Origin of the sequence: Devosia submarina, assembly GCF_003056345.1 — a bacterium.
Lineage (GTDB): Bacteria > Pseudomonadota > Alphaproteobacteria > Rhizobiales > Devosiaceae > Devosia > Devosia submarina.
Window position 1 is genome coordinate 167,385 of record NZ_PYWB01000007.1, and the last position, 57,086, is coordinate 224,470.

General features: G+C 61.2%; 53 protein-coding genes, 1 tRNA gene and 1 riboswitch (2 of these 55 cut by a window edge). Of the genes, 26 read left to right on the top strand and 28 right to left on the bottom strand.

The window, feature by feature from the left end; genetic code table 11:
* From DDE77_RS12070 to DDE77_RS12085, 4 genes are all read right to left on the bottom strand, one after another.
* A protein-coding gene (locus DDE77_RS12070; RefSeq protein WP_108397711.1) for an SdpI family protein crosses the window boundary here: on the bottom strand, positions 1–107 show its 5' end (the start). Its footprint begins 541 nt before the window's first position; the window shows 107 of its 648 coding nt (coding positions 1–107); its start codon is at positions 105–107; its stop codon lies off the left edge, out of view.
* A gap of 125 nt (positions 108–232) precedes the next feature.
* Positions 233–715: a 30S ribosomal protein S9 gene (gene rpsI / locus DDE77_RS12075; RefSeq protein ID WP_108397712.1), complete on the bottom strand. Its 483-nt coding sequence runs from the start codon at positions 713–715 to the stop codon at positions 233–235.
* A gap of 1 nt (position 716) precedes the next feature.
* A complete protein-coding gene (gene rplM / locus DDE77_RS12080) occupies positions 717–1,181 on the bottom strand; it encodes a 50S ribosomal protein L13 (RefSeq protein WP_108397713.1) in 465 nt (154 codons plus the stop codon).
* 150 nt (positions 1,182–1,331) lie between these two features.
* Positions 1,332–2,408: a COX15/CtaA family protein gene (locus DDE77_RS12085; protein ID WP_245895213.1), complete on the bottom strand. Its 1,077-nt coding sequence runs from the start codon at positions 2,406–2,408 to the stop codon at positions 1,332–1,334.
* Positions 2,409–2,487: 79 nt separating this feature from the next.
* On the opposite strand from DDE77_RS12085, the gene DDE77_RS12090 reads away from it, so the two are divergent.
* Entirely contained in the window at positions 2,488–2,691 is a 204-nt protein-coding gene (locus DDE77_RS12090; protein WP_108397715.1) for a DUF2842 domain-containing protein, read from the top strand.
* Position 2,692: 1 nt separating this feature from the next.
* On the opposite strand, the gene DDE77_RS12095 is transcribed toward DDE77_RS12090, so the two are convergent.
* Positions 2,693–3,733, bottom strand: a complete 1,041-nt coding sequence (locus DDE77_RS12095; protein WP_108397716.1) for a polysaccharide deacetylase family protein — start codon at positions 3,731–3,733, stop codon at positions 2,693–2,695.
* A gap of 8 nt (positions 3,734–3,741) precedes the next feature.
* Positions 3,742–5,955 carry a GumC family protein gene (locus DDE77_RS12100; RefSeq protein ID WP_108397717.1) on the bottom strand — a complete coding sequence of 738 codons (2,214 nt, stop codon included), beginning with the start codon at positions 5,953–5,955 and terminating at the stop codon, positions 3,742–3,744.
* A gap of 155 nt (positions 5,956–6,110) precedes the next feature.
* Here DDE77_RS12100 and DDE77_RS12105 point away from each other — a divergent pair, with 155 nt between their 5' ends.
* The 5 genes from DDE77_RS12105 to DDE77_RS12125 all read left to right on the top strand — a co-directional run bounded on the left by DDE77_RS12105 (position 6,111) and on the right by DDE77_RS12125 (position 12,200).
* Complete coding sequence (locus tag DDE77_RS12105) at positions 6,111–6,662, top strand: polysaccharide biosynthesis/export family protein (protein WP_170116515.1); 552 nt, start codon at positions 6,111–6,113, stop codon at positions 6,660–6,662.
* Between the two features lie 6 nt (positions 6,663–6,668).
* Entirely contained in the window at positions 6,669–7,799 is a 1,131-nt protein-coding gene (locus tag DDE77_RS12110; protein ID WP_108397719.1) for a glycosyltransferase family 4 protein, read from the top strand.
* Positions 7,800–7,871: 72 nt separating this feature from the next.
* Entirely contained in the window at positions 7,872–9,392 is a 1,521-nt protein-coding gene (locus DDE77_RS12115) for an undecaprenyl-phosphate glucose phosphotransferase (RefSeq protein ID WP_108397720.1), read from the top strand.
* A 7-nt stretch (positions 9,393–9,399) separates the two neighbouring features.
* Entirely contained in the window at positions 9,400–10,857 is a 1,458-nt protein-coding gene (locus DDE77_RS12120) for a hypothetical protein (protein WP_108397721.1), read from the top strand.
* The gene (locus DDE77_RS12125) at positions 10,854–12,200 is read left to right on the top strand and encodes an O-antigen ligase family protein (RefSeq protein WP_108397722.1); all 1,347 of its coding nucleotides are present in this window, start codon (positions 10,854–10,856) and stop codon (positions 12,198–12,200) included. The genes DDE77_RS12120 and DDE77_RS12125 overlap by 4 nt, the downstream gene beginning before the upstream one ends.
* On the opposite strand, the gene DDE77_RS12130 is transcribed toward DDE77_RS12125, so the two are convergent.
* Complete coding sequence (locus tag DDE77_RS12130; RefSeq protein WP_108397723.1) at positions 12,173–13,144, bottom strand: phosphotransferase enzyme family protein; 972 nt, start codon at positions 13,142–13,144, stop codon at positions 12,173–12,175. The two genes, DDE77_RS12125 and DDE77_RS12130, sit on opposite strands and share 28 nt — an antisense overlap.
* Before the next feature lie 61 nt (positions 13,145–13,205).
* Positions 13,206–13,282, bottom strand: a tRNA-Pro gene (locus DDE77_RS12135).
* Positions 13,283–13,611: 329 nt separating this feature from the next.
* On the opposite strand from DDE77_RS12135, the gene DDE77_RS12140 reads away from it, so the two are divergent.
* From DDE77_RS12140 to DDE77_RS12165, 6 genes are all read left to right on the top strand, one after another.
* Positions 13,612–14,652 (top strand): Ldh family oxidoreductase, encoded by a 1,041-nt coding sequence (locus DDE77_RS12140; protein ID WP_108397724.1) that lies wholly within the window; start codon positions 13,612–13,614, stop codon positions 14,650–14,652.
* A gap of 97 nt (positions 14,653–14,749) precedes the next feature.
* The gene (locus tag DDE77_RS12145; protein WP_170116516.1) at positions 14,750–15,817 is read left to right on the top strand and encodes a LacI family DNA-binding transcriptional regulator; all 1,068 of its coding nucleotides are present in this window, start codon (positions 14,750–14,752) and stop codon (positions 15,815–15,817) included.
* A 44-nt stretch (positions 15,818–15,861) separates the two neighbouring features.
* Complete coding sequence (locus tag DDE77_RS12150; protein WP_108397726.1) at positions 15,862–16,533, top strand: amino acid ABC transporter permease; 672 nt, start codon at positions 15,862–15,864, stop codon at positions 16,531–16,533.
* 10 nt (positions 16,534–16,543) lie between these two features.
* Positions 16,544–17,200, top strand: coding sequence for an amino acid ABC transporter permease (locus DDE77_RS12155; RefSeq protein WP_108397727.1), 657 nt, complete (start codon positions 16,544–16,546; stop codon positions 17,198–17,200).
* A gap of 34 nt (positions 17,201–17,234) precedes the next feature.
* On the top strand, positions 17,235–18,035 hold the full coding sequence (locus DDE77_RS12160) for a transporter substrate-binding domain-containing protein (protein WP_108397728.1): 801 nt from the start codon (positions 17,235–17,237) through the stop codon (positions 18,033–18,035).
* A 32-nt stretch (positions 18,036–18,067) separates the two neighbouring features.
* Complete coding sequence (locus tag DDE77_RS12165; protein ID WP_108397729.1) at positions 18,068–18,826, top strand: amino acid ABC transporter ATP-binding protein; 759 nt, start codon at positions 18,068–18,070, stop codon at positions 18,824–18,826.
* Positions 18,827–18,867: 41 nt separating this feature from the next.
* Here the strand turns inward: DDE77_RS12165 and nagB are convergent, their stop codons facing one another.
* The 7 genes from nagB to DDE77_RS12200 form a co-directional block, all read right to left on the bottom strand.
* The gene (nagB, locus tag DDE77_RS12170; protein WP_108397730.1) at positions 18,868–19,599 is read right to left on the bottom strand and encodes a glucosamine-6-phosphate deaminase; all 732 of its coding nucleotides are present in this window, start codon (positions 19,597–19,599) and stop codon (positions 18,868–18,870) included.
* 12 nt (positions 19,600–19,611) lie between these two features.
* Entirely contained in the window at positions 19,612–20,511 is a 900-nt protein-coding gene (locus tag DDE77_RS12175) for a carbohydrate kinase family protein (RefSeq protein ID WP_108397731.1), read from the bottom strand.
* The gene (locus DDE77_RS12180; RefSeq protein ID WP_108397732.1) at positions 20,508–21,578 is read right to left on the bottom strand and encodes an ABC transporter ATP-binding protein; all 1,071 of its coding nucleotides are present in this window, start codon (positions 21,576–21,578) and stop codon (positions 20,508–20,510) included. The genes DDE77_RS12175 and DDE77_RS12180 overlap by 4 nt, the downstream gene beginning before the upstream one ends.
* Positions 21,578–23,086 carry an argininosuccinate lyase gene (gene argH / locus DDE77_RS12185; protein ID WP_108397733.1) on the bottom strand — a complete coding sequence of 503 codons (1,509 nt, stop codon included), beginning with the start codon at positions 23,084–23,086 and terminating at the stop codon, positions 21,578–21,580. Before argH ends, DDE77_RS12180 begins: the two co-directional genes overlap by 1 nt.
* 3 nt (positions 23,087–23,089) lie before the next feature.
* The gene (locus DDE77_RS12190) at positions 23,090–23,947 is read right to left on the bottom strand and encodes a carbohydrate ABC transporter permease (RefSeq protein WP_108397734.1); all 858 of its coding nucleotides are present in this window, start codon (positions 23,945–23,947) and stop codon (positions 23,090–23,092) included.
* Positions 23,944–24,876, bottom strand: a complete 933-nt coding sequence (locus DDE77_RS12195) for a carbohydrate ABC transporter permease (protein ID WP_108397735.1) — start codon at positions 24,874–24,876, stop codon at positions 23,944–23,946. Before DDE77_RS12195 ends, DDE77_RS12190 begins: the two co-directional genes overlap by 4 nt.
* 102 nt (positions 24,877–24,978) lie before the next feature.
* The gene (locus DDE77_RS12200) at positions 24,979–26,217 is read right to left on the bottom strand and encodes a sugar ABC transporter substrate-binding protein (protein ID WP_108397736.1); all 1,239 of its coding nucleotides are present in this window, start codon (positions 26,215–26,217) and stop codon (positions 24,979–24,981) included.
* Between the two features lie 175 nt (positions 26,218–26,392).
* Between DDE77_RS12200 and DDE77_RS12205 the strand changes: the two genes are divergently transcribed.
* Genes DDE77_RS12205 through DDE77_RS12215 form a run of 3 tightly spaced genes read left to right on the top strand, consistent with a single transcriptional unit; the run spans position 26,393 to position 30,845 of the window.
* Positions 26,393–27,616 carry an ROK family protein gene (locus tag DDE77_RS12205; RefSeq protein ID WP_245895215.1) on the top strand — a complete coding sequence of 408 codons (1,224 nt, stop codon included), beginning with the start codon at positions 26,393–26,395 and terminating at the stop codon, positions 27,614–27,616.
* A 24-nt stretch (positions 27,617–27,640) separates the two neighbouring features.
* Entirely contained in the window at positions 27,641–29,977 is a 2,337-nt protein-coding gene (locus DDE77_RS12210) for a PIG-L family deacetylase (protein ID WP_108397737.1), read from the top strand.
* 1 nt (position 29,978) lies between these two features.
* Positions 29,979–30,845 (top strand): DMT family transporter, encoded by an 867-nt coding sequence (locus DDE77_RS12215; protein WP_108397738.1) that lies wholly within the window; start codon positions 29,979–29,981, stop codon positions 30,843–30,845.
* Positions 30,846–30,945: 100 nt separating this feature from the next.
* On the opposite strand, the gene DDE77_RS12220 is transcribed toward DDE77_RS12215, so the two are convergent.
* The 5 genes from DDE77_RS12220 to DDE77_RS12240 all read right to left on the bottom strand — a co-directional run bounded on the left by DDE77_RS12220 (position 30,946) and on the right by DDE77_RS12240 (position 36,746).
* The gene (locus DDE77_RS12220) at positions 30,946–33,459 is read right to left on the bottom strand and encodes a PIG-L family deacetylase (protein WP_108397739.1); all 2,514 of its coding nucleotides are present in this window, start codon (positions 33,457–33,459) and stop codon (positions 30,946–30,948) included.
* Between the two features lie 213 nt (positions 33,460–33,672).
* A complete protein-coding gene (locus DDE77_RS12225) occupies positions 33,673–33,786 on the bottom strand; it encodes a DUF2474 domain-containing protein (protein ID WP_108397740.1) in 114 nt (37 codons plus the stop codon).
* Positions 33,783–34,787: a cytochrome d ubiquinol oxidase subunit II gene (cydB, locus tag DDE77_RS12230; protein ID WP_108397741.1), complete on the bottom strand. Its 1,005-nt coding sequence runs from the start codon at positions 34,785–34,787 to the stop codon at positions 33,783–33,785. Before cydB ends, DDE77_RS12225 begins: the two co-directional genes overlap by 4 nt.
* Entirely contained in the window at positions 34,777–36,201 is a 1,425-nt protein-coding gene (locus tag DDE77_RS12235; RefSeq protein ID WP_108397742.1) for a cytochrome ubiquinol oxidase subunit I, read from the bottom strand. Before DDE77_RS12235 ends, cydB begins: the two co-directional genes overlap by 11 nt.
* A 200-nt stretch (positions 36,202–36,401) precedes the next feature.
* Positions 36,402–36,746: a hypothetical protein gene (locus tag DDE77_RS12240; protein ID WP_108397743.1), complete on the bottom strand. Its 345-nt coding sequence runs from the start codon at positions 36,744–36,746 to the stop codon at positions 36,402–36,404.
* Between the two features lie 196 nt (positions 36,747–36,942).
* Between DDE77_RS12240 and DDE77_RS12245 the strand changes: the two genes are divergently transcribed.
* Entirely contained in the window at positions 36,943–37,620 is a 678-nt protein-coding gene (locus tag DDE77_RS12245; protein ID WP_108397744.1) for a response regulator transcription factor, read from the top strand.
* The gene (locus DDE77_RS12250) at positions 37,617–38,984 is read left to right on the top strand and encodes a sensor histidine kinase (RefSeq protein ID WP_108397745.1); all 1,368 of its coding nucleotides are present in this window, start codon (positions 37,617–37,619) and stop codon (positions 38,982–38,984) included. Before DDE77_RS12245 ends, DDE77_RS12250 begins: the two co-directional genes overlap by 4 nt.
* A gap of 6 nt (positions 38,985–38,990) precedes the next feature.
* On the opposite strand, the gene DDE77_RS12255 is transcribed toward DDE77_RS12250, so the two are convergent.
* The 3 genes from DDE77_RS12255 to DDE77_RS12265 are packed head-to-tail and all read right to left on the bottom strand — an operon-like array spanning position 38,991 to position 42,450.
* Entirely contained in the window at positions 38,991–39,953 is a 963-nt protein-coding gene (locus DDE77_RS12255) for an ABC transporter permease (protein ID WP_108397746.1), read from the bottom strand.
* A 2-nt stretch (positions 39,954–39,955) separates the two neighbouring features.
* The gene (locus tag DDE77_RS12260; protein ID WP_108397747.1) at positions 39,956–41,464 is read right to left on the bottom strand and encodes a sugar ABC transporter ATP-binding protein; all 1,509 of its coding nucleotides are present in this window, start codon (positions 41,462–41,464) and stop codon (positions 39,956–39,958) included.
* A gap of 53 nt (positions 41,465–41,517) precedes the next feature.
* Positions 41,518–42,450, bottom strand: a complete 933-nt coding sequence (locus tag DDE77_RS12265) for a substrate-binding domain-containing protein (RefSeq protein ID WP_210204384.1) — start codon at positions 42,448–42,450, stop codon at positions 41,518–41,520.
* A 113-nt stretch (positions 42,451–42,563) separates the two neighbouring features.
* Here DDE77_RS12265 and DDE77_RS12270 point away from each other — a divergent pair, with 113 nt between their 5' ends.
* Positions 42,564–44,024 carry a xylulokinase gene (locus tag DDE77_RS12270; RefSeq protein WP_108397748.1) on the top strand — a complete coding sequence of 487 codons (1,461 nt, stop codon included), beginning with the start codon at positions 42,564–42,566 and terminating at the stop codon, positions 44,022–44,024.
* 2 nt (positions 44,025–44,026) lie between these two features.
* Here DDE77_RS12270 and DDE77_RS12275 read toward each other — a convergent pair whose 3' ends face one another.
* The 4 genes from DDE77_RS12275 to DDE77_RS12285 form a co-directional block, all read right to left on the bottom strand.
* A complete protein-coding gene (locus DDE77_RS12275) occupies positions 44,027–44,347 on the bottom strand; it encodes a hypothetical protein (RefSeq protein WP_108397749.1) in 321 nt (106 codons plus the stop codon).
* A gap of 10 nt (positions 44,348–44,357) precedes the next feature.
* Complete coding sequence (locus DDE77_RS19490) at positions 44,358–44,528, bottom strand: hypothetical protein (RefSeq protein WP_157959806.1); 171 nt, start codon at positions 44,526–44,528, stop codon at positions 44,358–44,360.
* Between the two features lie 90 nt (positions 44,529–44,618).
* Entirely contained in the window at positions 44,619–44,864 is a 246-nt protein-coding gene (locus tag DDE77_RS12280; protein WP_108397750.1) for a TFIIB-type zinc ribbon-containing protein, read from the bottom strand.
* A gap of 171 nt (positions 44,865–45,035) precedes the next feature.
* On the bottom strand, positions 45,036–45,953 hold the full coding sequence (locus DDE77_RS12285; RefSeq protein WP_108397839.1) for a helix-turn-helix domain-containing protein: 918 nt from the start codon (positions 45,951–45,953) through the stop codon (positions 45,036–45,038).
* A gap of 107 nt (positions 45,954–46,060) precedes the next feature.
* Between DDE77_RS12285 and DDE77_RS12290 the strand changes: the two genes are divergently transcribed.
* From DDE77_RS12290 to DDE77_RS12315, 6 genes are all read left to right on the top strand, one after another.
* Positions 46,061–47,335 (top strand): ABC transporter substrate-binding protein, encoded by a 1,275-nt coding sequence (locus DDE77_RS12290; protein ID WP_108397751.1) that lies wholly within the window; start codon positions 46,061–46,063, stop codon positions 47,333–47,335.
* Positions 47,336–47,407: 72 nt separating this feature from the next.
* Entirely contained in the window at positions 47,408–48,301 is an 894-nt protein-coding gene (locus DDE77_RS12295; RefSeq protein WP_245895217.1) for a carbohydrate ABC transporter permease, read from the top strand.
* The gene (locus tag DDE77_RS12300; protein ID WP_108397752.1) at positions 48,298–49,179 is read left to right on the top strand and encodes a carbohydrate ABC transporter permease; all 882 of its coding nucleotides are present in this window, start codon (positions 48,298–48,300) and stop codon (positions 49,177–49,179) included. The genes DDE77_RS12295 and DDE77_RS12300 overlap by 4 nt, the downstream gene beginning before the upstream one ends.
* Before the next feature lie 12 nt (positions 49,180–49,191).
* Positions 49,192–50,271, top strand: coding sequence for an ABC transporter ATP-binding protein (locus DDE77_RS12305; protein ID WP_108397753.1), 1,080 nt, complete (start codon positions 49,192–49,194; stop codon positions 50,269–50,271).
* 124 nt (positions 50,272–50,395) lie between these two features.
* Positions 50,396–52,402, top strand: coding sequence for an aldo/keto reductase (locus DDE77_RS12310; protein WP_108397841.1), 2,007 nt, complete (start codon positions 50,396–50,398; stop codon positions 52,400–52,402).
* A gap of 776 nt (positions 52,403–53,178) precedes the next feature.
* A riboswitch (FMN riboswitch) is annotated at positions 53,179–53,320 on the top strand.
* A 97-nt stretch (positions 53,321–53,417) separates the two neighbouring features.
* Complete coding sequence (locus DDE77_RS12315) at positions 53,418–54,380, top strand: DMT family transporter (RefSeq protein WP_108397754.1); 963 nt, start codon at positions 53,418–53,420, stop codon at positions 54,378–54,380.
* Here DDE77_RS12315 and DDE77_RS12320 read toward each other — a convergent pair.
* Positions 54,377–55,492, bottom strand: a complete 1,116-nt coding sequence (locus DDE77_RS12320; RefSeq protein WP_108397755.1) for a Gfo/Idh/MocA family protein — start codon at positions 55,490–55,492, stop codon at positions 54,377–54,379. The two genes, DDE77_RS12315 and DDE77_RS12320, sit on opposite strands and share 4 nt — an antisense overlap.
* 98 nt (positions 55,493–55,590) lie before the next feature.
* On the opposite strand from DDE77_RS12320, the gene DDE77_RS12325 reads away from it, so the two are divergent.
* Positions 55,591–56,433: a MurR/RpiR family transcriptional regulator gene (locus DDE77_RS12325; protein WP_108397756.1), complete on the top strand. Its 843-nt coding sequence runs from the start codon at positions 55,591–55,593 to the stop codon at positions 56,431–56,433.
* Between the two features lie 94 nt (positions 56,434–56,527).
* Positions 56,528–57,086: the beginning of a bifunctional 5-dehydro-2-deoxygluconokinase/5-dehydro-2-deoxyphosphogluconate aldolase gene (locus DDE77_RS12330; RefSeq protein ID WP_245895241.1), read on the top strand. The gene runs 1,373 nt beyond the window's last position; only the first 559 of its 1,932 coding nucleotides appear in the window; the start codon lies at positions 56,528–56,530; its stop codon lies off the right edge, out of view.

Here is a 57,086-nt window from a genome sequence, read left to right on the forward strand (position 1 = left end):
TGGGCGGGATAGGCGTAATCGGCCGGCACGCGGAAGAAGGCAACGCCTGTGATGGCGATGGTGACGATCAGGATCAGCAGGTGGAAGCGGGAGATCAGGACTTGCATGGAATGCTACATCTGGCTTCGGAAGACCGATCGCAAGCCCTACTCGGTTTATTGGAGACGAATAGCCCATGGGCAAAAGAAAAGGGCCGGTTTCCCGGCCCTTCTCGCAGACATAGATCCAAAACTTAGCGCTTGGAGAACTGGAAGGAACGACGGGCCTTGGCCTTGCCGTACTTCTTGCGTTCGACGACGCGCGGATCGCGGGTCAGGAAGCCGCCCTTCTTGAGGATCGGACGCAGGCCTGGCTCGAAATAGTTGAGCGCCTTGGAAATGCCGTGACGAACAGCACCAGCCTGGCCGGACAGACCACCGCCAGCAACGGTGACGACGACGTCGTACTGGTCGTTGCGGTCGGTTGCCACGATTGGCTGCTTCACGATCAGCTGCAGAACAGGACGTGCGAAATAGGTCGCGAACTCGCGGCCATTCACGGTCACGGTGCCCTTGCCTGGCTTGATCCAGACGCGAGCAACGGCGTTCTTGCGCTTGCCGGTGGCGTAGGCACGACCCAGGGAGTCGAGCTTCTGGACGTGCACCGGAGCGGTGTTGACGGCCGGAGCGACGGTGGAGGTGCCGAGGTCTTCGAGGGAGTTGATGGTTTCAGCCATATTACTTCACCCGCGCATTCTTGGAGTTCATCGCAGCAACGTCCAGCTTGGTTGGGTTCTGCGCTTCATGGGGATGCTCAGCGCCCGAATAGACGCGGAGGTTCTTGAGCTGGGCACGGGTCAGCGGGCCACCAGGCATCATGCGGCGGACAGCGTTCTCGAGCACGCGCTCGGGGAAACGGCCTTCCAGCAGCTCGCGCGCGGTACGATCCTTGATGCCGCCGGGGAAACCGGTGTGCCAGTAGAACTTGTGCTGGTCCAGCTTGCGGCCGGTCAGCTTCACCTTGTCGGCATTGATGACAACGATGTTGTCGCCCATGTCCATGTGAGGCGTGAAGGTTGGCTTATGCTTGCCGCGCAGGCGCGAGGCAATGATCGAAGCAACGCGACCCACGACCAGCCCTTCGGCGTCGATCAGGACCCACTTCTTTTCGATCTCGCTCGGTTTTGCCGAGTAAGTGCTCATGCTTGAATTCCCTAGAAAATTGGGGCTTGCCAGCCTTCATCCGGGGAGAAAGCGGCATGTTCGAGCGGAGCGTGTATGCGGGATTCCCCAGTCCGTCAAGAGCTTATAATTTCCCTTGTGAAATCAATAACTTGCATCGGCGGTATTATGTTACCGTGCGCCTAATGCGTTTGTCTTGGTCATATCGGCGAGGTAGGCGCAGATGGCGGACGCCAGGACAAAGGCGAGCCCCTGGTGGCCGACAGCCAGGTCGATGTTGATCATGGACAAGAGCGTAGCGATGCCGAGGCCAACTTGCGCAACCACCAGCACGGCGATGATGCCCATCCATCGATGCACGCCGCCCAGCCCTGCCCCACGGATCTGGCGGAACAGCATGATGAACGTCACGAGCGTGATGAGATAAGCCAGCATGCGGTGATTGAACTGCACGGTGAGGCCATGCTCGAAGAAGCTGCGCCAGGTAGGATCGTAGGCACCCAAACCATCGGGGATGAACTTGCCTTCCATCAAGGGCCAGGTGTTGAAGCCCATGCCCGCGTCGAGCCCGGCGACGAAGGCACCGGCCGCCACCTGCAGCACCAGCAATAGCAGGAGGATGGTTACGGACGAAATATTGCCACTTGTGACCGGACCTTCGGTGCGATCGGGCCGCATTCGGCGGGCAACCCAGATCAGCGCCAGCAGCAGGAGCAGCGCGGCGGTGAGGTGAGCGGCGAGGCGGTATTGGGAAACCGATGTCAGCTCGGTCAGGCCCGAGGACACCATCCACCAGCCCAAAGCACCCTGGAAACCGCCGAGCACGAAGAGGCCAGCCAGCGGCACGGCCATGTCGCGGGACAGGCGGCGCTGGAACAGGAAGACGAGGAAGGGGATCGCAAAGGCGAAGCCGATCATCCGCCCAAGGAAGCGGTGACCCCACTCCCACCAGAAAATGCCCTTGAAGTCTTCCAAGGTCATCCAGTGGTTGTAGACTTCATATTGCGGGATCTGCTTGTAGCCCTCGAACTCGGCCATCCAGTCCGCCTGGGAAAGCGGGGGAATGATGCCGGAAATGGGCTTCCATGTGGTGATGGAAAGGCCCGAGCCAGTGAGGCGCGTCATGCCGCCTACCATCACCATGACGAGCACCATGGCGGCCAGTGCATAGAGCCAGATGCGGACCGGACGCAGCCGATCGGTCGCAAAAGTGGTTCGGCTCAGTGCGGCATTTTGGGCGATGGTCACGGCAGTTTCCTGGTGTCGGTCGGCAGCGGGGAGTGGTATGCCCCGCTGACCCGTCCCGCAAGAGCCACCTTTGCCGCACATGACCCAGCGTAACCGCAAATTGATCGGCGTTTTTGTGCTTCTCGGCTCCATTGCCGCCTGGGTGACGGTTGTTACCTCCGTCTACCTCCTGTTCCCGCCGGATCTGCCAGGCTGGATCGTGCTGCCCTATTTCATCGTGGCCGGCATGGGGTGGCTTTATCCCGCAATCGGGATCATTCGCTGGATGGCAAAGCCGGAATAGATCAGCCGGTCAGCTTTCCCATCAGGGAGAAGATGGCGCCGCTGGCAAAAACATCGACATAGCGGCGTGACTGGAAGTAGCCGTTGAGGGATACACGCGGCAGGGCGTGTGGATTGGCAGCGTGGTGAGCATAAAGGCCGCCGGGGCGCGTGGTGACGGCTGATTGGAAGCCCAGTTCGCGCGCCAGATCGAATTCGCGCTGCCCTGCCGAGAGTGGTCCGCCCAGGGGATAGGAGAAGTGCTGCGGGCGCTCGCCGAGCTGCGCCTGGAGGATGTCGGCAGACTTGGATATTTCATCGCGCGCCTGCTCGAGCGGGAGCTTGGCGAGCTCATAATGGTGCACGGTGTGGGCACCAATGGTGCAGAGCGGCTCGTCGGCAAAAAGGCGCAGCTCCTGCCAGTTCATGATGAGATCGCGGCATTGCTTGTGCAGATCGTAGCCATAGGCGCCCGCGAAGCTGCCGACGAGCTGGACGCGCTCGGCTTCGGGCATCTTGCGCATCTGCCAGTAGAGCCTGTTGAACGCGTCGGTTTTTTCCGCAACCGTCAGCGTGTCGACATAGTCCGTTTCCCCGCCTGAGGTGAGCGCAATGGCATCCTGGCGGGCGATGATGTCTTCAATGGCCTGCCACCATAGCTCCCCTGCCCCATCGACCAGCGCGGTCGGAACATAGAGGGTAAATGGTGCTTCGTGCCGGCGCAGGATGGGCAGCGCGTATTCGAGATTGTCGCGGTAGGCGTCGTCAAAGGTGAGGACGACGAAGGGTTTGCCGCGGGAGGAGGCGGCGAGGCGATCAAGGGCTTCATCCAAAGAGACGATGTCGATGCCCAAAGCGCGGACCCGTTCAAGCACATAGTGGAGAAAATCGGGCTCGATCTGGAGGATCGCGTTGGGCGAGAAATCCGCGGGCGTGCCTGGCAGGACGCGATGAAGCGTGAAGATGACGCCGCGGGACTTGGACAAAGCACGCGCCAGGCTTGGCATGCGCGTCAGCCACAGGGCCTCGAACATGGCCCTGATCGCGGTGTATTTGAGCGACATTGCGCGCCTCAGGCCGCGACGCGCGCCGGGATGGCGGCAATGTCGACCGTAGTGAAACCGCTGTCGAGCAATTGCTGGCGGCGCTCGGAAACTTGGGCGAAGTCGTCGCCATCACCGGCTACAAGCACAAGACGGGCGTCGAGGCCCTCAAAGAGCGGCAGGGTGGACTGGGGTCCGAACTGACCCGTCATGACGATGACAACTTCATAGATGTCACGCAGGGCTTCAACCAGCGTCAGCGGCTTGCCGGAGGCGAGATCGATGCTGCCGAGTTGACCCCATGGCACTTCGGCGAAGCTGTTGTCGGCAGACTTCTGGACCACGTCGCCAAAGCTGGCTTCATCGGCGCTGAGATCGCTCAAGCCCGGCTCCTCGCTTGGCCGCGCACTGCCACCATCGACCAGGGCCGCGCTGAGGCCGCGGCCCAGCGCATCGCCGATCAGCTCTTCAGCCAGCGCCTCGCAATCGCTGACCTCGCTATGGGCAGCAAGCAGCAGGAGATGGGTGCGGCCGAACACCAGATCAGAGGAAAGTTCGGAAATGGTGGTAAGGCCATTGTCGTCGGTGGGCGTGGCGACGGGCACGGGCGTGATGACATGAGCGGCTTCTGCCGCCGGCTCGATCTCGGCGGCCGGTTCGATGTCATTGTTCGACTCATCGGCTGCGATGAACTGATCCTGCGCGGGAACGTCTTCGGCTGCCGGTTGGGTGAACGCCACGTGAGAAACGGCGACTTCGGGCGTGGTGAAGGCGGGCTCGTTGCGTGGGCCGCGGTCGACCTCATTGATGTACTCGTTGTCCCGGTCATGCGCAGGCTCGTCGATGTAGACGACGGCACGGCCAGACATGAGTTCACCAAAGGCGATCAGGCCGATCTGCACCAGAAGCGACACGATGCCGACGGCGACCAGGATGAGCTGGGTCTTGGGGGAGGATGGCGCTACGGACGGGGCGGCTACACTGACAACGCGGACATCGGGCAGAGCCGAATTAGTTTCAGTGCGCGAGAAGGCTTCGTTATAGCGCTGCAGATAGCCTTCCAGCAGATCGCGCTGCGCCTTAGCTTCGCGCTCGAGGCCTTCCAGCGTCACGCTGTCCTGGGTTGCGGTGGATGCCGTTGTCTTGGCCTGCTTGAGGTCCTCGCGCAGGGAGGCCTCGAGGTCGGCTGCAATCTGCGCCTCGGCGGCAAGCGCATCGGCGACGCGGCGGCCTTCGAGCGCAATCTGGTTGTTGAGTTCGGCAATCTGGGCATTCAGGGCCAAGATGGTGGGGTGATTGCCCAAAAGGGTTGCCGAGCGCTGCGCCCGCTCACCCTGCAGACGTGCCTTTTCCTGGCTGAGCTGCTGGATGGTGGCGGATTCTCGCACATCGGCGACGCCTTCAATGGACTGGCCGCGATCGAGCATGCCGCGGATCAGGGCTGCGCGTGAATTGGCGGCGTTCCTGCGTTCCTGGGCTGCGCTGATCTGGCTGGCAACTGTGGAGAGCTGCTGATCGGGTAGGCTGGTGTTGTTGGCGCCGATCAGCAGGTCATTGTTGACCTTGAAATTGGCAACGGCGGTTTCCGCCTCGGTGGTGGCAACGCGCAGGCGTTCGATTTCGGTGCGCAGCCAGCCCGAGGCTTTGGCCGTGTCAGACAGGGATAGCTCGGCGCGGCGGGTGACGTGGGCATTGGCGATGGCGTTGGCGATATCGGCGGCGCGCTGGGGGTCGGTGGATTGGACCACCACCGAGATGATGCGCGAGTCCCGCTCCTGGGCGACGGACAGACGGGCATTAAGATTGTTGAGCACGATCTCGTCGAGGCTGACCGGCGCGGTTTTGCGACCCAGGATCTGGCTTACCAGGGCCAGTGGGGAAAAACCGCCATCGCCCTTACCATTGAATTCGTAAACAGAACGCAGATCGAGTTCGTCAATCACCCGCAGCAGCGTGTCGCGCGACTTGATGAGACCGATCTGACTGGACACAACGCCTGCTTCGGCACCCGTGAGCGTGGGCGCCTGTTCGTTGGCGGCGCGCGTATAAACATTGCTGCGCGGCTCAACCAGGATCGAGGCCGAAGATTCGTAAAGCTTGGGGCTAAACATCAGCAGCACATAGGTCAGGGCCAGCAGAAGCAGCGTAACCAGGATGATCCGCGGAAGCCGCTTGATCACGGCACCGAGCAGCGCTCCTAGATCGATGCGTGTGTCCCGCACGATTTGCGACTCGTATGCCATGATGCTTCCCCGATTCAATCAAGGCAGTTATGGCGCTGTCGTGGTAAGCAATCCGTTAAGCCCGTTGCAGGGCGCAATAATACGGAGCCGAGGGAAGGACTTTATTAACCCTAAAAATGGAGACTGCGGCTATTCCTAAATGCGCGAGAGTCTCCATGCGCTGGCTTCCCATACTTACGATCGTCCTTGCCCTACCCTTGGCCAATTGCGCTTCTACGCGCCCGGCTACTTATCTGGTGGAAACCAAGGGACCTTATCAGCTGGACACTGGCGACACCGTGCGCGTGAGCGTGTATGGCGACGAAGACTTGACCGATACCTACCGCGTCGATGATAGCGGAGCTATTGCGTTTCCGCTGGTGGGACCGGTGCCGGTGCGCGGCGGAACCACCAAGATGGCGGCGAGCCGGCTGGCTGCGGCCCTGGCTAATGGTTATATGCGCAACCCCGACGTGGCCGTGGAAGTCGCCGAATACCGGCCCTTCTTTATTCAGGGCGAAGTGGGAACGGCCGGACAGTTTCCTTATGTCTATGGCATGACTGTGCGCTCGGCGATCAGCGTTGCTGGCGGGTTCTCCGATACGGCTGACCGCAACAAGGCCATTGTTTATCGCCGCCAGGGCAATCAGATGGCTAAGGGCAGTGTTGATCTCGATTTCCCGATCTATCCCGGCGACACGATCGTTGTTCAGGAACGCTGGTTCTAGCGGGGCATGATTGCTCGCCCTTTGCGCATTTTGCAGGTGATGCGGGCGCCAGTCGGCGGCCTGTTCCGGCACGTTGCCGATCTCACGCGAGCCTTGGCTGCCGAGGGGCATGAGATCGGGCTGGTTGTCGATAGCCTGGCGAATGATGCGCAGACGGAGGGCAAGCTCCAGGCGCTGCTTCCCCATGCAAGCCTGGGCATTCACCGCTTTGCCATGCCGCGTGTGCTGGGTCGCGGAGATCTAGTCACGCCGCTGGGCGTGCGGCGGCTGGCCCGCTCCTTACGCATTGACGTTCTTCATGGCCACGGGGCCAAGGGCGGCTTTTATGCGCGGCTCGCCCGTTTGGGCGGCGGCAAGAATGTTGCGCTTTATACCCCCCATGGCGGCGTGCTCCATTTCAGCCGGTCATCAGCTTCGGGGCGCATGTTTCATGGGCTAGAACGCTGGCTGATGGGGCAGACGGCGGCAATCATTTTCGAAAGCCAGTACGCTCAGGCTACTTATAGCAGTTTGATTGGTGCGCCGACTTGCCCGACCCAGGTGATCTATAACGGATTGCGGCCTGAGGAATTCGGGCGTGTTGTCCTCATGCCCGATGCTGCTGACTTTGTGTTTGTGGGCGAATTGAGGGATCTAAAGGGCATTCACGTGCTGGTGGAGGCACTCGCAGGTGTTGTCCGTCCGGACGGCCAGCCGGCCAAGCTGGTGATGGCGGGGGACGGTGGCGCCCGGGGCGCTCTGGTGGAGCAGATCGCAAGGTTTGGATTGCAGGAGCGCGTTGCGCTTCTTGGGGCGCAGCCCGCAAGGGACGCGTTTGCCAGAGGGCGCATTGCTGTTGTTCCTTCGCTGGCGGAGTCCCTGCCCTATATCGTGCTTGAAGCTGCGGCAGCTGGCCTGCCCGTTATTGCAACCGGCGTCGGTGGCATTCCGGAAATATTTGGCCCGACCGGGCAAAGCCTTGTTCCAGCCAATGATGTGACAGCGCTGCGAGCAGCCATGCAAGAGGCGCTGGATCAACCCGAAAGGGCGGAAGCGGAAATGCGGGAGCGGCTCGCCTTTATTGCCGAGCATTTTGCCCTGGGCACCATGGCCGGCGCAATCGAGGCGCTCTACTACAAGGCTATAGGCGCAGCTTGAAGGCTTTACTTCACCGAGTTTAAACCCCTTGCCCCGACAATGCCGGCACGAAATCGTACCGGTAAGTGTCTCATGTTTCGCGTCGACCCCAAGCAAGCCGTCCTCGATCACGTGTCCAGACAGGCTGGCGCGGACCCGTCACGGCGCAGGCTTGGGCCAGAGGCCGAGGCGATTATTGCATCGCCCGTGGAGCCGACGCTGTCCGGCGCTGTGGTTGTAGGGGTCGCACAGGCAATCGAAGCGGTGCTGCTGGCCGTGCTCGGCTACGCCCTTTACGAGTACTCCGTGGCGGTGGGCGAACCCGGTTTTTATGTGCCGGTGATCCTGGTCGCGACGCTTGTGGCCAATGTGCTGTTTAACGCCGCACGCACCCATCGCATTGCCGCCTATCGTACGCTGCTGGGACAGTTGAGCCGCGTGCTCGCCGCCTGGACGATTGTCGTGACTCTGATTGCCGTCGGCATCTTCTTTTTCAAGGCCGCGGACCTGTTTTCGCGCCTGTGGCTCGCCAGCTGGTTCATTGGCGGGGCGCTGCTGCTGGTGGCGTATCGTTTGGCGCTGCGGGCTATGGTGATGCGCTGGACCGAACAGGGACGCCTGCGCCGGCGTACCGCCATTGTGGGTGGCGGCAAGGATGCCGAAGTCCTAATCGAGCAGATCCGGGCCAGCTCCAACAACGATATCGCCATGCTGGGCCTGTTTGATGACCGGTTCGATGATCGTTCGCCCGAGCAGGTCGCGGGGCTGCCCAAGCTGGGCAAGGTTGCCGATCTCACCGAGTTCGCGCGCCGCACCCCAGTGGATCTGGTGATTGTATCCATGCCGCTATCGGCCGAAACGCGCGTGCTCCAGATGCTATCCCAGCTCTGGGTCTTGCCCGTCGATATTCGCCTTTCGGCGCACATGAGCAAGCTCAAGTTCACGCACAAGGCCTACTCCTATGTGGGTGATCTGGCTGTGTTCGACATGGCCGACCGGCCGATTTCGGACTGGAACCTCGTCTTCAAATGGCTGTTCGACAAGAGCGTAGCGCTTGTGGCGCTGGTCCTCCTGTCGCCCATCATGATCGCGACGGCCATAGCAATAAAGCTCGAGAGCAAGGGGCCGGTGTTCTTTATGCAGGACCGGCACGGCTTCAACAATGAGCTGATCCGGATCTACAAGTTCCGCTCCATGCGCACGGACATGCTTGATTACAACGCGTCCAAGATGGTGACCCGCGATGATCCGCGCGTGACGCGCGTCGGCAAATTCATCCGCAAGACCTCGATCGACGAGCTGCCGCAGTTGTTCAACGTTCTAAAGGGCGAGCTGTCCATCGTGGGCCCGCGGCCGCATGCGCTGCAGGCGAAGGCCGAGAACAAACTCTATTACGAGGCGGTGGAAGGCTATTTCGCGCGCCACCGGGTGAAACCCGGCATGACTGGCTGGGCGCAGATCAATGGCTGGCGGGGCGAGACCGATACGATCGACAAGATCATGCAGCGCGTGAACCATGATCTTTACTACATCGATCACTGGTCGGTCCTGTTCGACCTCTACATCGTGGTCATGACTCCGATCCGGCTGTTCGATACGACCAACGCGTATTGAGCACGTGATGAGGCAATTCACCGTAGGAGCTGCCGGTTTCCTTGCGCTGGCCGTATCTGGAACTGTTGCCTTGGCTGCACCAGCGCAGGCCGAGGAACCTTGCGTGGAATGTCTCCAGGTGCGCGTGGGCCCGGCTGTCGTTGTGCGCGGGCCGTTTCCGGACGAACTCGATGCCGCGTTCTCGGCGATCCGGCTCCCCGATGGCTCGTTTCGGGGCTTCAGTGCCAACGGGGCGACCTATGCCGTCGATGGCGCCAACTTGTGGGACATGGGCGGACCGCGTCGGGCGGTGCTTGAAGCCGGTGCACCGGGGAGCGTCAACGAGTGCGGGCGGTGGCTGACCGCCACTGCACAGGCCGGCCGCACCCTTATCGGCATGGTGCATCAGGAAAGCATCTGCGACTACGGCCCGCAGGGGCAGACGGACAAGTCCATGGCGATCGCCAGTTCCAACGATGACGGTCTCAGCTGGACCGACCTGGGAAACATCATCACCGGCAGTGACTCGCCCCGGCTGGGAACCACATCGGGCGAGGGTGACTGCTCGATGATCGATGGGCAGGACGGTTATCTCTACGCCTATTGCCTGCGCAATTCCGACTGGCAGACGATCGTGGCGCGCGCGCCACTTAACGATCCGACAGCGTGGCGCAAATATTTCGAAGGTGGCTGGAGCGAACCGGGGCTCGACGGCAAGGCGACAGACATCGGCTTCATCGGCACCGGGGCCGGCTATCTTCGGGAGCAAGGATGGGTCGCCGCTGTCGCGACCGATCCATGGTTTGGCGGGGTGCGGCTTTCCCTGTCCGCGGACAAGGTTTCATTTCTGGACCTCGACGAACCCTTGCTGCCCATCGACGGCTCGGATTGGGATCGGCCGGCAGAGACTGATCTTGTCGCCTATGGCTCGCTCCTGGACCCCGAGAGCGGGAGCAATCAGGTCGGCTCGGATTTCCTGTTGAGCTATGTCTATGTTCCGCCCGGCGAGGGCTTCGAGAGCCGGTATCTCGTTTTTCACGAGGTGTCGCTGCTGGTGCAGGATGAGCCAGCAAATACGGCGCAGGTGGGCTTGGCGCTCACCCGTTGGAGCGATCCGGAATCGCAAAGCCTTGTCACTTCCACTGGGCCGTTGACCGGAGACAGGCTCGGCTTCCAACGAAACAAGATTGTCGCCTTCATGCTGACGCGCCAGCCTGGGGACATCGCGAGCATCAAGTTTGCCGAATGTTCCCGAGATCTCTCCGGGCGCCTTGATCATCTGATTGCCGATGAAGGCAGCTGTGCGCCGCAGGGGTATAGGCGGGAGCGGACGGGAGGTTGGCTCTATGCTGCAGAGCAGGCCGGGACCGTGCCGGTTTATCGCTGCATCCAGCCGGAGACTGGGGCCCATTTTGCCTCGATCGCGCCCGACTGCGAGGGTTTGGGCAGCAGGGAATTCCTTCTTGGCTATGGATTGGCGCCATGAGCATGAGCGTGGACGCAAGCGGCCGGGCGCGCGAGATCGGGGTGAGCCTTACGGGTCTGAGGATCGCCGTGTTCTCGACGCGGAACATGATTTTTCTTATCGCCGTTTTGGCGATGAACTTCACACTGATGCGGCCGTCGCCGGTCGATCTTCTTTATATCACCTCCCTGCTGATCACCCTCTTCTATCTTACGCTTTGCCAGAAGCCCGAGGTGACACGACGAGCGGTTTATCTGATCCTGCTGCTAGGTGCGTGGGCATTGTCCTATTTCATCGCGTCCTTGCCGCATCTGCGGCAAGAGTTCGTGCTGTTCGAACTCATGGCCAAGACCTTCGCCATCTCGATCGGCATGATCGGCGCGTTTGTGTCCATGAGCTGGAACCGCCGGCATTTCGAGAACTTCATGAAGTTCTACATTGCCTCGTGCGTCATCGCCTCACTGCTGGGCACTGTCGGCTTTTTGCTGCAGATGGAGCTCCTGACCTGGGATGGGCGCGCCAAGGGCCTGATTGACGACCCCAATATGTATGGCTCGTTCCTGATCCCTGCTGCAGTTTTTTGCGCCTATTTCCTGTCGCGTGGGCAAGGCAGCAAGCTGATACTTGTCGGGGCGCTGGGGATGGTGCTGCTGGGCATCCTGCTTTCATTTTCGCGGATTGCAGTCGTTGCCGCGCTTGTTTGCTTTTTCGCCTATGTGTTCTTCCACAATCGCGGGCGGCCGCGCCGGCTGATGATGATCGTTGGCGGGCTGATCGCCACGGGCATCGTGCTATTTGCCTTTGCCAGCCTCACCTCTGCTGAGTTCACCGCCAAGCTCCTCGACCGGCTGACCTTTGCCAAATCGTATGACCTTGGCGAAGAGGGGCGATACCACCGCTATCTTCTTGTGCTGCCGATGATCATGCAGAACCCCATCGGGCTTGGGGTGCTGCAGCTGGAAAAGATCTTCCCGGAGCCGATCCACAACATCTGGCTCAGCTCCTTCGTCAACTATGGCTGGGGCGGCGGCGTGGCCTGGGTTACGCTGGCAATCGGGAGCGTGATCGTTTCGATCCGCAACTACCGGCGCACAGGAAACGAAATCGCCATCGCGCTGCTGATCTCGCTAGTTGGGATTGTGCTGTGTTCGTCCCTGCACGAAGGCGAGCACTGGCGCCACATGTGGCTTCTTTACGGGCTTGTTTGGGGCTTTAACGCAGCACATCTCGTGAACACGCCAAAAGGGCCAGCGCGTATGCCAAGGAGGCGATCCGCCCTACCCGCTCCGACCAGGACGAGGATTGCGCAGCCGAGAAGTGCGGTTCAGCTGCCCGGTCAGGGCCAGAGGCCATTGGCAAGATAGCGCTCGGCAAGCCGAGCAGTGTTTGCGGCGAAACCCTTCATATGCGTCTGCGCCAGCTTCGTTTCGGCATGGGAGCCGGTCCACGCCAAGAGCGCCATGCGGCGCAGCATGACCATGGTGTCGATCGAAGCGATATCGGCGGCATCCAGTTGCCTGATGGTCTGGTAGCCGGCAAGCCAGGCATTGCGCAGCTTTGGGGCTGCGGCATGGGCCTCATGGAACGAGATGGCGGCGGCGAAGTCATAGGTGAACCAGCAAAAGCCGCTGTCATCGAAGTCGATCAGCGTTACCCTGGAATCATCGACCAGGAGATTGCCGAGACGCATGTCGGCATGGATCAGGCCAAAGCGCTGCGCGGACGTGCCGTAGTCGGCGAGGCGCTTGTGAAGCGCTGTTTCGAGGCGCTGCAGCACCGGGGATATCGCATCATCCACGCCAGGTGCCTGGCGCCAATCGCCCCATAGGCCATCCGCAGAAAGAATAGATTCGGCGGTCCAGGCGGGGCGTTCGAAGTTGGCGGGGCGGACCCAATTCAGGACGTGGTTATGCAGCGTTGCGGCGTATGTCCCCAGGGTGGAAAAAAGCGCTCCGAGGTTGTTGTCTATTGTTGGCTCCGTTCCCTCAACAAAGCGGAAGAGAACGGCGAAGCGCACGTCTTGTTCTGTGCCGATGTTTTGCAGCAGCTTGCCATCGGCGCCGCTGACCATAACGGGAACAGGCACAGAGGTGTCGCGTCCGACTGCCGCCAGCCAGGCCAGTTCGCTCTCGATACCGGCGCGCGCATGATAGCCCGGGCGGTGAACACGCAGGCAGTAACGCTCCCCCGACGGTGCGGCCACGGCAAAGGTCTGATTTTCAGAATAGTTGAGGAGGCTGATGTGGGCGCCATCCAGGTCAATCCAGCGCGCCAGTGCTGGTTTTAGATCCGCTTCGCTCAGCAGCATGGAGGCTCCGGTTCACCCAACAAAAAGAGCCGCAAAGCGGCCCTGGAGAGATTTGGAGTAATGGTCGGAGCGGCCGGATTTGAACCGACGACCCTTTGTCCCCCAGACAAATGCGCTACCAGGCTGCGCTACGCCCCGACTGCGCGGAGACATAGAGAAACAGGTGTTCTGGTGCAAGTCTCATTTTGGAGGAGGATGTGAACAAACTCTGTTTTTCGCCGGTATGGGCCCTTGGGGGACAAAGTGTCCCACAAGGATGGAAGCGCTTCGGCGGCGAAAACCTGCGATCAGCATCGTACTAGGTCGCACCTTGTACGCCGCTGATGTCTTGCATCTGGTATGTAAGTTCTTCTAACTCCGGGTGAGGACACGCGACCGAATGGCCGTTCACCTTGCTTCTGATGAATTCGCCTATACCACCGGCGCGGTCTATGTCGCCGATGGTGGGGTAACCATGTGAGTAGACCATGCAGAGCGACAACCAGATCCTGGTCCCGGCGGACGAACTTGAGCGGCGGGTGCTGGCCGAGCTAACCGGCGCAGGCGCAAGTCAGGCGTCGGCGCAAGCCGCGACGCGTGCCCTGATGCATGCTTCGCTAGTGGGCGTTGACAGTCATGGCGTCCGGCTCACGGAACATTATTGCAAGATGATGGCTGGTGGCCGCATCAACAAGAACCCACAGATCACCGTGCGCCGCACGGCTCCAGCAAGCGCAATGCTCAATGGCGACGACGGCTTGGGGCATTACTCGGCCTTTAAGGCTGTCGAAACCGGGATCGAGATCGCGCGGGAAAACGGCATTGCGGGGATCGGAATCGAGCATTCGTCCCATCTGGGCGCGGCGGGCGCCTATGCGGCTGCGGGTGCCGAGCAGGGTTTTGTGACCTTTGCCACCACAAACACCGATTCCATGGTGACCCTGTTTGACGGCGCGCAGCGTTTTCACGGCACTAATCCCCTGGCCTTTGCCGCGCCAGTGCCTAATAGCCGCCCCTGGCTGCTGGACATGGCCACCTCGTCCATTCCGATGAACCGGGTGCTCCTGCATCGCTCGCTCGGTGCCCAATTGCCCGAGGGCGTGGCGGCCGATAGCGAGGGCCGGCCCACGCGCGATCCGCATGAGGCCGAAATGCTGCTGCCGCTAGGCGGGCAGGAATATGGCTACAAGGGTGCAGGCCTTGCGGGCGTTGCAACGCTGTTCTCGGCCTTACTGACGGGCACCACGCTCGACCCCGATTTCATCCCTATGTACGGCACGGACAACAACCACGAACCGCGTAACATGGGCCATTTCGTGCTGGTGATCGACCCTGCCAAGTTCGTGGGTGCGGAAATGTTCGCCCGCGGCATCGGCAGCTATCTCACGTCGCTGCGCGGCGCTCCGGCGCGTGCAGGAGGCGGCCCAATCATGGCTCCGGGAGACCGCGAATGGGCCGAAGCCGAGCGCCGCTTAAAGCAAGGCGTTCCCATCGATCCCGACACAGCCCGCTATCTCAAGTTCGAGTAAAATCGGCGTTTTCGGCGCCACCCGTAAGTGGATGCGCTACGCAGTTGACATTCGCGACTCCTTGGCTCGTTTTATTGCGGATGGCTGGGGCATGATGATGAGCGAAAAACCGGCCCGGCGGGCGCGGCCAACATTATTGGATGTAGCGAAAAAGGCTTCCGTGTCGCGCGCAACGGCCTCGCTGGTGGTGCGCAAAAGCCCGCTGGTGAGCGAGGAAACGCGCGCAGTTGTCCAGGCTGCCATGGCCGAAATCGGCTATGTCTACAATGCTGGCGCGGCAAGGATGCGAGCGGCGCGCAGCAGAACAATCGGGGTGATCATCCCCAATCTTTCCAACACCTTTTTCGGCGAACTACTGGCTGGCATCGATGATGTGATTGATGCGGCGGGATTGGCGAGTTTTATCGCCCATTCCGGGGAGTCACCTGCCAAGCAGGATGGCGTCGTCAACCGGATGCGCGAACATGGGGTTGATGGGCTGATCATCTGCCCTGCGGCGGGTACGGAGCCGAGCTTCATGGCCCGGCTGAAGGATTGGGACATGCCCGTGGGCGAGGTGCTGCGCACTGTCGCCGCAGGAAATGTCGACTACACGGGCATGGATCAAAGCGGAGGAATGGACAGTGCCGTTAGCCGGCTGGTGGAGTTGGGACACACCCACCTTGGCTTCGTTGCCGGCAGTCTCGACCATTCTGCACGCGATGAAAGACTTGGTGCCTTTCGCTCGGCCGTTCGCCGGCATGATCAGGTTCGAACCACCGAAGAAATGATCGAGCTTACCCATGTCGAGGCGATCATGCTGGCCGAACGGATCGCTGCCGACCCTTCGGCGCCTACTGCCTGGATCTGCCATAATGACGTGGTCGGCTTGGGCATGCACAAGGGCTTTTGTGATATGGGGCTGCTGCCTGGGCGCGATGTGTCCCTGATCGGGTATGATAATGTGGCGGAGGCCGCTCTGGTGCGGCCAGGGCTCGCATCGGTAGCCACCGAGCCGTCGGAGATCGGGGCGCTTGCCGCACAGCAATTGCTGCGCAGGATCAACGATCCGGAGATGGCTCCAGCACGGATCACTGTTCCCAGCCACCTGGTTGTACGAGGATCAATAGGCCCTGCCCCATTGGTCGCCGCCCATGGATTGACTCGGGAGCTCGCGGGCATTTAGATCGATCTAATTGATCGGCAAGAAGTTGTGGAGGATAAGGGCGCATGGGCTACCAGTTCAATTTTGCGCCCGTGTTCAACAATTTCGACCAGTTGCTGTACGGCGCTCTGATTACCGTGCAGCTCAGCTTCGGGGCCATTCTGATCGGCCTCTTGATCGCCGTTCCCTGTGCTGCCGCCAAGACGGCGGGTCCTGCCCCTCTGCGCTGGCTGGTAAGCCTTTATATCGAGGTGATCCGCAACACGCCCTTCCTGATCCAGATCTTCTTTATCTACTTCTCCCTGCCCGCCCTCGGCATCCGGTTTGATCCAAACACGGCCGCGTTGGTGGCCTTGGCGGTCAATGTGGGCGCCTATGCCACCGAGATCGTGCGAGCGGGCATCGAGTCGATCAATCGCGGGCAGATCGAAGCAGGCAAGGCGTTGGGCCTCAAGGGCCACCAGATCTTCCGCTACATCATTATTAAGCCGGCTTTGCGCACCATTTATCCGGCGCTCACTAGTCAGTTCATCTACCTGATGCTGAACTCTTCCGTTGTTTCGGCGATCTCGGCCACCGATTTGGCAGCGGCGGGCAACAACATCCAGTCGACTACGTTTGCGGCGTTCGAGGTCTATCTGGTGATCACCGCAATGTATCTCGTCCTGTCGCTAGGCTTTTCCGGCCTATTTTCAGCAATCGGGCGGAAAGCATTCAGCTATCCGCTGGCACGATAGGAACGGCCCGATGTTTCGCAGCTTTGGTCCCAATGAAGCGCTATACATCATCACCGCAGTGCAGTGGACGCTGCTTCTTTCAGCGATCGCCTTTGCAGGTGGCGCCGTGGGCGGCATGGCGATCGCCTTGGCACGTGTTTCGGCGATCAAAACGCTGCGCTACGCGGCACTCTCCTTTATCCGGGTATTCCAGGGCACACCGCTGCTGATGCAGCTGTTTCTTGTTTATTTCGGCCTTTCGATCATGGGCGTGGGCATCAACCTTTGGGTTGCGGCAGCGGCGGCGCTAACCCTGCATGCCAGCGCCTATCTTGGCGAGATCTGGCGCGGCTGCATAGAAGCAGTGCCAGCCGGCCAGAGCGAAGCAAGCTATGCGCTTGGGCTTAAATACGGGGACCGCATGCGCTATGTCGTGCTGCCCCAGGCGGCCAAGATTTCAGTAGCGCCCACTGTGGGCTTCCTTGTGCAACTGATCAAGGCGACCTCGCTCACCTCGATCATCGGCTTTGTGGAACTGACCCGTGCCGGGCAGATCATCAACAACGCCACCTTTCAGCCCCTTACTGTGTTTTCGCTGGTGGCGGCTGTCTACTTCGTCCTTTGCTGGCCACTCTCCATGTGGGCCCGGCATCTGGAAAGCCGGTTCGCCGTGGCGACCGCACGCTGACAACAAGATTTTCAACCAGGGAGAGAGTTTAAAAATGAAACTAAACAAGAAGCTGATCGCACTTGCTGGCGCTGCAGCGCTAGCCGCCGGAATGGTGGCAGGACCCGCCGCTGCACAGAGCGTTGAAGAAATTCAGCAGCGCGGTACCGTGAACGTGGGTCTTCTGGTTGATTTCCCGCCCTTCGGCATTCTTGACCAGAGTGGCAACCCCGATGGCTATGATGCCGACGTGGCTCGGCTTCTGGCGGAGGATCTCGGTGTCGAGCTCAACCTTGTGCCGGTCACCGGCCCGAACCGCATCCCCTATTTGCTATCCAATCAGGTGGACATCCTCGTTGCATCGCTCGGGATCACGCCCGAACGCGATGAGCAGGTGGATTTTTCCCAGCCTTACGCGGGCATCGAAATCTTTGTTTTCGGTGATGCAAATCTCGAGGTGACCGGGCCCGAAGGACTGTCGGGGCAGAACATCGCGGTGGCTCGCGCTTCGACCCAAGACACGGCCATCACCGAGATCGCACCGTCGGACGCCAATATTCAGCGCTTCGACGATGACGCTTCGGCCGTTCAGGCGCTCCTTTCAGGTCAGACCCCGCTGATGGGCGCGTCTAACGTGGTGATCGCCCAGATCAACACCATGGCGCCAGATCGCTTCGATACCAAATTCTCGTTGCGCCAGCAGAGCCAGGGTATCGCGGTACGTCCAGGAAGCGATGAGCTGCTTGGCTACATCAACGAGTTCTTGGGCCGCGTTAAAGCTGATGGCCAGTTGAATGCACTGCACGAAGAGTGGGTTGGCGGACCGCTGCCCGAGTTCGTGGCAGAAACCGAATAGTTCAACGAACAGATCTGAGGGCGGAAGCCGCTATGTCCAATGTTGTACCCGAGAATACCGATGCCGCGGTCATCATGCGCGATGTCGACAAATGGTATGACAGCTACCATGCCCTCACTGCCATCAACCTTACGGTCGCACGGGGCGAGAAGATCGTCGTGTGCGGCCCTTCGGGGTCGGGGAAATCGACCCTCATCCGCTGCATCAATCAGCTCGAAACCATCCGCTCCGGAACAATCACCGTCGACGGCATCGAGCTGACTAACGGTGGCGAGAACGTGGATAAGATCCGTCGCGAGGTCGGGATGGTCTTCCAGCAGTTCAACCTTTTCCCGCACATGACCGTGCTGGAGAACTGCATGCTTGCTCCGATCAAGGTGCGCGGAGTGAGCAAGGCTGAGGCCGAACAAACAGCGCGGCGCTATCTTGAGCGCGTGCGCATCCCGGAGCAGGCCGACAAATATCCCGCCCAGCTTTCAGGCGGTCAGCAGCAGCGAGTTGCGATTGCCCGGGCGCTGTGCATGAATCCCAAGATCATGCTGTTTGACGAGCCGACATCAGCCCTCGATCCGGAAATGGTCAATGAAGTGCTCGACACCATGATCGATCTCGCCAGCGAAGGCATGACCATGCTTGTGGTAACCCATGAGATGGGTTTCGCACGCAAAGTGGCCGACAGGGTGATCTTTATGGATAAGGGCGAGATCGTTGAGATGGGCGAACCCGAAAGCTTCTTTTCCAATCCGCAGAACGAGCGCACCAAGACGTTTCTAGGTCAGATCGCCCACTAACAAGAGCGGCAGCCGGCAGTTGACGCATCGGGGTGCCGTTCTCAGGAACTTGGGCGTGCTGCCTGGTCGCAATAGACGGTGACCCGGAGATGGCTCTGAAGGGCGGAGGCCGGGTTTTGGCTCGATTGTGGGCGTTCAAAGGCTTCCAGCAGGGCTTGGGCCTTGTTGGGTCCGATGGCGACCAGAACGATCTCTCGCGCCTCAAGTATAGTGCCGATACCCATGGTGATGGCTCTGCCAGGTGGCCGCTCTCCTGGGGGGAAATCGGAGGTGTTTGCCGCGATAGTCGATTCCGTCAACGTCGCGACGTGGGTCCGGCTATCGAAGGGCGAACCAGGCTCGTTGAAGCCGATATGGCCATTCTGACCGATGCCGAGCAATTGCAGATCGATGCCACAGCGATCCGCTATTGCGTGTTCGTAGGCGACACAGGCTGATTGGAGATCGCGATCGGTCTGGGGCAGCTGTGCCGCGCCCCTTGGTAGATCGACATGGGCGAAGAAATGCTCATGCATATAGGCCCGAAATGACGCGGGGTGGTTTGCAGGCAAGCCCACATATTCATCGAGATTGAAGCTCGCGGCGTCAGCAAAGGAGACAAGGCCTTGCTGATGAAGTTGCACCAGCTCACGGTAGATGGGCACAAAGGTTTTGCCCGTGGCCAAGCCAAGGGTGGACTGTGGCTTTGCTTTGATTACGCTGGCGACGTGTTTGGCAACTGCAGCGGCAACGGCATCTGCCGTGTCGAAAATGCGAAAATCAGGCTTGGTCATGGAACTCTTTATCTAACTCACAGCCTGAAGGCTGCCGGTGCCGCCAGGGGCCTGTACGGAACGCGTTCCGGCGGAGATGGCCGCAGCGAGGCATTGTTCAGGCGCCAAGCCATCGAGCCAAGCATGGAGGAACCCGGCGTTGAAAGCGTCCCCTGCCCCGGTTGTGTCGACGACCTCAACACGCTGGCTGGGCAGACGCGACACCTCACCATTGGCGGCGAGCATAGCGCCGTCCCCGCCAAGCTTGAGAGCGACGATGGGGAAATGGGCTGCCAGATGCTGTAAAGCCGTCAAAGGGTCGCTTGATCCTGTGAGCGCCTCGGCTTCCTCCATGTTCGGCAGGAAGATATCGGCACCCGCAGTGCGTTGGAAAAAGTCGGGATCGAGGATCAGCTCGTCGTCCCAGCTTGGGTCGAGTGATACGGTCAGGCCGTGGCTTTTGGCGGTGCTGATGGCGTCGTTCATTTCGTGGAGTGTGGCGAACTCGGCGATGTGGAGATGTGTGGCCTCGCTCCAGGCAAGGGCACGCTCGAAACTGGCTGGGCGGGCATGACCGGCACGGCGCGACAGGAAGGCGCGATCCCCGTTCTGCACCATCACGACGGTCAGCTGCGGGCCCGCTGTTTCGTGCCGGTCGAGAAACTGCAGGTCCAAGCCCAATTGATCGATCGTCTGGCCCAAGGTTTTTGATAGATCATCAGTCCCGAAGCGAGCGAGCAAGGCTGAGGGGCGGCCGAGTGCAGCAAGATGCGCAGCTGTTATCAGTGCGCCGCCACCGGGGGTCAGGTCGAACTCCCCGGCGAAAACTTCGCGACCGAGTTGCGGCATGCCCTCGAGGCCGCGAAACACCATGTCGCAGTAGATTCGGCCAAGGCTCAACACCGCCCTGGCCCGAGATGTCGTCGATGTCATGCCCGGCCCAGTGCTGTTTCGGTTTTCGCATCGAAAAGGTAGAGCGAGCCAGGCTCGGCGCGGATTGCCAGCGTGCTGCCGATCGCCGGAACGACGCGGCCTGGAGCCGTGGCGATGACCGGAGTGTTTCCAACGGTAACATGCACCAGCGTTTCGGCGCCGAGAGGCTCGACTGCCTCCACGGTTCCTGTTGCGCTGAGCCCTGCCCCACCGGTTTGTTCGGTCACAACGAGATCATGCGGGCGAATGCCCACCAGCACCTCGCCTTGGTGAGCGGGCAGTGGAAGAGCTTCGATCTGCGCGCCTTCGATATGCAGTGCGCCACCCGCAACCGAGCCGCCGATCATGTTCATGGACGGGCTGCCGATGAAACGGGCGGTAAACACGTCCTGCGGATTTTCATAAAGGTCCGTGGGCGTGCCGACCTGAAGGATATGCCCATCGCGCATGACAACGATCTTGTCAGCCATTGTCATGGCCTCGACCTGGTCATGGGTCACATAAACGATCGTGGTGCCCAGCCGGCGGTGGAGGCTCTTGATTTCCATGCGCATCTGCGAGCGCAATTGAGCGTCGAGATTGGACAGGGGTTCATCGAACAGGAATGCCACAGGGTCGCGCACCATGGCCCGCCCAATGGCCACGCGCTGGCGCTGTCCGCCGGAAAGCGCTGCCGGCCGGCGGTCGAGCAGCTTCTCGAGCCCCAGGATCTTGCCGGTTTCGGCAATACGCTGCTGCTTTTCGGCCTTGGAAAGTTTGGATGTATAGAGCCCGAACCCGATGTTCTGCCCCACCGTCATGTGGGGATAAATGGCATAGTTCTGGAACACCATGGCGATGTTGCGCTGCTTGGGCTCGCGCTGGTTCACCACTTCGTCGCCGATCAGCAGTTTGCCGCCCGAAATGTCCTCAAGACCGGCAATCATGCGCAGCGTGGTAGACTTGCCGCAACCTGAAGGTCCAACGAAGACGACGAATTCGCCATCTTCGATCTTGAGGTCTATGCCGTGCACGGCGCGCGTCTTACCGTATTCCTTGATCAGTCCCAGAAGTTCGATCGAGGCCATCAGACGGCTCCCTTCAATGCATTGAATCGCGCGCTGAGCGTTTGGGCGGCATCAGCCTGGCGGCGCAGAATTGCGTGGTGTTTGGCGGCAAGCTCGGCCGCATGCTTCTTGTAGCCAGCAATGGCTGCGTTGAGCGGCTCCGGCGCCGGACCACCATAGCGGGTGCGGACAGCCACGAAATATTCTGGCGACACGATTTCGGCAAAGGCCGCATCATCAAGGGTGGTTGCCCGCCCTGTCGCACTCTGGAAGGCAGCCTTGAACGTCTCGTAGCCGTCTTTGGCCAGATCGCCGTTGCGTGCCACCACCGCCTTGGCCACGGCCGCCGCGATCTCGTGCCCTTCGCGGAAGGATAGTCCTTCGCGGCGGACGAGGCTGTCGGCCAGCTCGGTGATGGTGATGCATGAGCGCGAGATATTCTCGCGAACCCGCTCGGGATTGATGCGGATCTGGGCGACCAGCGAAGCGAGGAGATCGAGCACGCGATAGGCGCTGGCGAAGGCGCCATAGCCCATGGACTGCGTTTCCCCCTCGCTGTCATTCATGTCGGTGAAGGGGGTGTTGTGCATTACGGTCAGCATGGCGTGCGCGCGGCCTACAGTCTGGCTCGAGAGGTGCCGCAAATGCTCGATCGGCACCGGATTGCGCTTTTGTGGCATGATCGAGGAAATCTGCACCAGGCTATTGGGGACGTAGATCTGCCCTACCTCAAAGCTGGTCCAGACTTGGAAGTCCTGGATCACGCGACCAAGGTGAAGGAACATCAGCTCAATCGCGCTATAGGTCGAGGTGATGTAGTCTACGCCTGCGATGCAGGAATAGGAGTTCTGGAGGGGCTCGGCGAAACCAAGAAGCTCTGCCACGCGGTGGCGGTCAATGGGGAAGCCCGACGTGGTGATCGCTGCAGCTCCCATCGGGGAATAATCGAGAATACGATAGGCGTCGAAAAGCCGCTCGATATCGCGGCCGACGAACTCGACCACTGCCGAAAGATAATGCCCGAATGTGGTGGGTTGGGCGGGCTGGCCATGAGTATAGGCGACGATCAGCGTCCCCTTTTCACGCTCAGCCGCGTCGATCAGCGCCGCATGAAGCGCCAGCGCTTTTTCGATCAACGCATTGAGCCGCTCGCGCAATCCCAGCTTGAAAAGCGTATGGTCGATGTCGTTGCGCGAACGGGCCGTGTGTAGGCGTCCGCCCAGGTCCGGACCGACGCGCTTTTTCAGCTCTTTTTCGATCAGGAAGAAGAAGTCTTCCACTTCACCGGTATAAACCAGGCTTGAGGGCTCTATTTCGCTGTTGATGCTGTCGAGCGCGTTAGCGATGTCGCGGGCTTGCTCCGCATCAAGAATGCCCGTTTCAGCCAGCATCACCAGGTGCGCACGGTCGATAGCGCGAAAGCCCTCGACGTGGTGGTCCTTGGCACCATCAAAAAGCGGGGCCAGCACGGTTTGCTTGTAGACCGGGTCGGGAAATACCGAAGTGTCGGAAAGTCGTGGATCAGACATTGCTTAACCCTTGAGGCCGGCCAGCATCACGCCGCGCACGATGTAGCGCTGCAGCACGAGGAAGACGAGAAGCGTAGGAATGGTGCCGATGGCGGCGCCGGTCATGATCAGCTCCCACTGGATCGAAGCCTCCGCGGAAAAGCTCGAAATGCCCACAGGGAGGGTATAGAGCTCCTTGGAGGTCGTGACGATCAGGGGCCAGAAGAAGGCGGTCCAGTTTCCAAGAAAGGTGAAGATAGCCAGGGCCGAGATCGCCGGCACCACCATGGGCATAGCGATCTTCCACCAAATGGTGAACTCGTTGAGCCCGTCCACGCGTGCCGCTTCAAGGAAGTCGTTAGGCACGCCTTCAAAGAACTGCTTCATCAGGAAGGTACCGAAGGCAGTCATCATGCCGGGGAACATGATGCCCCAGTAGGAATTGAGCCAGCCCAGTTGGCTGGACATGAGATACCATGGGATCACCAGCATTTCGGTGGGGATCATCAGGGTCGACAATATTGCGAGGAAGATGAAGTAGCGCCCGCGGAACTGGAACTTGGCCAGCGTATAACCAACAAGGCTGTCAAAGAAGACGTTGGAGGCCGTTACAGTCAGCGCGATAAAGGTGGAATTGAAGAACCACTGCATGAAGCGGCCGTCATTAAGCACCTTGAAGTAGTTGTCGAGAGTGGGCGCGACCGGAATGAGCTTTAGATCATAGACTTGCGCCGAGGTCTTGAGGGAGGTCGAGAACATATAGAGCAGCGGCGTGATCATGATGAACCCGCCGATCAGCAGCAGGGTCCAGGCGATGATGCGCCCCGGGCGAATGTCGCGGCGGTTTGCCGCCAGCTCAGTGGTGGAGGTGGTCGCGGTCATTTCTTTTCCCTCAGCACATAGAGCTGGAGCAGGGACACAAAGAGCAGGATGGTGAACAGCACCACGGTCTGCGCAGCGGCATAGCCCATCTGGTAGGACGAAAAAGCGGTTTGGTAGATCATGAGCACCAGGGGCTTGGTCGAGTTGAGCGGCCCGCCCGGATCATTGGTGGTCATGTTGTAGACCTGGTCGAAAATGCGTAGGAACCCGATCGAGGAGAACACCACCAGAAAGACTGTGGTGGGCTTGAGAAGAGGAATGGTGATCTTGCGCAGGATCGCACCTTCCCCCAGCCCGTCTATGCGGGCGGCTTCATAAAAGGTGCCGGGAATGGCGCGCAGGCCGGCCATGAAAATGATGATCTGGAAGCCCAGACCAGCCCAGATTGCCGGGACGAGAATAGAGAACAGCGCTTGGTCCACCGAACGGAGGAATGGCTGCTGAGGAATTCCGACCGAGCTCAAGATGCCGTTGATCACCCCGATTGGGACCGGCTGGTAGAACCAACGCCAGACCCAGCCCATAGCGGCGGCCGTGGTGAGGAAGGGCAGGAAGTAGAGCGCACGAATGAACCCATGCATGAAGCGCACGCGATCAAGGTAGAAGGCGATCACGAAGGAGATGACGAGGCTCAGCGGCGTGCCGATGATGAGATAAAGGAACGTGTTCTGGAAGACCTTCCAGAAGATCGGATCGGCGAACATCTTCTGGTAGTTCGCGAGGCCGATGAACTGGGCGGGGCGCAGAAGGTCCCAATTGGTGAGCGACAGCCAGAACGCCTGGAAGGTCGGATAGAACCGGATGCCCGCGTAAAACAGGATGGGCAGCGCCAGAAAGGTCCAGGCCCAGATGACACGCTTGGTGCCGATGTTTAGCCGGTCCCAGAAGCGAACAGGGCCTGCTTGTGGATTTGCGTTCACAGACGCCATTTTCGCTCCTGCGCGTTTAGCCTGGGCTCCCCATGGCGCCCTGACGATTGATCCCGCCTGCCGCCCCGGGGTGAGCCGGGGCGACATCTATCGGAGGTCTTATTACTGGCGAGCCTGGTCGATAATCGCCTGCTCGGCCTGTGCGGCCTGAGCCAGGCTATCGTCGATGGACTGGCCTTCAAGCAGCACGCGATTGACCATGTCGATCGCGGTCTGGCGCTGCGCAGCCTCATCGTAGAACTGAGTGGTGTGGGCGTATTCAAGACCCTTGAGGAACGGTCCGAGGACCGGGTCGGCAAGGTTTGCTTCGGTCAGCGCAACATTGCGGCGCGCAGGCAACTCGCCCACGACGTCGAGCCAGATTTCCATTGCCTCAGGCGAGGAGATATAGGCCAGGAACTTCTGGGCGGCTTCAAGCTCTTCGCCGGTTGCCGTGGCACCGATCGCATTGGCGAAATAGCTCGAATAGTTCGAGCGCATGCCATTGGCATCGGCTGGAAGTTCGACAACGCCCCATTCGAACGGGTTGTTGGCAAAGGCGCCCAGACGGAAGGTGCCGTCGATAGTCATGGCGGCAAGGCCCGCGCGGAACGCTGCCTGGCCTTCATCCATGAAACCGACCAGGCCGACATTCTTTTCTGTCTGCAGGTCGGTATAGAACTTCAGCGCCGCAGCACCAGCCTCATCGTCATAGGCAACGTTGCCTTCCTCGTCATAGGGCGCGCCACCGTTCTGGCGAACCAAAGCCTCACGCCACCAATGGTGATCCTGGCCAGCCATATCGAGTGTGATGCCGGCTGTGGTGATATTGCCGCCACCGTCACGCTTGGTGGTTGCTTCGGCCGCTGCCACCAATTCATCGAGATTGGTCGGGGGCTGGATACCGGCTTCTTCGAAAAGCGCCTTGTTGTAGAACAGGGCCAGCGAGCGCACCGCGGTGGGCAGGCCATAATAATCTTCGCCGCGCTTCATGGCTGAAACGATGGGGAAGAATTCGGATTCGATCTCGTCATGAGGGAACACGGCGGGATCAAGCGGCTGGATCAGCCCGCCATTCACGAACTGGTCGGTCCAGCCATAAAACAGCTGCACGACGTCGGGACCCTGCCCTGCGACTTTGGCCGCAACAACGCGGGTCTGGTAGTCGGCATAGGGGAAGGTCGTGTGCTTGACGGTGATGTCGGGATTGGCTTCCTCGAACTTCTCGATCAGCTGATCCATTGCCTGGATGCGGCTATCGAAAACATACTGCCAGTACTCGATTTCGACGGCCTGGGCAGAGCCCATTGCCAGAAAGCTGACGCCGGCTGCGAGCCCGGCCAGTTTGGTCTTGGTGAGCATTCTTTTCCTCCATATGGCCGCCGAGCTTTACGACAGCCCTCTCCGAGCCTGAGGCGGAGTCCCGCCTAGCTCCTTATAGCGTCGAATAGATGAGGCTGGCTTGTCAATAAAATAATCTACTTGAGTTATTATTGCTGTGATCTATCGTTGTGGGGCGAAGTCGGGGAGCCACGCATTGCACGGACGCACAAAATCTGACTTGCGCCAGCGCGTTGCCATCGGGTCCAACCCAGAGCGCAACCGGGCGCACAACCGGCGCGTCGTCCTCGAGGTCATTCGCATGCACGAGCATCTGGGACGCACCGAGATTGCGCGCCGCGCGCGTCTTACGCCTCAGGCTGTTGCCAACATCGTTGATGAACTGCTTGAAGAAGGATTGCTGATTGAACTCGGTCGCCTGCGCTCGGGACGCGGTCAGCCGCCGATCCAGTTCGCGGTTAATCCCGATGGTCCGCTTACCGCGGGTGTTGAGATCGCGGCCGATCACATGGTCACCGCGCTGATTGATCTTTCCGGCGGCATCCGCGGCCAGTCCATTATTCCGCTGAGCGAAGCCGGACCTGAAGTTGTTCCGGACCTCGTTGCCCAGGAAGTGGCGCGCCTTGAAGCCTTACTTGGAGCTGACCGTAGCAAGCTCCTTGGCCTGGGCGTCGTTATGCCTGGCCCTTTTGAAATCGAGGGCATGAGTTCAATCGGGCCCGCAACCTTGCCGGGCTGGACGGGCGTTGATCCCGTGGCCCTGTTCGCAAAGGCTACTGGCCAGCCTGTGGTAGTGGAAAACGACGCCACGGCCGCTGTGGTCGGGGAGCGTCTTTATGGCGCGGGCCGGCATCTGGGCTCCTTTTGCTACCTTTATTTCGGCGTCGGCCTTGGCCTGGGTGTCATTCAAGATGGACGCCCGCTCCGTGGCGCCTTCGGCAATGCTGGCGAAATCGGCCATGTTGGCCTCGTGCCACGCAACGGAACATCACGCTATGGCCCGGCAGGCGCGCTTGAGCGGTTCGTCTCCGTCTTTGCCCTTCGCGAACGTCTCGCAATGGCGGGCATTTATGTTGCCAATGTCGAGGATATCCAGAAGCTCCATGACGCAGGCGACAAGACCTTGCTAGACTGGATCAGCATGGCTGCGGACTATCTGGCGCCAACCGTCGCCATGCTGGAAAACATCTTCGATCCCGAGACCGTCATTTTCGGCGGCGGCCTGCCGGACTCAGTTCTGGAAGCAATGATCGCCGCGCTCGATCCGCTGCCTGTTTCCGTTGCCACGCGCCAGAAGCGCACCCTGCCCCGCGTTATTCGGGGTCAAACCGGGCGCCTCACGGCTGCTCTAGGGGCAGCTGCGCTGCCGCTTCTTGATACCGTTTCGCCGCACCTCAGCGTCGCTGGTCCCGCCACCTGATCTCTACCAACCGGACTTTTCTTTATGCTGCCAGATCGTGATCGCCTGCGCCGCCGCGCTGCCCAGCCACGTCTTGTTTCGCTCCACCGCGCGCTTGGCCGCCTGCGGTCCACCATCACCGTGATGAACACCGGCGCCCATCCAGACGACGAACATAACGGCATGCTGGCGGTGCTCCGGCATCAGCATGGGGCGCGGATCGTGGTTGCCTGTTCCACGCGCGGCGAAGGCGGGCAGAACACCCTTGGTCCCGAGCGCCAGGGTGCCTTGGGGGTTATGCGCAGCCGCGAAATGGAAGAGGCGACGCGAGCCATGGACGCCGACATTGCCTGGCTGGGCCACGGACCTGATGATCCCGTGCACGATTTCGGCTTCTCCAAATCCGGCGTCGATACGCTTGCGCGTTGGGGAGAGAATCGAACTATCGGGCGCTTGGTGCGCGCATATCGCCAATTCCGACCAGATGTCGTCATACCGACCTTCCTTGATGTTCCGGGCCAGCATGGCCATCACCGGGCCATGACCGAGGCTGCCGAACGCGCCCTTGCCTTGTCAGCCGATCCCGCCTTCATCACCGAAGGTCTTCCGCCCTGGCGCGTCGCCAAATTCTACCTGCCGGCCTGGTCTGGCGGCGGCGACACCTATGATGATGAAGTTCCTCCACCTCCGGCCACAACGCTTGTTAGGGCACAGGGGACAGACCCCGTCACCGGCATGAGCTATGACCGCCTTGGGGAATTCTCGCGCGCATACCATGCAAGCCAGAACATGGGCTTCTGGCGCGATCCCGGTCAGGTTGATTGGCCACTCCACCGCGTCGGCGGAACCAACGAGCGGAGCATTTTTGACGATTTGCCGATCCGCCTGGCTGACCTCGGCAATAGCCCAGCGCTTGCTGATGCCGATGGCGCCATCGATCGCGCCATTGCTGCCTTCCCTCACTCTGATGGCCTCATTCCCGCCCTTTGCGAGGCACGACGCGCCATCGTAGCAGCCAGCGCCGAAATCGCGCCGGAACACGCGCATCGTCTTGCGCGCAAATTGCGGGAAATCGACGTTGCGCTGGCGTTTGCCGCTGGCATCGACATCTCCGCCGCCCTTTCGTCGCCTAGCCTTATTCCGGGCAAAAGCACCGAGTTGATCGTTGACGCCGAACTAGGTGCAGCAGCGGCACTCACCATTAGGCCCCGCGCCCATTGCGCCATCGCTGCCCCGCCTGCATTTTCTCCGGGCAACAACCGCACCACCCACCCCGTCACTGCGGGTTCAGATGCACCGGTCGGCAATCCCTTCCATGCCGATTGGCAGAGCCTGGGGGGTAATGGACTTTTCTGGCTCGATGTTTCAGCCGATGTAGATGGGGAGCCAATCGAGTTTGCGCTCGATCTGGAGGAGCCGCTCCAGATCGACCCGGCACATGCGCTGACCATCACACCGGATGCGCTGGTTTTGCCCATGGGCAGGACGAGCCCTCAAACGATTGCCGTCAAAGGCGCTGAGCCGAGTTCGCTTAGCCTTCCTTCCGTGCCTGGCCTATCCGTGGGTCGCGGAGACAGCGGCCTTACCATTACACCCACGCCCGATCTTGCACTGGGTCACCATCGCTTGCCGATCACAGTTGACGGGCAGCAGGCTTATGCGCTGACGGCGATCGACTATCCCCATATTGGTCGCACGCGCTTTGTTCGCCCGCAGATGCTGGATATTCTTGCAGTCGACCTTGAAATTCCCAAGACGCGCGTCGGCTATATCGGGGGTGGTGCTGACCGGGTCGGTTACTGGCTGAAGCGGATGGGGGCTGATGTTACACTGCTCGACCGAGATGCGCTTTCGGGGGAATTGTCGAGGTTTGATACAATCGTCGTCGGCATTTTCGCCTTTGGCACAAGGCCCGATCTTGGAGCTGCGACAACCCGACTGCACGACTGGATCCTCGCTGGCGGTCATCTCGTGACGCTTTATCATCGGCCGAGCGATGGCTGGCGACCTGAGGCGACGCCGCCGCTGCCGCTCACCATTGGCAGCCCGTCCCTGCGCTGGCGTGTCACCAATCCTGCAGCGCCGGTTACCTTGCTCGATCCTGACCATGTTCTCCTCGCCGGCCCCAATTGCATCAGTGCTGCCGATTTTGAAGGCTGGGACAAGGAGCGCGGGCTTTATTTTGCGTCGCAATGGGACAGCGCCTACCAGCCGCTTCTTTCGATGAGCGATGCGGGGGAAGCGCCGCTCACGGGGTCGTTGCTGTCAGCGACGATCGGCAAAGGGCGTCATACCCATACCAGTCTTGTGCTGCACCACCAGATGGACAAGCTCGTGCCCGGCGCTTTCCGGATCATGGCGAACCTGCTGCAAGCGGCCTGACATGCCCCTTTTTGCGCCGCCGGGCATGGGCATTGCCTGGCTTTTAAGCGACATGGTGCTGGTCACCATCATGACGGTGCTCGTCAAGCTTGGCGGGGCAAGTTATCCGGCTGTGCAGATGGTGTTTATCCGCTCGCTGATTGGCCTGGTCAGCGTTCTCCCCCTGGCCTGGCGGCATCGCAGAGCGTTGCGGCAAACACGGCATTGGGGGCGGCACGGGTTTCGGGTGCTGTGCAATACCATTGCGCTTAATGCCAATTTTGCGGCGCTAACGGCGCTGCCGCTGGCGCTGGTCAACGCGATCGGTTTCATGCGTCCGCTGGTGGTTCTGGCGCTTGCTACCTGGATGCTTGGGGAGCGTTCGGGGCCCTGGCGCTGGATCGGTGCGTGCATCGGTTTTGCGGGGGTTCTGGTGATGGTGGGGCCGAGTGAAATCAGCTGGAATTTGGGGCTTCTCGCGGCGCTGACCATGGTGGTTTTTGGCTCGCTGGCAACCGTGCAAACCCGTGCGCTGGCAGGCGAAAACACTACGGTTCTCATGGTTTTCTATACCGTGGGCCTGACGTTGTTCACCGCCATTCCAGCGCTGCTGGCGTGGCAGCCGGTGAGTGTTGGCGACTGGCCTTTGCTGCTGGCGATCGGGGTGCTCGCGCAGATGGGGCAGTATTGTTATTTGCGGGCTTATCAGAGCAGCCCGGCGAACATGCTCGCGCCGTTCAGTTATCTCTCGATTGTCCTCGCGAGCCTGGCGGGCTTTATCGTGTTTGGCGAGGTGCCGGGGGTGACGACCTTTGCCGGAATAGCCATCATTATCGGGGCTTTGGTGCTCACCGGCCGGCTTGACCGGCGCAGTCACAAGGCGGTCTAGACGTTAGCGGACTGTTAACGTCTAGTGTCTCGTTTGGGGCAAAAGAGAGCCCCGGCCGTTAGGGCCGGGGCTTCTGCCGCGGGAGGGGCGGCCGGATCGGTCAGGACTTGCGCCTGGCGGGCTGGATCAGATTGGCCATCAAGCGGAAGGCACCCGGGGTCAGCTTGTCGAGCTGGTGATGGAGCACAAGGCTTGTGTGGGTGTGACGCCCTTCCCCGATTTCGGCCGACAGGAGCGATCCGGTCAGGGGCTCCTCGCCCGCATCGCTCATGGCGAGAAGCGGCACATAGGCCTCGTCCCATTCCGAAGCGAAATAGAGCCCGCGCTCCTTGTCCCAACCGGCCCAGTCCTCGGGGCCGATGGTGTTGGGATAGGTGAGGAGCGGATGGTCTGGCACAAGCGCTTCCACGGGAGCCTCGGCGTCGGTCACGCGGTAGCGGATGGATGGGGTGCCGATCTTGAGATAGGCCAAGGGCACCGTGTCATTGTTCCAGCCATCGGAGGGACGATGGTAGAGCGTCAGGAGATGGCCGCCATTGCGCACCCATTCGTGAACCCCCGGTAGTGCCGCCACCAGATCAGGACGCCGGCCGAAGGTGAAGATGCCCACCACCAGCGTATCGAGATCGCGATAGGCGCCCGCTTCCATGTCGGCGGGTGTCAACTCCCTGAGGGCGACCCCCAGGCGCTTGAGCCAGGTCGCGACATTGTCGTTGCCGCCCCCGATATAGCCGATCCGGCCTTCGGGGATGATGGCCTCGACAGATTGCACGGGTACGGCGATTTCGGTGGGGACCACGGAGCGGCCGATATGGGGATAGCTGAAGATGTTGATGGCATAGGCCTGCTTGCCGAGCAGCTTGGGCGCGATGGTGATCCGCGTCGTGCCAAGGTCTGTGGGCGGGGCAAGGTCGAACGTGCCCGCCTCGGTGCCTATTTCTCCGTTCGGGTTCATTCGCCAGCCGGCCGGAAGGTCGAAGTCGAGATCGGCAATCGTGCCGCCCGAAACCACGGCTGTCATCTCGACGGGCGCGATTTCGGTTTGGGTGTTGAACACCACAGCATCTGGCGTCAGCTCGAGCGAGGCTTCGGGCAGAACGCGCAGTGCATCCTCGAGGTCGACATCGATCACTGCCTTGTGGCCGTTGATGTCGGCCGTAAGCTGCACAAAAGCGTCGCCATTGCCCCCAAGAGGGTCGAACTGCTCGTTGAGCGGATTGGTGAGTTCGGCATCGTCGGCCACATTGACCATCACGCCGTCAGGGTTGCCTTCGCTGCCCGTGATCCCTTCGCGGGCGATCACTTCCACCTTGTCGATGCTGACCACATCGGGCGCATCCACGATGGTCTTGACCACGATCTCGTCGCCGGGATGGAGATCCCCGCCATCGGTATAGGCACGGATCTGCATGCCTGCGGCGGTTGCGAGCGCCAGGTCCGTTTCCTTGATCTTGCGATCAAGGCGATGAGCGATATTGTCCTCGAGTTCTGCTGGAAGGGCGCTGCGAGCTTCTGCCAGCGCCTTGGCGATCTCCACAAGCCTGCCAGTGACGCCAACCGGGTCGCCGTAATCATCCACGGCTTCATCGACCAGCCCTTGGGCATTGCGCAGGGCGTCCGCGGCAGAGGCCGGCATGCCGTCGACTTCAGCGATCTGGCCGAGCGTGGCGAGGATTCCGTCGCGAATATCGTTCTCGGGCTGACCTGCTTCTCCGATGCTGGCCCAGCTCAGATTGATCGGCCATTCGGTTTGCGGGTCGGGACGCCACCTGCCCATGCCTTGCGTCAGATGGCATGAGCGGGACCATTCGCCCATTTGGGGGAAAGTCGCGCCGGAGATCGGGTCGCGCTCGGGTGCTTTGACCACAAGGGTGGTTGGAGGGGGCGGCGTTTCGTCGTCATAAACGCCGCCGCCGCCACCCCATGCAGGCTGGTAGATCTTGGGCACAGTCCAGGGCTTGAGGCCGGCTGCGATCTGCTCTGGGAACTGCGTTTCGTCGCCGGAAAGATCGGCCACGATAAAGGTCGCGACATTGGCGGCGCGGTGATGGCCATGCTGGCCGCCGACATCGAGGAAACAATTCATGATGGCGTCGGGCTTGTAGTGCCGAACGGCCCAGGTCATGCGCTCGACAACGCGGTCGCGGCCCCAGCGGTCGATGGTGGCGTTCGGGTCCTTGGAGAAACCGAAATCATGCATGTGGTCGTGATGGCCCTGGCTGCCGAAAGCGAGGGACGCATCGAGCGCGCGTGAAGCCTCCGTCATTTCCCGCGTGCGCAATACACCCAGGACCGAGCCGCGCTCAGGACCGATGGCGTTCTGCCCGCCTTCGCCCCGGGTGATGCAGTAGAGAATGGGATGGATGCCATAGACGTGGCGGAGCGCCGCCAGCATGCCACTGGGCTCGTCATCGGGATGGGCGCCGGTGGTCATCAGCGTCATGGTCGAGGTGAGACGCTCAAGCTGCCGATAAAGCTTGACCAGGGCCGGTTCGCCCTTTTGCGCGGCAATCAGCTCGAGATCGGATGCCGGCGCCGCCCAGGCCGGGATCTGGGTGGCCGCCAGAAGCGGCGGGATGGATGCAACAAAGGTGCGCCGGGTCAATCGTGTCATGGCTGTTCCTCTCCTTGCCCGCCGCAACCTACCCCTCCGGTGGGTTTGAGTGACGGGTCCTATTTGGGAGTATGAGAGGGCGATTAACTCAACTCAAGTGTGTTAATCGGAGTTTTTGATGGGGTGGGCTGGTACTCAGCGCCGGTTGCAAGAGGTCCTCGGATCAGGTCCGAGGACGACGCGCGGGGGTGGGAAATAGGGGCCACCTCAGCCCTATGGCGCCAAAAAGAGCCTGATCACCAATCCGACAAGGATCACGACGGCGACGCCGCCGATCCAAAGGGCAATGAACCAGAGCAGGCGCTGAAAGGCTGGGGTCGGGCTCAATGGTAGCCTTCTTCGGGGTCAATCTTGCCGCGGAAGACCCAATAGGCGTAGCCGGTATATGCGAGGATGATCGGCACCAGGATTACGGCGCCGACCAGCAGGAACATCAGCGACGAATCGGGAGCTGCAGCTTCCGCGATGGTGAGGCTGCCGGGCACGATATAGGGGTAGAAGCTGATCCCAAGGCCCGCAAAACTCAGGACGAACAAACCCAGCGCTGCAAGAAAGGGCTGGAGATGCTTGTCGGTGGTGAGGCCATGCCACAGGGCAAAGGCGCAGCCGCCGATCAACAGGGGCATAAGGGCGGAGAACACCATGGTGGGCCAGCCGAACCAGCGCTCGAAATAAACCTGGTTGATGAACGGGCTCCACAGCGACACCGCGCCGATAAGGACCAGCAGCAGCACGCCGGAGAGCATGGCCCTCCTTCGGGCACGCTGCTGGATATCGCCAATGGTCTTGAGGTTGAGCCAGGTGGCGCCGAGCAGCGCGTAGCCGACCACGACGGCAAAGCCGGTGAGGAGGGTGAAGGGGGTAAGCCAATCCCACCAGCCGCCCACATAGCGGCGATCGGCGATGTCGATGCCTTCCACCAGCGCCCCAAGGGCGATGCCTTGCATAAAGGCTGCAAGGGTCGAGCCGATCCAGAAGCCCGTGTCCCAATATTTGGAGCCCCGATGGGTGCGCCAGCGGAATTCGAAGGCCACGCCGCGAAAGATCAGCCCCAGCAGCATGACAATGATGGGCATATAGAGAGCCGGCATGATGGTGGCGTAGGCCAATGGGAAAACAGCCATCAGCCCGCCGCCGCCCAGCACCAGCCAGGTTTCGTTGCCGTCCCAGACGGGAGCGATGGAATTGGTCATCACGTCCCGATCATGCCGTTCGGGAAAAAAGGGAAAAAGGATGCCGACGCCCAGGTCGAAGCCATCCAGAACCACATAGGCCAGCACCGAAAAGGCGATGATGCCAGCCCAGATTGTTGGCAGATCAATTGGCACTGGCGCCTCCCGAGCGGATTGGCTCTTCCTGCGCAGGGCCCGGATTGATGCCCGATGCGCGATGCGGCCCTTTGTCGAGTTCGTGATCTTCCTCGAAAATGGGCGGCCGGCGCATGAGGCGAAGCAGGTAGAAAACGCCCGCGCCAAAGACAATGAAGTAAACAATGATGAAGGCGAGGAGCGAGGCTCCCACGGCCGGGGCGTCTACGGGCGAGAGGCTCTCGGAGGTACGCATCAAGCCATAGACCGTATAGGGCTGGCGCCCCACTTCGGTTGTGTACCAGCCGGCAAGCACGGCCACGAAGCCCGATGGCCCCATGATCAGTGCCGCTCGGTGCAGCCAAGTATTGGTGTAGAAATTGCCACGCCAGCGGGCCCAGAGCGACCAAAGGCCGGTTGCCAGCATCAGAAAGCCCAGCCCAACCATGATGCGGAAGGTGATAAAGGGGATCAGCGCCGGAGGGCGGTCCTCGCGGGCCCATTCCTTGAGGCCCTTGATCTCGCCATCGAGTTCATGGGTGAGGATCAGCGAGCCCAGCTTCGGGATTTCGAGCGCGAAATGGGTGGTTTCGGCTTCGTCATCGGGAATGCCGAACAGGATCAGCGGGGCGCCGTCAGTGTGCGTCTCGTAATGTCCCTCCATGGCGGCGATCTTGGCGGGCTGGTGTTCAAGCGTATTGAGGCCGTGCAAATCGCCCACGAATATCTGTACTGGCGTCACAAGAGCCGCCATCCACATGGCCATGGAGAACATGATCCGGGCCTGCCGGTTTTCCCGATCCTTCAGCAGATGCCAGGCGCCCACGGCGCCGACGGCAAAGGCCGTGGTCAGAAACGCTGCAAGCACCGTATGGGTCAGCCGGTAGGGAAAGGAGGGATTGAAGATGATTGCCCACCAGTCCACAGGGACAAAGCTGCCATCGGCCGCGATGTCAAAGCCGGCGGGGGTGTGCATCCAGCTATTGGCCGAGGTGATCCAGGTGGCTGAAATCAGCGTGCCCACCGCCACCATCAGGACGGCAAACATGTGAAGCGTGTCCCCTACTCGCTTGCGCCCGAACAGCGCTATGCCCAGAAATCCAGCTTCCAGGAAAAAGGCGGTGAGCACTTCATAGCCCATGAGCGGCCCGATCACCGCGCCGGCCCTTTCGGAGAACACGGACCAATTGGTGCCGAACTGGTAGCTCATGACAATGCCGGACACGACGCCCATGCCGAAGGTCACGGCAAAGATGGTTTTCCAGTATTCAAAAAGCTTGAGATAGGCGTGATCGCGCTTCCAGAGCCAAAGACCATTGAGGACGGCCAGATAGCTCGCGGTTCCGATGGAAAAGGCGGGGAACAGGAAATGGAACGAGACGGTGAAGGCGAACTGGATGCGCGCCAATATTTCCGCTTCTTGACCAAAGGTCATGCAACCACCCCTTGTAAGCCGGCCTGAGGGCGCCGAGGGCTGGTCTGGGAAGCAATCAGCCGGTCGGGGCGCGGACTCTGCGTCGAGGCTTATTTAGCAGTTGCCCTGGCTCATAGCCATGAGGGTGGGGCAATTTGCCCGAGGGGAGAGGCCTGCCACCAAGCCCGGGGGCTCGGTGGCGGCGTGCGTTCTATGGCAGATTATTCGACCAGGCTGCGAGCCGGGTTGAAGGTTTCGGCAGTCCAGCCGCTGTCGGTCACGCGAGCGCCGGTGGTGTTGGCTGATGTGGCCTGGCGTGGCTGCAGGGTATCCTTGTCGAGAAGGACAAAGCTGTGGGCACCGGTTTCGGCATCGCGGGTGTCGACGCGGATCAGATTGCCCCATTCTTCGACGTTTTCGGCAGCAATGCCCTTCTGGGCGAGCGTTGCAATCAGGCTTTCGGGCGAGCGACCATGGATCTGGAGGTCATTCTCGTACTCCTCAGCAAAAGAGACAGCCGGCGTGAATGCCATTACAGCGGCGAGGACGAGGAGTTTCTTATTCATTTGGATGTTCCTTTCTTTCGAACATCCCTGTGCTTTGTCATGCGAGCATTGCCTCAACATTGCGGCTGGAGCTATGCATGGCTCCCATGTGTTTAGGGCAAAGATCGGGGCGAAAAATGAAGGCGTGCCCGATGCATAGCAGAGCTGGAGTCTTGCGCTGGTGCCGAGCACCTGGGCGAAAGGGTAAGGGCGCCGCATGCGGATTTTGCTGATCGAGGACGAGCTGGAACTGGCGACAATGGTGCGGGTGGCGCTGGAAAAGCGCGGCTTCGTGGTGGACCAGGCCGCGACATTGGCCGTGGCAATCGAGGCCATCGAAACCATCGAGCACGATGCGGTGCTGCTGGACCGGCAATTGCGCGATGGCGACGGAATGACGCTGCTGCCGTTGCTGCGCTCCCAGCGGCCCAATGTGCCAGTGATCGTCATTTCGGCGCTGGGCACGCCGGTGCACCGGGTGGAGGGGCTTGATCTGGGGGCTGATGATTACCTGGCCAAGCCATTCATCATGGATGAGCTGGTGGCGCGCATTCGGGCCGTGATGCGGCGGCCGGCGAGCTTTAATCCGCAGGTGACTACCGTTGGCAACCTCGTGTTCGATCTGACGCGTGGCGTTGTGGCGGTGGAGGGGCAGCCGCTTGAGTTGCCGCGGCGCGAATATCTGGCGCTGGAGAGCCTGGCGCGGCGGGCTGGCTACACCGTGCGGCGGCGGACGCTGGAGGAGGATGTTTATGGGGCGGATGATGAAATCCAGTCCAATTCGCTCGATGCCCATCTTTCCCGATTGCGCCGGAAGCTGGCCGATCGCGGGGCGACGGTGGAAATCCATGCGGTGCGCGGCGTGGGCTATCTCCTGCGGCAGTTGAACCAGTGACAGGGCAGCGCAACCAGCCGCTGGCGCAGCGGCTGACGCGGCGCACCATTGCGGTGCAGCAGCTGACGCTGGCCGTGTTCTTTGGCGTGGTGATCTTTCCCATCTTTGTTTTGCCGCTGCTGCTGGGCGTGAGGGATACATCGCCGATTGATCCACGCGTGCTGGATGTCTTTGAGCGTTCGCTGAACTTCGGTGCCGAGGGGCGGTTCGGCGTTGAGCCGAACGAAGAATTGCTGGATCTTGCGGAGCGCCATCCCGGCATCTGGTTTTTCGCCCAGGACGAGGATGGGCAGGAGGCGAGCTTCGGGGACGTACCCGATGAAATGATGGCGCTGCGGCCGGCGCTGAGCCAGATCGCGTCCCTGCACATCACGGTGGGACCCGAGCGGGCGCAGGAAACCTTGGTGGTTCGCACGCAGATGAGCGAGCATGGCTTGTTGCGGATGGCGACGGGCGGCGGGCCGCACATCAATCCATCGCTGATCGTGCAGATCGGCTCGATCAGCATAGCTGCAGCGACGCTGATCGTGCTGGCGCTGGCAAGCGCGATTGCGGTGCCCCGGCTCATCCGGCGGGATTTGCGGAGCCTCAATGCGGCGGCAGAGGCGGCCGAGCACATCCGGATCGAGCGCGGTGGAGACAGAATTCCCGAGGCGGATTTGCCGGCCGAGGTCGGCGTTTTGGTTCGCGCGATCAACAGGGCGCTGGAAAGGCTCGATGAGGCTTATTGGCGGCGCGAGCGTTTTCTTGCCGGCACCGCTCATGAGCTGCGCACGCCGCTGGCAGTCCTGCAGACGCGGATCGAGACGGCGGAGCCCTTTCCCCTGCAACAGCAATTGCTGGCAGATGTGGGCAGGCTGACCGAATTGACCAACCAATTGCTGGATCTGCAGCGCTTTACCATGGCCAGTCCGGAGCTGGTTCGGGTGGATCTGTGCGAGCTGGCGTCGGCCGCGGTTGCGGACCTGGCGCCGCTTGCCATTGCGAATGGCTATGAATTGGGGCTCGAGGGGGCGGAACGGCCCATCTGGATCCTTGGCGATGAACGAAGCCTGCGGCATGCCATCAGCAATATCGTGCGCAATGCGATCAGCTATGGCGGCAATGCGGGCACGATTGTTGTGGAGGTTTCACCATCGGGGCGGCTGAGCGTGCTGGATCAGGGTCCCGGCATACCGCAAGCGGAGCGGGACCGGATCTTTGAGCCGTTTTACCGGCTGACACAGGGCTCGGAAGGCGCGGGGCTGGGATTGAGCCTCGTTCAGAGCATTGTTGCGGTGCATGGCGGCAAGCTGTCGATCGGCGCCTCGCCGAGCGGCGGGGCCGCGTTCACCATCGAGTTCCAGCTTGCCGGCGAACAGTAGATTTGGCTACCGCCTCGCCTGTCCCACGGAGCCGGCGCCGACCGCGACAAGTATCAAGCCGCCGACAAGCACCTGGCGGATATAGCTGTCGACGCTCATCTGGGTGAGGCCATTGTCGAGGACGCCCAGCACCAGGACGCCGACGGCGGTGGCAAGGATGCGTGGTTCGCCATGGCGGCTCATGGTGGTGCCAAGGAACACCGCGGCAATGGCGTTGAGCATCAGACCACTGCCCTGCACCGGATTGGCCGAGGCGACGCGGCTCGCATACATGAGGCCCCCGGCCGCGGCGGCAAGCCCGGTGAGCGAGAAGGCGATGAGGCGCAGGCGCCTGACGTTGATGCCGCTGAGATAGGCGGCCTCCACATTGCCGCCAATAGCGTAGAGCCGGCGACCAAAGGTGGTTTGCTCAAGCATTACCCACACGGCCAGAACGACGACGATGGCGATGATCGACAGATTCGGCAGGCTAATGGCGACGCCGCCCCATTCGCCAAGCGGCAGGCCGCTCCGGGCAAAATTGCCGAATTCTTCGGGGATGGCGCGGCCCGAAATGGTCTTGCCGCCGCTGACCACAAAGGCAAGGCCCGAAAACATGGTCATGGTAGCAAGCGTCGCTATGAAAGGGAGGATGCCGACAAGGCTCACCATGGCGCCATTGAAGGCGCCGCCCAAAAGGCCAACGACCAGCGCCACCGCCACGGCGGCCCAGACGGGCTGGCCCGCCACCATCATCAGGGCCGCGACAATGCCGGCAAGGCTTGCGGCTGAACCGACGGAAAGATCGAAATCCCCCATGACCATGACGATGGTCATGCCGGCGGCCACCACCATCAGCATGGAAACCTGCTGGGAAATGTTGAGCCAGTTGCGTGCCGTGGGGAATGTGCCCGGCAGCATGATGGAGAAGAAGGCAAGGATGGCGACAAAGCCAATCAGCGTGCCGTAGCGGCGAATAAAAAGCTGCATGTTCAGGCGACCATACCGGGCGAGCGGCCATAGCAAAGATTGATGAGATCGTCTTCGCCAATGCTGGCGGCTTCGACAATCCCCGTGATTTCGCCCTGGCGCATGATGGCGATCCTGTCGCTCATGCCAAGCAGCTCGGGCAGGTCCGAGGACACAAGGATTACCGCAGTTCCCTTCCCTGTCAGTTCGCGGACAATGGAATAGATGTCGAACTTGGCGCCGACATCGACGCCGCGTGTCGGCTCTTCGAGCAGCAGGAGCCGCGGATTGCCCGCCACGGCCCTGGCCAGAACCACCTTTTGCTGGTTGCCGCCACTGAGCTCGATGACGTCCTGCCCCGGACCCACGGCCTTGAGGCGCATATTGGCGCCGAGTTCGGCGGCAAAGCGCCGCTCGCGCCGGGGTGCCAGAAGGATGCCGGCGCGGCTCTGGCGCTTGAGGTGGGCAAGGGTGATGTTCTCGAAAATCGGTCGGCGCATGACCAGCCCTTCGGCGCGGCGCTCGCGGGGCACATAAGCGATGCCGCTTTGCCAGGCTGCGGCGGGCGAAGATGGCTTATAGGGTAAATCGCCCAGAATCATGGTGCCGGCCGTCAGCCTTGCAGCGCCAAACAGAGCGCGAATAAGCTCGCCCTGCCCGGAACCACTAAGACCGGCCACACCCAGCACTTCCCCTTCGCGCACGGAAAAGCTCACCGGCCCAAGCCCGGGGCCGGCCAGGCCCGATGCGGCAAAGGCCAGAGCCTTGCGCGGAGGCTTGAGCTGTTTGGGATAGGCCTCCTCCACCTTGCGGCCAATCATCATGGCAACGAGATCATCATGGGTGATGTTGGCCATGGCGCCACTGTCGATGGAGCGGCCATCGCGCAGCACCGTTGCCCGATCGCACAGGGCCATGATTTCATCGAGGCGGTGGGAAACATAGATCACCGAGCTGCCCGAGGCACGGATTTCGCGCAGTACGCGAAACAGGCGCTCGCTCTCATCGCGCGTCAGAGCCGCCGTTGGCTCGTCCAGCACATAAAGCTTTGCATCATCCAGCAGGGCGGCGGAAATGCGGACCAGCATCTGATCGCCCAGGCTCAGTTCGCCCAAATTCCCACTAGGCTTAATATGGTCGATGCCCAGGCGCTCGAGCGCACCCTGGGCTTCCCGATTAAGACTTGCCCAATCCACCAGCAGGCCAGCACGGCGCGGATAGAAGCGCCCCATGAAAATGTTCTCCGCCACCGAGAGGGTGGAAACAACATTGAATTCCTGGTGGATGAAGCGGAGCCCCAGCCGATAAGCCGCCTTGGTCGAGCCGATGGTGACTGTCTCGCCATTGACAGCGATGGTGCCGCCATCGGGCGCAACGACCCCCGCAAGGATCTTGATGAGGGTGGACTTGCCTGCCCCGTTCTCGCCCATCAGCGCATGGATTTCGCCCGGTGCCACGACGAGATTGGCCCCGGTCAGTGCCGGAACGCCGGCATAGGCCTTGGTGATGGATGTAGCGGAAAGAAGGGGCATGGAAGGAGCCCCGACGGGGTCCTCCACGATGGCGTTTTGGGACAAGAGCCTATCTACTCGGCAGCGTTGGCTGCAGTGACGAGCTTGGTGGGCACATAGGTCACCGTTTGAAGGATTTCCTCGCCGGCCAGCACACGGGCGACGGCTTCGGCCGTTGCCGTGCCGATGCCGGTAAAGTCCTGCGCTACCGAGGCCTCGAAATTGCCGCCCGCCGCGATGGCTTCACGGGCCTGCGGGTTGGCGTCGATACCGGTGATCACAATACCCTCGCCAGAACGGCCAGCAGCCTCGATGGCCTGCAGCGCACCAAGCGCGGGCTGGTCCCAGGCGGCCCATACGGCGTTGATGCTGCCCGGTTCTGGATTGGCTGCAAGAATGGCTTCCATCTTGGCGCGGCTATCGGCAATGCCGCCGTCCGACACGTCCGGGGTTACGCGATCAATGATCTCGATATCTGGGTAGTTGCCGAACACGGCATCAGCGACCACGCCACGCACCTGCACGGGCGGGAAGGCCTCGAACACGAACATGACCACATTGCCTGCGCCCTTGATGCGATCGGCAACATAGGTCGCGGTTTCCGCGGCCATGGCATAGCCGTTGGACGTGACATTGGTGACCAGCAGCGGATCGGCGCCCGCATCCATGCCGATGACCGGAATACCGGCGTCAGACGCCGCCTGCAGGCCAGCACTTACCTGGGTGGGGTCGACATTGATGACGATGGCATCAACATTTTGCACCACAAGATCTTCCATGCGGCTGATGACGGCGGCAACGTCTCCAGCCGTGTCGATGACATTGAGGTCCCAATCGTTCTCGGCGGCGACAGCCTCGAAGGCTTCCACATAGAACTGCGTGCCGGGCTGAGCCATGTAGGGCGTGACGATGGCGACTTTGGCCTGGGCCAGCGCCGCGCTCGTGCCGATGGCCGTGGTGGCGAGAAGGATGCTGGCGAATGCCAGGGCGGATTTGTTGATCGACACTGAAGAGCCCTCCTGTTACCGCCGGACGAGAGCGGGCGGTTGTTTTCCTTGTTGTTCAAAGGACTATAAGAGGCACCTGCCGGTGGGCAAGCAGGATTTGGGGGAGAACGGGCTTGGATTTCTGCCTGATCGGAATTGATGTCGGGACAACCGCAACAAAGGCCACGCTGATCGACGCGGCAGGCGCCGAATTAGCAAGCTTTGTTTGTCCGCATGGGACGATGCGCAATGCTCCCGGCATGGCCGAGCAGAGCCCGCAGGACTGGATGGATGGCGTGCTCGGCGCGCTCCAGCAGTTTTCTGATGTCGTGGAATGGAAGCGCGTTATCGGCGTTGGTCTGACTTCGCAGGTCAATTCCCATGTTTTTGTGGACGACAGCGGCGCTGCCGTGCGGCCGGGCATTATTTGGCAGGATATCCGGGCAGCCCAGGATGCCGCCGGGCTCGAGCGTCAGGTGAGTGCGGAGCAAAAGACCGCCTGGTTTGGCGGCCCGGTGCCGATCGATGCAAGCCACGCCTTGTCGCGCATGGCCTTTGTTGCCCGCACCGAGCCCGAAAATTGGAGGGCGACCCGGCATGTGCTCCTGCCCAAGGATTTCGTGGCGCTTAAGCTGACGGGTGCCGTGGCCAGTGATCCGGTAGCGGCGGTCGGGCTGGTTGATAGCTCCGGACGCTATGTGGAACCGCTGCTCGATCTGCTTCCGGGCGCAGCGGCGAGATTGCCGCCGCTCCACCCGTTCCACCACATTGTTGGTCGCATCAGCGCCGGCCTGCCTTTTGCCGGAGTGCCAGTCATGGTGGGGGCAATGGATGCCTGGGCCGGCATGTTTGGCTGCGGCGTGGTTGGCGATGGCGAGGCGATGTACCAATCGGGCACCAGCGAGATTGCCGGGATCGTGTCCAGCACAGTTTTTCCGACATCTGGCGTGATCCTGTTTCCGCCCTACCAAGGGATTCGCATGCATGCGGCACCTACGCAGTCGGGCGGCGCATCGTTGACCTGGCTCTGCTCTTTGCTGGGGCGTTCGGCCGAGGAAGTGCTGGGAAAAACAGACGGGTTGCAGCCCGATGCTGCTACGCCGCTGTTTCTGCCGCATCTGGGCGGAGAGCGCGCGCCGATCTGGGACGCCACTTCGCGCGGGGTGTTTGCGCGGCTGGACGCCAATACGGGTCCGCAGGAGCTGACCCTTGCGGTGATGGAGGGGGTTGCCCATTCGGTGCGCTGGGCCTTTGGCGCGCTTCAGCAATCGGCGGGCGTGAAGCTTGGCGCGGTCCGCATCAGCGGGGGCGGTTCGCGGTCCGACACCTGGTGCCAGATCCGCGCCGATGTGCTGGGCTTGCCGCTGGCGCGGACAGCTATTCCGGCAGCGGCGGCTTTGGGCGCGGCGATCATCGGGGGCGTGGGCAGCGGGGCTTTTCCGTCACTTCCCAGCGCCGTACGCCAGCTGGTGCGGTTTGATCGGGAGTTCGAACCGGATGGGGCGCGGGCGGCGTTCTACAACGAGCGGTTCGCGCATTTTCAGGCGCTGTACCATGATCTACGGCCGTTCAATGAGCGGTTTGCCAGTCGCTAGGTTCAGCTGCTTTCCCTGGCGAGCTCGCGCGCGCGGAGCCGGGCAATGACGAGAATCATTGTGGGCAGGAACATGGTGATGATGGTGTCGCCGATCGTGCCCCGAACGTCGATGTCGCCGTAAAGCGAGAGATCGCGCGTCATGTCAGCCATTTCGTTGATGAGCTGGAGCCCGAGCGCCACGCACCATGGCAGCAGGCTGCGGAAAGAGCGTCGGAACAGCAGCGCGGTAAGCAGATAGGCGGCAAGGCCGATCAGGGCATGCAGGGCCGGATCAGGCAGGCCGGTGGAATGCCGGACCAGATCTTTAAGAGCTTCGATCACGCCGAACGATTTACCGGGCAGGCTGCGAAGCGGCTTCGATCTGCTGCTTTAGCCGGGCGATCTCGTCGCGCGCATCCTGGAGCTCGCGCTCAAGCTCCTTAATGCGGATATCGGCAAGCTGCAGCTCGCTCTGCTCGGGGACCAGCTCGCCATTGGGTACGTCTTTGGCTTCGTTTTCCATGAAGTCATGTCCTTGCGCGCGATGGCGCCGGCGCTTGGCGGGGCCGGCGAGCAGAGAACGACCGATAGTGCCTGCCCGTCAGGTCGTCCATCAGAAATCGAAGATCTGGCCGAGAAAGCTTTCCTTTCTTTTGGACCGAAACCCGACGCGTTGGCCCTGTTCATCAAAGCCATGGCCAGGCGCAGGCTGGCCCGCCACGGGCCCCAGGGCGCGCTCGATGATCTTGTCGAGCTCACCACGATCGAGCCAGACGCCGCGGCATTGGGGGCAATAATCGGTCTCGATACCCTGCCGCTCGCTCTTGACCAGCTCGGCATTGTCGATGGGGCACTTCATTGGTTTTCCCTTTCTAGGTTTCTCATATCCTGGACACATCAGGCGCAACTCACGTCCCTTGAGGCCGTTGATCGGGACAAACGAGGAGACAGATCATGGGCCGGCTTATCAAGTCCTTGCTGCTGGGGTGGATCATGAAACGGGTGTTCGGCCGTCGTCGCTGATCCCAGGCTAGTTCATGGACGCAATTGGATGCGCCCGCACGGCGATGGGCACCTGGGGGCGGCCGCGCACGTCGCGGCGGAAGTCGCTGGGCGACATGCCCGAGATCTTGCGGAACGATTTGTTGAAGGCGCTGAGCGAGCCAAAGCCGCTATCCATCGCCACTTGCAAGACATTTACCCCGTCCGACATCAGCATGGCCTGGGCATAGGAGAGCCGCATCAGGTTCACATAATCGTTGAGCGTCATGCCGGTGGATTTCTTGAAGACGTTCATCGCGTATTTCGGATGAACCGAGGCTGCGGCCGCGATGTCGGTGGAATCGATGTCCTCGCGGAAGTTCTCGGCAATGAAATCGCAGATGCGCACCACGATGGGCGAGGAGTGGTGATCGAGCCCATCCACGGCATTGGCGACGCTTGCCGGGCCCTGCAGCAGTTCATAGGGATCAAACCGCACCCGCTCGATCCGCAGCAGCAGCTCGTCCACGGCAAGGCTCGCCTTCATCGGATCGCCCGAGCGGGCATAATTGTTCCAGCGCGCGAAATTGATGGCGTCGGACGCGTCGGTTGCGCGGGTCACGAGGACCGCGCCCTGCATCAGCTTGCTTTGCACATCCTGCGGCAGGCGCAGGCGGAAGAAGTGCACCAGGGGCAGATGACCGCCGGCATAGACGAGATCGTCTGAACGATCATCGAGATAATGCGGCAGGCCGCCCCAGAACAGCGCCAGATCCCCTGCCCTGAACCGCACCGAATGGCCGCTCATGCGGTAATTCGCCCAGCCCTGCACGATGAAATTGACCTCCACCTGCGCATGCCAATGGGGCGCGCGCATCACCAGCGGGGAGGCGTGGAACATGTGAAGTTCGGTTGGAAGCCGCTCCACCCCATTGGTTGCAGGTTCGTAATAGACCCGGTCTGCCATCTTACTTTCCGCCAATTTGGCATGCTCCTTTAAGTGGGCAGCCATGCAACATTGAGCTAGCTTATGAACGGCTCACACGAAGAGCAAATGAAAAGGGAGGACTATCTATGAACCGCATTGCTTCGCGGCGAGGCCTTGTGCTTGGCGCTGTTTTGGCCGGCGTCAGCTTCTTAAGTGTTGCGGCCGCATCGGCCGGCGACGTGACCGTTTGGGCTTGGGACCCGAACTTCAACGGCGCCACCATGAAGGAGGCCGCCAGCCGCTACCAGGCCATCAATCCCGAGGCCAATATCATCATCGATGATACGGCCAGCCAGGACGACATCCGTGCCAAGCTGCAGACCCAGCTGCTCGCCGGCAGCACCGACGGGCTCCCCGATATCGTCCTGATCCAGGACGACGTGGCCCAGAAGTACCTCCAGTCCTTCCCCGGCGCCTTTGAGCCGCTTTCCGATTCCATCGATATGACGGCCTTTGCCGACTACAAGGTTGCCGCCGCAACGCTGGACGGCAAGAGCTACTCCCTCCCCTTCGATTCGGGCGTGACGGGCTTGTTCTACCGTTCAGACTATTTCGAAGAGGCCGGCTTCACCGCCGAAGACCTCAACAACATTACCTGGGATCGCCTGATCGAGATCGGCACCGAAGTGAAGGAAAAGACGGGCCATCTGTTGCTTGATCTTGACCTGACCGATACCGGCGTCATCCGCATGATGATGCAGCAATCCGGCACTTGGTATTTCAATGAGGACGGCAGCCTCAATATCGTCGACAACGCCCCCCTCAAAAAGGCGCTCGAAACCTACGCTAAGTTCTATCAGGCAGATTTGGTAAAGCCTGTTTCTGGCTGGGCCGAGTATACCGGCGCCTTTACCTCGGGCGAAGTTGCCGCCGTGCCGGTTGGCGTCTGGATCACCGGCACCATCAAGGCCAATGCCGATCAGTCCGGCCTGTGGGGCGTTGCGCCCATTCCACGCCTCGACATCGAAGGCTCGGTCAATGCGTCCAACCAGGGTGGCTCGAGCTGGTACGTGCTGGCCTCCTCTGACAACAAGGAAGAAGCCATCGACTTCCTCAAGACCGTCTGGGGCAGCGATGTCGATTTCTACCAGAAGATCCTGATCGATCAGGGGGCTGTTGGCTCCTTGCTCGCAGCGCGTGAAGGCGAAGCCTACAAGGCCACCGACGAGTTCTTCGGCGGCGCCCCTGTGTGGCAGGATTTCTCGACTTGGCTCAGCCAGATTCCGAGCGTCGACTACGGCGTCTTCACTGCCGAGGTGGACTCGGCCGTCCAGGCCCAGTTGCCCACCATCATCCAGGGCGGCGATCTCGACCAGGCTCTCCAGGCCATCCACGACCAGGCCCAGCAGCAGATGCAATAAACTGCAGAAGCGAAGCGGGTCTCGGCCCGCTTCGCTTCGATATCAGCGATGCTGCACCGGGGAGGGTGACGATTGGCGTATGCGCGGCTCGACAGGAGAGAACAGCTGACCGGCTGGGCATTCATTGCCCCTGCCCTGGTTCTGTTGGGTCTCTTCATGATCTATCCCATTATCTGGTCGCTCTGGATGAGCTTCCAGGTCGGCAAGGGGATGAACCTCAGCTTTGGCGGTTTTGCCAATATCGAACGGCTGACCAAGGACCCGGTGTTCCTGCGGGCGCTCGGCAACACCTTCATCTTCTTTATTATCCAGGTGCCGATCATGATCACCCTGGCGCTGCTGTTCGCAGTAGCGCTCAATGATTCGACCCTGCGCTTCCGCGGCTTGTTCAGGACGGCAATCTTTCTGCCCTGCGTTACCTCGCTGATCGCTTATTCCACCATCTTCAAGTCGATGTTCGCCACAGATGGCGTGGTCAACCAGGCCTTGATGGCGCTCCACATCATCGGCTCGCCCATTGGCTGGTTCACCGACCCGTTCTGGGCCAAGGTGATCGTCATCCTCGCCATCACCTGGCGCTGGACCGGCTACAACATGATCTTCTATCTGGCGGCGCTGCAAAACGTTGACCGCTCGATCTATGAAGCCGCTCGCATCGATGGGGTGCCGGCCTGGGCGCGGTTCACGCACATCACCATTCCCATGCTCAAGCCCGTGATCCTGTTCACCACGGTGATCTCCACCATTGGAACGCTGCAGCTATTCGACGAGGTCTACAATTTCACTGCCGGCAGCGGCGGCCCCTCGGATTCAACGCTCACCCTTTCGCTCTATATCTACAATCTCACCTTCAAGTTCATGCCCAGCTTCGGCTATTCGGCGACCGTGTCCTGGGTCATCGTGGTGCTGGTCGGCATTTTGAGCTTCCTGCAATTCCTTGTGGCGCGTGACCGGAGGCGGACATGACCGATACTTCCCTGCCCGCAGTCGGCGCACGTCCAGCCGCCAATGTCCGCTCTCGCGTTCCGGCAAACCCCTTCGCTATCCTGCGCCGCGCTCTCGTCTATGTGCTGTTGTCCATCGCGGCGTTTGTTTCGGTTTTCCCGTTCTTCTGGATGATCGTGGGCGCGACCAACAAGTCGGCCGATATCATTCGCGGCAAGAACAGTTTCGGCAGCGAGCTCTTCAACAACGCGGCGACCTTTTTCACCCAGGTCGATGCCCTGCGCGTGTTCTGGAATTCGGCCTTCATTGCCGTCGTGGGTACCGCGCTGACGCTGCTGATCTCGTCCCTCGCCGGTTACGGCTTCGAGATGTTCCGCAGCAAGGTCCGCGAACGGATCTTCGCACTCCTGCTGCTGTTCCTGTCCATCCCGTTTGCGGCCATGATGGTGCCGCTGTTCGTGATGTTCTCGCAGGCCAAGCTCGTCAACACCTATACGGCCGTGATCCTGCCGACCGTCGCGTCCATCTTCATCATCTTCTACTTCCGCCAGGCGACCAAGGCCTTCCCGAGCGAGCTGCGCGACGCCGCCAAGATCGATGGGCTCAAGGAGTGGCAGATTTTCCTTTTCGTCTACATGCCGGTGATGCGCTCTACCTATGCGGCCGCGACCATCATCATCTTCATGGCCAATTGGAACAACTACCTTTGGCCGCTGATCGTGCTGCAGACCGCCGAGAACAAGACAATCACCTTGATCGTTTCGGCGCTGACCTCGGCCTATACGCCGGACTACGGGATGATCCTGTTCGGCACGGTCCTCGCCACACTCCCCACCCTCGTCATTTTCTTTTTGCTCCAGCGCCGCTTCGTTGAAGGCATGCTGGGCGCGGTCAAATAAGGTGCAATCCCAATGAGCAGCCTCAAACTATCGGGCGTGCGCAAGTCCTATGGCCATGTCGAGGTCATCAAGGGCGTGGACCTCGAGATCAAGTCCAAGGAATTCGTGGTGTTCGTGGGCCCTTCGGGGTGCGGGAAGTCCACCCTGCTGCGGATGATCGCGGGCCTTGAACACATCTCTGCCGGCGACCTCGAAATCGGCGGCACGCGGATGAACGATGTCGATCCATCCAAGCGCGGCATCGCCATGGTGTTCCAGTCCTATGCGCTTTATCCTCATATGACCGTGCGCGAAAACATGGGCTTTGCCCTGCGCTTTGCTGGCGTGGCCAAGGACCAGATCGCGCGCCAGGTGCAGGATGCCGCCCGCATCTTGGCGCTTGAACCCCTGCTCGATCGCCTGCCCAAGGAACTCTCGGGCGGCCAGCGCCAGCGCGTCGCTATTGGCCGCGCTATCGTGCGCAATCCCGAAGTGTTCCTGTTCGACGAACCGCTCTCCAATCTCGACGCGGAACTGCGCGTCCACATGCGCATCGAGATCGCGCGGCTCCACAAGGAGTTGCAGACCACAGTCATCTACGTGACGCACGACCAGGTGGAGGCGATGACGCTGGCCGATACCATTGTCGTGCTGCGCGACGGCGTGATCGAACAGGTGGGGCGTCCGCTCGACCTATACGACAACCCCGCAAACCAGTTCGTGGCCGGCTTTATCGGTTCGCCCAAGATGAATTTCCTTGCCGCAAGCATCGTCGAGAAGTCAGCCGGATCGGTAACTGTAGCGTTGCGCAATCATTCTGGCGTTCAGTTCACCGTTCCGGCATCGGGCGGCGCTGTGGGCGAGGACGTCACCCTGGGCGTGCGCGCCGAACATTTCGGGGAGCCGGGCGCTGGCGCTGCCGATATCCGCCTCAACGTCGATGTGGCCGAACATCTCGGCTCCACCAGCTATGTCTATGCCAATGCAGGCGGGGAATCGCTGATCATCGAGCGCGAGGAATCGCGCAATGAGATGGGCCAGGAGCACATCACCGTCTCGATCTCTCCCGAGCGAGCCTTTCTTTTCGATAGCAAAGGCCAGCGCATCCGCTGACCTCTGCTCCACTCCATCAGTAAACCTCATGGTGAGCTTGTCGAACCACGAGGTTGTGCCACGGCATTCTGCCACGACCTCATCCTTCGACAGGCTCAGGATGGGTCTACTCAAGGACCAAACTATGACTGACCAAAAAATCCGCTGGGGCATTATCGGGCCGGGCAGCATTGCCAAGGCTTTCCAGGGCGGCGTCGCCGGCTCCAAGCATGGTGTGCTGGCCGCCATCGCCACCCGCGATCCCAACAAGCCCAATTTGGCCACGGACTTCCCCGGCGCACGCATTGTGCATGGCTATGACGCCCTGCTTGCCGACCCCGAAATCGACGCCGTCTATATTGCCGTGCCGCATACCGGCCACGCCGAATGGGCCATCAAGGCTGCCCAGGCGGGCAAGCACGTCCTCGTCGAAAAGCCCCTGGCGCTGTCGTCCCATGAAATGGACGCCGTTTTCCACGCCCATCGCAAGGCAGGCACCTTTGCCGGCGAAGCCTTCATGTATCGCCTCCACCCGCAGACAGCAAAGCTGGGCGAACTCATCCGGTCCGGCGCCATCGGCGAAGTGCGCATGATTCAGTCGAGCTTCGGCTTCTCCATGGGCATCTTCCAGCCCCAGCATCGCCTGTTCGCCTCCGCCTTGGCCGGTGGCGGCATACTCGATGTTGGCGGCTACCCCGTCTCGATGGCGCGCTTCATCGCTGGCCAAGCCGTGGGCAAGCCCTTTGCCGATCCGGTCAAGGTCGCTGGCACTGCCAAGCTCAATGCCGAGGGCACCGATGACTGGGCGGCTGCCGTTCTTACCTTCGAGAACGGCATCGTCGCTCAGGTGTCCTGCGCCGTCATGGCGAACCTCGACAATGTCCTTCGCATCCATGGCTCGGAAGGCCGCATCGAAGTGCCAGATTTCTGGTTTGCCGGCGGCGACCGCACCAAGGGCCTTGGCCGCATCGACATCATCAAGAAGGGCCAGACCGAAACAATCAGCGTCGGCGAAGAGCGCCACGTTTATTCCTTTGAAGTCGACGCTGCTGCCGAGGCGATCTTCGCCAAGCGCAACGAACTGGCGGCCCCTGGCATGAGCTGGGCGGATTCGCTGGGCAATGCCCGCGTGCTCGACGCCTGGCGCAAGGATGCCGGCATCGAATACTCCGTCGAAAAGGCCTCTGTCCGCGTCAACACGCTCGACAATCGCAAGCTCGGGCCGAACCAGGGCTTAATCCCCAAGCGCTCCATTCCGGGCCTCGGCAAGCAGGCTTCTGCCGTCGCCCTGGGCTTTGAAGATTTCCGATCCTTTGCTTCGGGCGCCATCATGCTCGACGCCTTCTGGGAAAAGGGGGGCAACATCTTCGACACTGCCTTTGTTTATGGCGCGGGCTATACCGAAACCCTGTTCGGCCAGTGGCACACCAATCGCGGCACGCGTGAAGGATCGGTCCTGATCGGCAAGGGCGCCCATAGCCCGCTGGTTTATCCCGACGTCATCGCCAAGCAGCTGACCCAGTCGCTGGATCGCCTCCAGACCGACTATGTCGATGTTTACTTCATGCACCGCGACAACCTTGAAGTCCCGGTTGGCGAGTTCGTGGATGCCATGGATGCCGAAGTGCAGAAGGGTCGTATCCGCGGGCCGTTCGGTGGCTCCAACTGGACCAAGGAGCGTTTCGACGAAGCCGTTGCCTATGCCGAGCGCACCGGCAAGACCAAGCCCATGGCCTTGAGCAACAATTTCGCGCTCAGCGAAATGCTCGAGCCCATCTGGCCCGGTTGCGTGACCTCGTCCACCGATGAGTGGAAGCAATGGCTCACGGATCGCCAGGTCACCAATTTCTCCTGGTCCAGCCAGGGCCGCGGCTTCTTCACCGACCGCGCCGGTCGCGACAAGACCGACAACGAGGAACTGGTTCGCTGCTGGTACAACGACAAGAACTTCGCCCGCCGCGACCGCGCGATTGAACTGGCGAACCAGCTTGGCCACAGCCCCATCCACATCGCGTTGGCTTTCGTGCTCGCCCAACCCTTCCCGTCGATCCCCCTGATCGGACCGCGGACGCTGGGCGAACTGGACGACAGCCTCCGGGCGTTCGACATCAAGCTGACGCCCGAGCAGGTGAAATGGCTCGACAACGGCTAGGCTGATCCGGTGCGCTAGAGGGGCTTTCCCTATAATCACCTAGGACGGCCACACCCACCATCCGTCACCCTCGGGCTTGACCCGAGGGCTCTGCACTTTAGCAACGTCCCATCAGTACAATCTCCTCGGGTCAAGCCCGAGGATGACGATCGGAGCTGGGGCACCATCTATCCCACCCACGATGTCACCCCGGGCTCGACCCGGGGCCCATCTCGAGATCGCTCCCCAGCCGCAAGGTGGACCGAGCGAACACCTCCCAAAAACAACCATATCAGGCTGGATCCCGGATCAAGTCCGGGATGACACCGCGTTTGTGAAGCGAACTGGTGCTCACCACACACCAGGTTCACCCTCCCCTTGCGGGGAGGGCCAGGGAGGGGGTCCTCTCCTCGCGCACAGATTTCCCCCTTATCCCCCACCCCCAGACCTCCAATACAATCTCCTCACCAACCACATCACCCAGCGGGTCGCGCGAACCGGCTAGTGTGGTTGGCAGATGGGGCGAGGATGTTCGTGATCCTCGTAGGCAAGCGGAAGTGTCACCAATGCCTCTGGGAGGCTCAGGGACCAGAGTCGCGCGCGCCGGAAAATCCCATCTGATGTGGCGAGGCTTTGTCTCACTACACTAACTACCCCCCGAGGCATTGCCTCGCCACATCAACGCTGGAACAACCGCGAAGGAGGCGGCGCTTCCGCACGCCTGGTTACACGGCTGTCCCTGCTTGCACCGCCCCTCTCACTGCCCTATCTTCCTCGGCGCGGGACGATCAATCCCGCATTGTTCTCAGGGCGGGGTGCAATTCCCCACCGGCGGTAAGGCGGCGACGCCAAGCCCGCGAGCGCTTCGCGCAAGCGAAGGTCAGCAGATCCGGTGTGATTCCGGAGCCGACGGTATAGTCCGGATGAAAGAGAACGGGATCAGCGCTGGCGTGCCGGCGCCTGCCTTATATTGGCCGGCGTTTGCCTCAACGACTTCCCGTAACCCTGGGGAAACTGGTTACGGAAAGGATTTTGCATGAACCACGTTTCCTCTACTCCCAATGCTCCGGTGCTCGGCGCCGTTTTCATGCTTGGCGCAGGCATTACCTTCGCCATCACCAATATCTTGACCCCCATTATTACCTGGCAGATGGGCGTGCCTTCGACGGCCGTTGTCTTCTGGCAATATGTAATCGCCACGATCATCGCCCTGCCCCTCATTTTCCGCATCGGGCTGGGTGCGCTCCGGACCCGCCATGCCGGCTGGCACGAAGCCCGCGCCTTCCTCTCGGCGCTCGGCGTTCAGTTCTTCGCCTTCGGCTTTGCCAGCGGGGTGCCTGTCTGGCAGATGGTGGCGCTTTCCATGACCGGACCATTCTTCATCATCACCGGCGCAACGCTGTTTCTGGGCGAAAAGCTCACCATCCAGCGTCTTGGTGCCACCACGGTCGGCTTCATCGGTGCACTTATGGTGACCCAATTGGGCACCGAGCAGTTCACCCTCGCCTCGCTCCTGCCCATTCTTGCAGCGGCCTGCTGGGGCACGGTCTCGGTGATCACCAAATATCTCTCGCGCGATGAGGCCCCGGAATCCCTCACGCTCTACATGCTGGTGCTGATCACGCCCAACCACTTCCTGATCGGGCTGATCCTGGGAATAGCCGTCGCCGTCCTGCCCGCAGGCGTGCTGCCGGCGAGCCTTGCCACGGGCTTTGATTTCGTGCTGCCCGGCGGTGATGCGCTTTGGCTGATCCTGCTTCTTGGCGCCGTCACCGCCGGCGCGCAGTACTTCCTCAGTCTCGCCTACAAAGTCGCCGACGCCACCTATCTGCAGCCGTTCGATGATCTCAAGCTCCCGCTCAACACGCTCCTTGGCTGGATCGTGCTGTCGCAGGTGCCGGCTCTCTGGTTCTGGCCGGGCGCCCTGCTGATCCTGGCAGCATCGAGCTTCATCCTCTGGACCGAAACCCAGCAGCGACAGAAGCTCACCTACGCCTAGACGGAAATCCAGCGTTGCTCGCGGTGGCTCTGCGCCATCGCGTGCACCGCCCGCTCGATCTCCAACCCCTTCTCGAAATCGATCACCCTTGCATCCTCGCCAGCAATGCGCCGCAGCAATTCATGGCACTCGATGATCTTGAGATCGTTGAAGCCAAGCCCATGCCCCGGCGCCGGGATGAACCGGTCATAGGGCGGGTGCTGCGGCCCGGCCAGGATGGTGCGGAAGCCTTGCAGGCTCTGCCGATCGGCGGCCGAATACACCTGGAGCTCGTTGAACCGCTCCTGGTCGAACACGATGGTTCCCGCGCTGCCAAAAATCTGCAGCGCGATCCGTCCCTTGCGTCCCCAGGCTGACCGGTTCAGCGCCATGACGCCACTTATCCCCTCCCCGATTTCGAAGAGTACACTGGCGATATCGAAGGTTTCCACCGGGCGGCGTGTCCCCTCCACGGTCGGGCGATCTGGGTAGGGTTTGGAAAGGTTGGCGAACACTTTTGTGACGGGGCCGAATAAGGTTTGCAGCAGGCTCAGCGGATGGACGCCGAAATCGTCCAAAGCCCCATAGCCGGAGCTCGCCTCGCTTTTCCAATAGAACAGCGCTTCGGGGTCGGCCATGAAGTCTTCATCCATCTCCAGCCGAACGTGATTGACGCTCCCGATCGCCCCCTCGCGCAGGAGAGCCTCGATCTGCCGCATGAGCGGGCTCTGGATGTAATTGTACCCCAGCACAGCCACCTGGCCCGACGCCCTTGCCGCCGCAGCCATGCGCTCGGAATCGGCCAGCGCCACCGCCATCGGCTTTTCGCACCAGACATGCTTACCCGCTTCCAGCGCGGCAATGGCCATATCGGCGTGAAAGGCATTGGGCGTCGTCACCGAAACAACATCCACATCGGGATCAGCCACCAGTTCCCGCCAGTCGCCCGTGGCCTTCTCAAACCCGAATTCAGCGGCCCTGCGCTCCGCCAGATCCTGCGTCATCTCGGCCAGGTGCACGAGCCTGGGGCGCGCACAGTCCCCGAACACCGCCTTCACTCCGTTCCAGGCCAGCGCGTGGCACTTGCCCATGTAGCCCGTGCCGATCAGGCCAACGCCGATGCTTGCCGTCATACAATCCTCCTCCTTGCATCCACCCCCAAGCTATTCGTTGGGGCTCTTGATTGCGACAGCGGATTGAGGATTATGGCGGTCCAATGCGAGAGCAAGCCATGTCCAACGCCGCCGCCAAAGAGCAGCCCCCGCAGCATTTCGACGCGTTGCGTACCGCTATCCTTGAGCGCAAGCACGAATTGCCCAAGCGGCTGACGCAGGTGGCCGCCTATGCGCTGGACCATCCCGACGAGATCGCGTTCGGCACTGCCGCGAGCATTGCCCTTTCCGCTAACGTTCAGCCCTCCACCCTGGTGCGCTTTGCCCAGTTCTTCGGGTTCGATGGCTTTTCCGGCCTGCAGATGTTGTTCCGCGCCCGCCTGCGCGAGCGCAATTCCTCCTATGAGGATCGCCTGCGCCAGCTCGAACAGGACGGCCCCGCGCTGACCGAGAGCTCCAGCATTTTCAATGGCTTCATTTCGGCCGCGCATCGCTCGCTTGATGCCGTGATAGCTGCGGTCGAGCCTGAAAAGTTCGAGCGGGCCGTCTCGATCCTTGCCGAAGCCGACACGATCTACCTGATCGCCAAGCGCCGCTCCTACCCTATCAGCAGCTACATGGCCTATGCCTTTGGCAAGCTCAAGGTCCGCTTCCAGCTGGTCGGCACGGCCGCAGGCATCGATGATGACATGCTGGCCATGGCAACCCCAAAGGACGCAGCCTTCGCCATCAGCTTTTCGCCTTATGCCTCGGAAAGCACGGCACAAGCCCGCGTCATGGCGGCACGCGGCGTTCCGGTGATTTCGCTCACCGATTCAGCGTTTTCCCCGCTGGCGGAATGCTCGAAGGAATGGTTCGAGGTCGTTGAGGCCGACCATGCAGGCTTCCGATCCCTGTCCGCCAGCATGGCATTTGCCATGGCGCTGACGGTAGGGATTGCGGAAGCACGGCGGCGGCACTGATTGGCAGCTGTGGAATACGCATTCCACGTTGACGACATAACGGAACCCATGTTTCATGCACCGGCTCAGCGCCGCATGGGAGGACACAGTGACGATTGCGCATCCTGATGGCGGCACCAAGCCGCTCGACGTGATCACCATTGGCCGTGCCTCAGTGGACCTTTATGGCCAGCAGATCGGCACGCGGCTGGAAGACATCGGCAGCTTCGCCAAATCCGTCGGCGGCTGCCCCACCAATATAGCGGTCGGCACGGCACGGCTGGGCCTGAAATCAGCGCTGATCACCCGTGTCGGCAACGAACAGATGGGCCGCTTCATCCGCGAGCAGCTGCAGCGCGAAGGCGTCGATATCAGCGGGATCGCGACCGACCTCAACCGCCTGACGGCGCTGGTGCTTCTGTCCGTGGAAGCCGAGGGCGTTTCGCCCATGATCTTTTATCGCACCGATTGTGCCGACATGGCCCTGTCCGAGGAAGACATCGACGAAGAGCTGATCGCCTCTGCCCGCGCCATTGTCGTCACCGGCACCCATTTCTCCCGGCCCAACAGCGAAGCGGCCCAGAAGAAAGCCATTCGTCTCGCGAAAGCCTCCGGCGCGCGCGTCGCCTTCGATATCGACTATCGTCCAAACCTTTGGGGTCTTGCCGGGCACG

Bases quoted from the DNA above. Each gene is read 5' to 3' on its own strand.
- DDE77_RS12090 (WP_108397715.1), top strand. From the start codon at position 2,488: ATGACCCAGCGTAACCGCAAATTGATCGGCGTTTTTGTGCTTCTCGGC.
- DDE77_RS12320 (WP_108397755.1), bottom strand. From the start codon at position 55,492: ATGACGGCAAGCATCGGCGTTGGCCTGATCGGCACGGGCTACATGGGC.
- DDE77_RS12210 (WP_108397737.1), top strand. From the start codon at position 27,641: ATGCTGCCAGATCGTGATCGCCTGCGCCGCCGCGCTGCCCAGCCACGT.
- DDE77_RS12325 (WP_108397756.1), top strand. From the start codon at position 55,591: ATGTCCAACGCCGCCGCCAAAGAGCAGCCCCCGCAGCATTTCGACGCG.
- DDE77_RS12285 (WP_108397839.1), bottom strand. From the start codon at position 45,953: ATGGCAGACCGGGTCTATTACGAACCTGCAACCAATGGGGTGGAGCGG.
- DDE77_RS12220 (WP_108397739.1), bottom strand. From the start codon at position 33,459: ATGACACGATTGACCCGGCGCACCTTTGTTGCATCCATCCCGCCGCTT.
- DDE77_RS12310 (WP_108397841.1), top strand. From the start codon at position 50,396: ATGACTGACCAAAAAATCCGCTGGGGCATTATCGGGCCGGGCAGCATT.
- DDE77_RS12315 (WP_108397754.1), top strand. From the start codon at position 53,418: ATGAACCACGTTTCCTCTACTCCCAATGCTCCGGTGCTCGGCGCCGTT.
- DDE77_RS12105 (WP_170116515.1), top strand. From the start codon at position 6,111: ATGCGCTGGCTTCCCATACTTACGATCGTCCTTGCCCTACCCTTGGCC.
- DDE77_RS12240 (WP_108397743.1), bottom strand. From the start codon at position 36,746: ATGAATAAGAAACTCCTCGTCCTCGCCGCTGTAATGGCATTCACGCCG.
- DDE77_RS12305 (WP_108397753.1), top strand. From the start codon at position 49,192: ATGAGCAGCCTCAAACTATCGGGCGTGCGCAAGTCCTATGGCCATGTC.
- DDE77_RS12125 (WP_108397722.1), top strand. From the start codon at position 10,854: ATGAGCATGAGCGTGGACGCAAGCGGCCGGGCGCGCGAGATCGGGGTG.
- DDE77_RS12115 (WP_108397720.1), top strand. From the start codon at position 7,872: ATGTTTCGCGTCGACCCCAAGCAAGCCGTCCTCGATCACGTGTCCAGA.
- DDE77_RS12175 (WP_108397731.1), bottom strand. From the start codon at position 20,511: ATGACATCGACGACATCTCGGGCCAGGGCGGTGTTGAGCCTTGGCCGA.
- DDE77_RS12130 (WP_108397723.1), bottom strand. From the start codon at position 13,144: ATGCTGCTGAGCGAAGCGGATCTAAAACCAGCACTGGCGCGCTGGATT.
- DDE77_RS12120 (WP_108397721.1), top strand. From the start codon at position 9,400: ATGAGGCAATTCACCGTAGGAGCTGCCGGTTTCCTTGCGCTGGCCGTA.
- DDE77_RS12140 (WP_108397724.1), top strand. From the start codon at position 13,612: ATGCAGAGCGACAACCAGATCCTGGTCCCGGCGGACGAACTTGAGCGG.
- rplM (WP_108397713.1), bottom strand. From the start codon at position 1,181: ATGAGCACTTACTCGGCAAAACCGAGCGAGATCGAAAAGAAGTGGGTC.
- DDE77_RS12155 (WP_108397727.1), top strand. From the start codon at position 16,544: ATGTTTCGCAGCTTTGGTCCCAATGAAGCGCTATACATCATCACCGCA.
- rpsI (WP_108397712.1), bottom strand. From the start codon at position 715: ATGGCTGAAACCATCAACTCCCTCGAAGACCTCGGCACCTCCACCGTC.
- DDE77_RS12300 (WP_108397752.1), top strand. From the start codon at position 48,298: ATGACCGATACTTCCCTGCCCGCAGTCGGCGCACGTCCAGCCGCCAAT.
- DDE77_RS12245 (WP_108397744.1), top strand. From the start codon at position 36,943: ATGCGGATTTTGCTGATCGAGGACGAGCTGGAACTGGCGACAATGGTG.
- DDE77_RS12150 (WP_108397726.1), top strand. From the start codon at position 15,862: ATGGGCTACCAGTTCAATTTTGCGCCCGTGTTCAACAATTTCGACCAG.
- DDE77_RS12145 (WP_170116516.1), top strand. From the start codon at position 14,750: ATGAGCGAAAAACCGGCCCGGCGGGCGCGGCCAACATTATTGGATGTA.
- DDE77_RS12180 (WP_108397732.1), bottom strand. From the start codon at position 21,578: ATGGCCTCGATCGAACTTCTGGGACTGATCAAGGAATACGGTAAGACG.
- argH (WP_108397733.1), bottom strand. From the start codon at position 23,086: ATGTCTGATCCACGACTTTCCGACACTTCGGTATTTCCCGACCCGGTC.
- DDE77_RS12165 (WP_108397729.1), top strand. From the start codon at position 18,068: ATGTCCAATGTTGTACCCGAGAATACCGATGCCGCGGTCATCATGCGC.
- DDE77_RS12290 (WP_108397751.1), top strand. From the start codon at position 46,061: ATGAACCGCATTGCTTCGCGGCGAGGCCTTGTGCTTGGCGCTGTTTTG.
- DDE77_RS12195 (WP_108397735.1), bottom strand. From the start codon at position 24,876: ATGGCGTCTGTGAACGCAAATCCACAAGCAGGCCCTGTTCGCTTCTGG.
- DDE77_RS12280 (WP_108397750.1), bottom strand. From the start codon at position 44,864: ATGAAGTGCCCCATCGACAATGCCGAGCTGGTCAAGAGCGAGCGGCAG.
- DDE77_RS19490 (WP_157959806.1), bottom strand. From the start codon at position 44,528: ATGGAAAACGAAGCCAAAGACGTACCCAATGGCGAGCTGGTCCCCGAG.
- nagB (WP_108397730.1), bottom strand. From the start codon at position 19,599: ATGACCAAGCCTGATTTTCGCATTTTCGACACGGCAGATGCCGTTGCC.
- DDE77_RS12200 (WP_108397736.1), bottom strand. From the start codon at position 26,217: ATGCTCACCAAGACCAAACTGGCCGGGCTCGCAGCCGGCGTCAGCTTT.
- DDE77_RS12255 (WP_108397746.1), bottom strand. From the start codon at position 39,953: ATGCAGCTTTTTATTCGCCGCTACGGCACGCTGATTGGCTTTGTCGCC.
- DDE77_RS12110 (WP_108397719.1), top strand. From the start codon at position 6,669: ATGATTGCTCGCCCTTTGCGCATTTTGCAGGTGATGCGGGCGCCAGTC.
- DDE77_RS12260 (WP_108397747.1), bottom strand. From the start codon at position 41,464: ATGCCCCTTCTTTCCGCTACATCCATCACCAAGGCCTATGCCGGCGTT.
- DDE77_RS12215 (WP_108397738.1), top strand. From the start codon at position 29,979: ATGCCCCTTTTTGCGCCGCCGGGCATGGGCATTGCCTGGCTTTTAAGC.
- DDE77_RS12160 (WP_108397728.1), top strand. From the start codon at position 17,235: ATGAAACTAAACAAGAAGCTGATCGCACTTGCTGGCGCTGCAGCGCTA.
- DDE77_RS12190 (WP_108397734.1), bottom strand. From the start codon at position 23,947: ATGACCGCGACCACCTCCACCACTGAGCTGGCGGCAAACCGCCGCGAC.
- DDE77_RS12100 (WP_108397717.1), bottom strand. From the start codon at position 5,955: ATGGCATACGAGTCGCAAATCGTGCGGGACACACGCATCGATCTAGGA.
- DDE77_RS12235 (WP_108397742.1), bottom strand. From the start codon at position 36,201: ATGACCTTTGGTCAAGAAGCGGAAATATTGGCGCGCATCCAGTTCGCC.
- DDE77_RS12095 (WP_108397716.1), bottom strand. From the start codon at position 3,733: ATGTCGCTCAAATACACCGCGATCAGGGCCATGTTCGAGGCCCTGTGG.